Genomic DNA, 57,671 nt, shown 5'->3' with positions numbered 1-57,671 from the left:
TTATTACATCTTGTAATAATTCATCTCTTTTTGAAATTGAATTACTAATTTCTTTTTCTAAAGAAACTAATAAAGTATGTGCTAATGAGCCTTGATTCGCCTCTCCGTTTTTCCCAAATACTGAAGTTAATGTAGCATATTTTTTTTCTATTTCACTTAATTGTTCTTCTTGAGTTTTAATTTTTTTGTCTAAGTCGGAACTTTTAATCGCTTTAGATAAGTCTAACTCATTGAATTCGTCTTTTAATTTATCAAATGCTGCTTGACCTGTTCCGTATCCTTCAATAGTTGAGTTTTGAATTACATAAGTTCCATTTGGAACAGATGGCATTTTACTGATAAATGATTTAACACCTTCTAATACTTTATCGGCTGAATTGTCCTGATCCATAGGTTAATATTGTTAGTTATACTGTTTTTACAAACATACGAAAATTACTAAATAAATATCCGGCTTATATAGATTGGCCTATTTTCTATTCAAAATACTTGTTAAGGTGTTTTTTATAAAAATCTTTCAATTTTACTTTTAAATCTGCTTTTCAAAAGTAACTTCTTTTTATTCAGAGATTTTACGGGAAACCGTAAACACCGTCTTTTTTAATGAAATTATTTCTCATGCTATTTTGAAAAGTTGATTACTATATCTAAACCTAGATCCTTTCTGTATATAATTACTCTTAACTTTTGACTTGTCAACAGCAAAGTAAAAACCTCTTTTAGTATCTAATTATTAATTCAAAAAAATCGTATCTTTATTCTATTAAATATAACGGCTATGAATATTGAAGCGTATAAAAATCAGATAATCAAAAAACTACTTGATGTTCAGGATGAAAATCTATTAGCGGAGATTGAAGCAATTTTAGATTTGAACCCAATTGTTATACAAACAATTGACGGTAAATCCTTGACCAAATCAGAGTATATAGAGCACATTGGGTCCATTAGCGAATCAATAGCTGATGGTGCTGAAATCCCTACTTCTGAGTAAGTCCGAACTTCAATTGTATCAAAAAGAAATGACTGTAGTTTGGTTTAGAAAACTAGAAAATCGATGTCAACCAAAAAAAAACCGCAACACTGCTGTTACGGATTTTGATGTTGTAAAAAAACGATATTTTAGTCCACTTCAAAAAGTAGTACTTGCGTTTTCTGTTTGTCAGAGAAATTATTATCAGATACAAATAGCAAGGATTGTTTTCCATTGGCTAGTTTTGGACCAAAAGTTACTCCTTCGATATTATCAATAAAAATACCCAAATCATCCATATCCAGAATCAGTTTTTTTGTTGCTGGTGTAAATTCTTGTCCTTGCAACGAAGCAATGTCTTTTACATTTGTGGCATTGGTAAAATCACATAAATATACTTTTATGGCGCAAGCCTGTCTCCCTACAGAGTACGAACGCTCAACAACGAAAAGTTGGTTTTTAGCATAATACTGAATCGTCGAGATTCCGTTTACAGCAAAGCCATTTGCAGGATTCGGTTCGTGTGCAATAGGATCTAAAAGGTAGGCGTATTGTGCGGTATTTTTTCTGGATTTCACATCAAAGGCAAACAAACGGATTATACCGCCTTTTGTAGTGGTCGCTTCTGCATCATCTTCGTACAAAGGTTCTTCAACGTTTGTGTATAGTGTGCTGTAGTTTTTATCAAATGCAATCCCTTCAAGAACGCCATTGCTGCGCGGTCCTTTTTCCTCTTTTTGCATGTTGAGGTTGGTCGGTAAATGGTATTCATTTACAAAGTTTCCGTTTAAATCTGCTGTTTGCACCGTGGGGTTTTGCAGTACCGAAAAGTCTTTTGCAATAACGCGTGCACCTTCACTACTCCAGACTACTGATTTTGTTTTTGGATTGTAACGCAGTTCTTCGGGATCAATAGATTCAGATGGTTTTGTCTCCCAATTGCTGTATTTTTCTCCAGCGGCATTTTTTAATGAAACTACATTTTTAAAAGCGATACCGTTTATGGTATCGGAATCCAAATGAATTTTGGCAGTATAAAAACGAGCATCATTGTAAATGGCTCTGTCGTCGCTTATGAAGTAATACAAATCGTTTTTGGCATCATAATCAATACTGGAAAGTCCGCCTACAACCGTATTTTTAAATTCTTGATTGAATGGAACTTCAATAGAATTGATGAATTTTAGAGAAGGATTTGCATTTGCTGTTTCAGTAGGTTTTAGGCTAGAGCAGGATATAAAAGCAAGCGGTAAAAAAGCGAGGAATAATAATTTGCGCATGAAACTTTATTTTGAATTTAAAAGATCTCCTTTTTGGTCGGCGTCTCTAAAATAGTTGATTTTGTAGTTGAACATCTCAGCCATATTTTTGGCACGTAATTTTGCTTCGTCAGCTATTGCACCGGTAAATAATGTGTCTACCGTTTCAGTAAAAATTTCCATCCAGCGGTCAAAATGCACTTTGTCAATAGGTAAATGTTTGTGGGGAGGAAATGGACTACCAGAATAAGTATGTTGTTCGAGTAAGATAGTTTGCCAAAAACGGTACATTTTTTCCAAATGGTCTGGCCAACGATTCCCTATTTTGTCGTTAAATATAGGTCCGATGAAATCATCTTTTTGCACTTTACCATAGAAAGTGTCAACTAATAATTTAATGTCTTCTAGTGTAGTAATGTCTTTGTTTTGTGTCATAATTAGGTATAAAAAAGGCCTACGCAAAGGTAGGCCATTTATATAGAATAAGAAATTATTGGTATTTCTATTTTGGTGGAAACTGAGCCATAATTTTTGCTACAAACTCATTAATTTGGCTTTCTTTTCGCTCGCGGTTTTCTGTTAGGTAACCAACACCCTCACCTTCCCAAACCAGTTCTTTTTTCTTGGCATCAATTAAATCAATGTATAACGTTCCTTCAACATAGGTGGAAACGTAGGTGCGTCCTCCCCAAAGGTATGGGTTCCATCCGTATCCCCATCCGTAACCCCATCCTGCATTGTATTGGTTTACGTCAACGCGTTCTCTTTCTTTAGTAAAGATATTAATCAGTATATCGGGGTTGTCACTTTTAGTCATCCCTTTTTTACTAAGTTCCATATCGATTGCATTAAGAATTCTTTTCTTGTCCAATCCAGATATTTCGACTCTGTCAATACCTCTTTTATGGAATGCATAGGTTTTATATTGACTGAAATCTACCGATTTGTCGTAATCAGAATTGACTTTAATAGAGCTGCAAGAACCCAATATAAATAGAAAGAGCATCACAAGGATTTTAATTGCTTTCATGTTTTAAATGTTTGGTTGTTAAATGTTTACTAAAGATACGTCCAATTTATTAAAAATCCAACAAATTATCAGCAACAATATTGGGCAGAGTCACTTTTAACAACGGTTGGCTTTCCATAGCTCTCTTTATCGCAAAAAGGGCTCCTTCATTTCGAGCCCAACTTCTTCTCGAAATTCCGTTGTTGACATCCCAGAAAAGCATGGATTCGATGCGTTTTGATGCTTCTTTCGATCCATCAAGTACCATCCCGAATCCACCATTAATTACTTCGCCCCAACCTACGCCGCCGCCGTTATGGATAGAAACCCAGGTAGCACCGCGGAAACTGTCTCCAATCACGTTTTGAATAGCCATATCTGCAGTGAATCTTGATCCGTCATAAATGTTTGATGTTTCTCTGTAAGGAGAATCTGTTCCTGATACATCATGATGATCCCGACCTAAAACGACAGTTCCTATTTCGCCTTTGGCAATAGCCTGATTAAAAGCTTCGGCAATTTTCATGCGGCCTTCTGCATCAGCATATAATATTCTGGCCTGTGAGCCCACGACCAATTTGTTTTCTTGTGCTCCTTTGATCCATTGAATATTATCTTGCATTTGCTGCTGAATTTCGATAGGAGCCGTTTTTGCCATTTCTTCCAAAACAGCACAGGCAATAGCATCTGTTTTTTGTAAATCTTCTGGTTTTCCTGAAGCACAAACCCAACGGAAAGGTCCAAAACCAAAATCAAAACACATAGGTCCCATGATGTCTTGAACATAACTTGGATACCTAAAGTCAATATTATTTTCGGCCATAATATCAGCACCAGCGCGGGAAGCTTCTAGTAAGAATGCATTTCCATAATCAAAGAAATAAGTTCCTTTGGCAGTATGTTTATTGATAGCTGCAGTATGTCTGCGTAATGTTTCTTGTACTTTTTCTTTGAATAAATCAGGATTGTTAGCCATCATTTCATTGGCATTTTCAAACGAAATGTCAACAGGGTAGTAGCCACCAGCCCAAGGATTGTGTAATGAAGTTTGGTCGCTTCCCAAATCAATATGGATGTGCTCTTCGTCAAATTTTTCCCAAACATCAACCACATTTCCAAGATAACCAATAGATACTGTTTCTTTGTTGGCTTTCGCCAAAGCGACTCTTTTAACCAATTCATTGATATCTTCTACCACTTCGTTGATCCAGCCTTGACTGTGACGAATGTGTGTTATTTTTGGGTTTACCTCGGCGCAAACGGTAATGCATCCGGCAATATTACCAGCTTTAGGTTGGGCACCACTCATACCTCCTAAACCTGAGGTTACGAATAAACCGCCTTTAGGGCTGAGTTTTATTTTACGGAAACCATTCAAAACAGTAATTGTTGTTCCGTGTACAATTCCTTGCGGACCAATGTACATGTAACTTCCTGCAGTCATTTGGCCATATTGTGATACGCCTAGCGCATTCATTTTTTCCCAATCATCCGGTTGAGAATAATTAGGAATTACCATTCCGTTTGTCACGACCACTCTTGGCGCTTCTTTATGCGAAGGGAATAATCCCATAGGATGCCCAGAATACATGGTCAACGTTTGCTCCTCTGTCATTTCAGACAGGTATTGCATCGTCAAAAGATATTGTGCCCAGTTCTGAAAAACGGCGCCATTTCCACCATAGGTTATTAACTCATGGGGATGTTGTGCTACTGCATAATCCAGATTGTTTTGAATCATTAGCATGATGGCTTTCGCCTGTTCGCATTTTCCCGGATATTCATTGATAGAACGCGCGCGCATTTCGTAATCTGGACGAAAGCGGTACATATAGATGCGTCCATAAGTATCTAATTCTTCCTTGAATTCTTGAATTAATTCGGCATGATGTTCTGCTTTAAAATAGCGCAAAGCATTACGAAGTGCTAGTTTTTTCTCCTCTGCCGATAGAATTTCTTTTCGTTTTGGAGCATGATTGATGTCTGCCTCATACGGTTTAGGTTGAGGTAGTATAGTGGGAATTCCTTGTTGGATTTGTTCTTGGAAAAGCCCCCTACCCCCCGAAGGGGGAATTGATTCGGATGGTATATTGGATTGATTATTCATGTTGTTGATTAATTTAGTATTAAGGTAAATTATGTCCACTTTTTGTTCCCCAAGGGGGGAGGGGGCTTATGGATAACGAATATCCGACCGATGGTAGGATTTGTGAATTTTGATTCTATATTTCTTTGAATAAATATCCATTTCGTTTTATAGCAACTGCAGTTCTAGATAACTACTTCTTGTTTGTACCTGTTTTTTTGTCATAACCATAGGGGCAATGACGGCATCCGCTTTTACAACAATACCCTCTTTTTAAGTGGTGTTTCTCGGTAAAGCATTTATAACCTTCTGGGGTATAATAGAAATCTTCGCCTTCGATTAATTTATTTTCGTTATTCTTGTCAATCATGTTTTGGGGTATTCTATTGTAAAGAGATTTTTTAATGGTTCGATTTAGTAGGGTGCTCAAACAATTGAGTATTTCATTAAAAAGAACTATTTTAGCATTACAAATTTATAATTTTTATAGCGAATGTTTCTTATTGTTGCTAAATATTTAATTCCTAGAGGCTATAGAGGTTTGACCGCTTTTCCGTTTGTATTGGTAAAGTATAGCGAAGATAAGGGGAATAAAGTATTTATAAACCACGAAAAGATACACTTGCGCCAGCAGTTAGAGCTATTAATATTTCCTTTTTTTATTTGGTACTTCTTGGAGTATCTTGTTCGGTTGGTTCAATATAAAAACAGAGATTTGGCCTACAGGAATATCAGTTTTGAGCGTGAAGCCTATGCAAATGAATCGGATATATTCTATCTGAAAAAAAGAAGGTTTTTTAGTTTCATAAAATACATAAACAAAATTACGATGTAGTGTTTTACTTTATGATGAAATCATCTGGTTCGATAGGAGTTACCCATTAATAGTGGTGATTTTATAACGGTGTGAAAGACTAAATTGGGAAGAAAATTTGACTGAAAAATGAATATTGCCTTAAAAATATGTTATAAAGAGACAATGTATGGTTAATCAATTTTTTTGTTGCCTATAAATTTTACCTTTGTGAAAAATTATCTGGTTTGAATCAAAAACTCATTATAGAATTCCCAAACTCGATTTCGGTGACAATCAAGCGTGAAGATTTGATCCATCCATTTGTTTCAGGGAATAAGTTTAGAAAACTGAAGTATAATTTGCTTCAGGCAAAAGAGGAAAATCAAGAAACGCTGCTCACTTTTGGCGGAGCCTATTCTAATCATATCGCTGCAGTAGCATTTGCAGGGAAAGAAAATGGATTCAAAACCATCGGGATTATTCGGGGAGATGAACTGCGCGATAAAATAGCAACTAATCCAACCTTGCAGTTTGCTCAAAATTGTGGCATGCAATTCGAATTTATATCAAGAGAAGAATACCGATTAAAAAACGAAATTCCATTTTTGGAAAACTTAAAACAGCAACACGGTGATTTTTACCTTATCCCTGAAGGCGGTACTAATGACTTAGCGATAAAAGGGTGCGAAGAAATTCTAACCAATGAAGATGAACAGTTTAATTTCATCTGTTGTGCAGTAGGAACTGGTGGGACGATCTCCGGAATTATTAATAGTGTTTTGCCACATCAGAAAGTTTTAGGATTTCCTGCTTTAAAAGGTGATTTTTTAAAAGATGAAATTCGTAGTTTTGTAACCGACGTTCCAGATGAAAAATGGGAGCTGATTACGAATTACCATTTTGGTGGATATGGCAAAGTGAATCAAGATTTGGTTACCTTTATCAATGAGTTTTTAAAAAATAACGACATCCCCTTAGATCCTATTTATACTGGAAAGATGGTTTTTGGCGTTATAGATATGATAGTTGCCAATTATTTTCCGGCTGAATCTAAAATTTTACTAATTCATACTGGTGGAATTCAAGGAATCGAAGGAATGAATTCAAAATTAAGAAGTAAACAATTACCATTAATAGATACCTATGTTTAAAAAAATCCTGCTTATACTAACGCTGTTTACTTTACTAAGTTGTAATGCAACTAAGCCAGTGATAGTAACGAAAAAAGCGACGCCTTCAAGTTCAAAAAAAGTGACAACTCGTTCTGGCAAAAAAACAAATGCAGTCAAGCCAACAATTAATAAATTGGCAACACGAGAACAAGTTGAGGAAGAAAATGAAGTAATCGAATCAACCTCAGTAACCTATGTTGGGACTGATGTAATCGGAAAGTATATTTCTCAATATAAAGACATTGCGATGAGTAATATGAGGATTTATGGAATTCCGGCAAGTATTATTTTAGCTCAAGGAATATTAGAGTCTGGCGCTGGAAGAGGCGATCTATGTATTAGGGCTAACAATCATTTTGGAATAAAATGCCATGAGGGTTGGACTGGCGAATCGGTTAGACATGATGATGATTCCAGTCAGGAATGTTTTAGAAAATATTACGAACCTGCAGAGTCGTTTAATGATCACGCCTTATTTTTGACAGGTAGAAGTAGGTATGCCAGCTTATTTAATTTGCCTAAAGAAGATTATAAAGGATGGGCAAGAGGACTTAGAAGAGCGGGTTATGCCACGGATCCAAAATACCCAGACAAATTAATATCATATATCGAGCGTTACAATTTGGGACAATATGATGCTATTGTTATGGGGAAAGACTATACTCCGCTTGAAAGACAAGATACAAGAATTGCAGCTGTTGACAGTCAGAACAGATCTCTATATGAAGTGCAAAAAGGAGATACCCTGTATTCAATCTCAAAAAAATATAATTTATTGGTTAACGATTTAAAGCAAATCAATAATCTGTCAGCCAATACCATCTCTATCGGCCAAAAATTGATAGTGAAATAATAGAAGTTTAGAATAGAAGATAGCATATCGTAAATAAAACATTCAAATATACATGTTATATAAAAGAAGTAGTCAGCTTTTTGCTGAAGCAGAAAAGGTAATTCCTGGAGGAGTAAATTCGCCCGTAAGAGCATTTAAAGCAGTAGGGGGAACTCCAATTTTTGTTAAAAGTGCCAAGGGTGCTTATATGTACGACGAAGATGGAAATCGTTTAATTGATTATATTAATTCTTGGGGACCTATGATTTTAGGTCATGCTTTTGAACCGGTGGTGCAAGCTGTAATCGAGAAAGCTAAGTTGGGAACCTCTTTTGGTATGCCCACAGAACTAGAAACACAAATTGCCGCTTTGGCAGTGTCAATGGTGCCTAATATTGATAAAATTAGATTTGTAAATTCAGGTACTGAGGCTTGTATGAGTGCAGTACGATTGGCTCGTGGGTTTGCAAAAAGAGATAAAATTATAAAATTTGCTGGTTGTTACCACGGTCATTCTGATTCATTTTTGATTCAGGCAGGAAGTGGAGCAGTAACTTTTGGTTCGCCTAATAGTCCTGGGGTAACCGAGGGAACGGCTAAAGACACTTTGTTAGCTCAATACAATGATTTAGAAAATGTAAAGACTTTAATCGAAGCTAATAAAAACGAAATTGCCGCTATAATAGTGGAGCCGGTTGCAGGGAACATGGGTTGTATTCCACCAAACAAAGGTTTTTTAGAAGGCTTACGCCAACTTTGTACTGACAATGGTATACTGCTTATCTTTGATGAGGTTATGACCGGATTTCGATTAGCACGAGGTGGGGTACAAGAATTGTTTAATGTCGATGCAGATATAGTCTGTTTCGGAAAAGTAATTGGTGGTGGGCTACCTGTAGGTGCTTTTGCTGCTCGTGAGGAAATAATGAATTATCTAGCACCACTTGGGCCAGTTTATCAGGCAGGAACCTTATCAGGGAATCCACTGGCTATGGCTGCAGGATTAGCGATGTTGCAAACATTAAATGAAGACAATGCTATTTTTGAAAGACTAGCAGAGAAAACAGCTTATTTGCACGCTGGAATCGAAAAGGTACTAAAAGCAAACAATGTCGTATTTACAATCAATAGAATTGGATCTATGATTTCAGTTCATTTTGACGCTGCTCCTGTAGTTGATTTTAAATCAGCGGCAAATGGAGACAATGAAACGTTTAAAAAATTCTTCCACGGATTATTACAGGAAGGAATATATATCGCGCCATCAGCGTATGAGACTTGGTTTATTACAGATGCGTTAACTTATGAAGATCTTGATTTTACAATTCAAGCAATAGATAAAGTTTCTAAAACTTTTTAGAACAAAAAAAAACTCTCGGTATCAAACCGAGAGTTTTTTTTTATTTCTGCATTTCTTTTTTGCGATCCGTTTTATCACCAGATCTTTTGTGCATTCTGTGTCCTCTTCGTTTGTCATGCTTTTCTTTCATTGCATCCCATTTTACAAATTGCTCATCAGATAAAATACTTTTCATTTTAGCTTTCATCGCAATTTGCTCATCCATCATTTTGGTTTTCATAGCAAAACGCTCGTCTCTTGTTGGTTTTGTCTTGTTGTCTTTATGAGCCTTCATCATTGCCTCACTTTTAGCACTTTTTTCAGCAATGATACTTTTCATTTGAGCTTGTTGTTTTGATGACAAATCTAGTTCTAATGTCATTTTTTTCAACATCAACTCATTTCGCTGTTCAGGAGTGAATTTTTCCATTTCAGCTCTACCTTGTTTTTTGTCAGTTTTATTTCCTTGTTGCGCAAAACTTGTCATTCCAACAAGCAATAATGCGGCGATAATTAATTTTTTCATTTTTTTTATTTTAATGTTATAGTGATAAGACAGTAATGTATCTCAAAGGTTTAAGCCTTAACAAAAATTTAGTAAAAGGTGATTTTTATCACTTTAAACTCAAATTTGATTTCTATCTTTGCCGTGTGAAAAAATATGCAGTCATAATTTTATTACTCTTATTTCTAAAACCAATTCTTCCGGTTATAGACTATGCTGTTAATTATGAGTATATCTCACAAGTACTTTGTGTTAATAAAGCAAAGCCAGAATTAAAATGTAATGGTAAGTGTCATTTGATGAAAGAATTGGCAAAAGCATCTGATGATGATAAATCCACTTCTTCTGAGAAAAAGCAAACCTCAAATCCATTTGTTGATCTTTTTGTTACAGAGGCAGCTTCTTTTAATTTTTTGGTTTTTCAAAAAGCAACTACACTAGAATTTAATGCTGCTTATACTAACTTCTACTCGCATTTAGAAAGTGATGCTGTTTTTCGTCCACCAATTTTAATTTCTTAATAATATCATTTTTTTGTGTCTGATTCCCTTTGGCGAAAGCCTATGAGGAAGTCTTTTGATGCAACTTATTTAAAAATCATATAAAGAAATTATACTTAAAGGAATGAAAAATTTAATATACAAAGCCTTAGCTGTTTTAGCTTTGAGTGCTACTTTTACTGCATGTTCTAGTGATGAAGAAACAATTTCAGGAACAGGAACACTAGCATTAGAATTTGATAACTCTTTCAACGGAAATGACCTAATTCTTGAAACCCAGACAAACACAACCGCTAGCAATGAAGTGCTTAAAATTACAGCTATAAAATACATTATTAGTAATATAGTTTTAACTAAAGAAGATGGAACTACTGTTACGTATCCTAAAAGTGAAAGCTATTTTATTGTAGATGAATCTAACGCTGATAGTCATGTAATTGACTTAACAAATGTGCCAGCGGCCAACTATACTAAGGTTACTTTTGGTATTGGAGTAGATAAAGACCAATGGAGTGCTGGAGCAGATGGTCAAGGAGATTTCTTAGCTAAAGCGCAAGCGGCAGGAATGATGTGGAGCTGGTCAGCAGGATATAAATTTGTAGCCTTTGAGGGGAATTTTACTTCAGCTACTGTAACCACTGCAGTGCCGTTTAAAGTACATACGGGGCAAACAGGAACAGATTATAACTACACAACAGTTAGTCTTGACTTAAAGACAAAAGCCTTAGTGAGAAGTACGATTACACCGCAAATTCACATTATTACTGATTTGTCTAAAATTTTAAACAGTACAAATGTGATTAAGCTTTCTGACAATAATCCTAATGGAACAGCTGCAGATATTATGGGAGGTTCAAACTTGCCTTTAATTACTCAAAATGTATCGACTATGTTTACAGTAGACCACGTTCACAACGATTAATTTCATTTTTTAGGAGCACAAGAGTACTATTTTTAACAAGTTAAGTCCCGTTTTACGCTATATCTTTTTTTGAAAATAAAAAAAGGATGCCGCTTCAACCGGGGCTATTCTACAACTTTTGTGCTTCTTTATAAATTAAAAACCATGAAAATAAAACATTTTCTTTGGCTACTTCTTCCCGTATTTATTAGTTGCTCAGATCAGGATGATGATTATGTGAATCTTCCATTAGATTTTACAGTGCCTTCTAACTTTCCGGATTTAGCTTATGATATCACTACAAATCCTCCAACAGAAAAGGGATTCGAACTGGGTAAAAAACTATTTTATGATGGTCGCTTAGCCTCTGACGGACTAGTTTCTTGTGGGTTTTGTCACCTGCAGGAAAATGCCTTCACCCATCACGGACACACCGTGAGTCATGGTGTGAATGATGCTCAAGGAACTAGGAACGCACCTGCTATTCAAAACATGGCTTTTCAACGTGTTTTTATGTACGATGGAGCTGCATCGCATTTAGATCTGCAACCTATTATTCCTTTAACGAGCGAAATCGAAATGAATGGCGATTTAAACGCTATTCTGGCTATGATGAAAGCCGATAAAACATATCGGGAATTGTTTAAAGCCTCTTTTACTGATGGAACGGTTTCTATAGAGAACATGCTTAAAGCACTTTCACAATTTATGGTGATGCTGACCTCTTCTAATTCAACATTCGATCATTATAGACGTAATGAATCAGGAGGTACACTTACAAGTGATGAAACAGCGGGTTATGCGGTTTTTAAAAACAAATGTGCTTCTTGTCATGCAACAGACCTAATGACCGATGATGCTTTTAGAAACAACGGCTTAGCTGTTAACCCATTAATTAATGATGTTGGGCGTTCCAGAGTTACTGAACTCGCACAAGATTATTATAAATTTAAAGTACCTAGTTTACGCAATGTGGAGGTGTCTGGCCCGTACATGCACGATGGCCGTTTTGGAACACTCGAGGCAGTGCTTAACCACTACAGTTCTGGAGTTGTAGACTCAGCTACTTTAGATCCTATTTTAAAACAAAATGGGAAACTAGGAATTACACTTTCGGAAACAGAGAAAGTACAACTAATCGCGTTTCTAAAAACATTAACCGACAATCAATATCTTACTGATAAACGATTTTCAGAATTTTAATTACAATGAAAAATACAATAATATTAAGTGTGCTTACTTTTTTATCTATTCAATTAGTTAGTGCTATGACTCCTGCAAAAGATAGTATTTCCAGCTTCACTTTTCAGAAAATGCAATTGGATGCAGCAATGGATTTTGACTGTGATGCTTGTGGCTGTTCTGCCAGCGGTGGGAGTATGGGTTTTAGCTCGATGTTGAATAGTAATTTTGTGGGTATTCGCTATTTTAATCAAAGTTACTCCAGTCGAGATGGGATTTTTGCAAATTCTCCTTGGGTTGACGAAAACTTTAATACGGCTCAAATTTGGACTAAAATTCCAGTAACTGAAAAAATCCAAATTGCAGCTCTGATTCCGTATCATTTTCATAATAGAGAATTGACTACAGGAACTGAAAATATAAGTGGTTTAGGGGATATCAGCGTTATGGCGACCTATTCTGTTTATCAGACACAAAAGGATAGCACTGTTTTTACTCATACTGTACAAGTGGGCGGTGGTGTAAAAATGCCTACAGGTAAGTTTGAAGAGTCTAATAATTTAGGTACTGTAAATCAAAGTTTTCAACTAGGAACTGGAAGTTGGGACTACCTTTTTCTTACCGAGTATGTGATTAAAAAGAAAAACTTGGGGCTGAATAGCATGATAAATTACAATATCAAAACAGAGAATTCTAAGAAGTATCAGTTTGGAAACCAACTGAATTACGGTAGTACTTTGTTTTATCTTGTAGATTTAAATACAGTGCAGCTAGTTCCTCAAATAGGTGTAGCGGGTGAGGTTTATGAGACCAATAAACAATATGGAGAAAAGGTGTTAAATACTGCAGGAGATATTCTTTTTAGTAAGTTTGGTCTTGAAGTAGGAAAAGACAAATTTTCGGTAGGGATTAATGCCATGCTTCCCATCAATCAAAATTTATCAAGCGGGAATATAGAAGCAAATTATAGATGGAGTGTCAACTTAAATTATACTTTGTAGAAATTCGTGAGATTTTATTTTCCACGAAACAAAAAAAGCAATAATAGTTCTATAGAATTAGTATTGCTTTTTTGTTTATAAGTATATTTGAATTAGTATTCTAAATCTAGTGTTTTTATTCAATCTCTCTGCTAGGAAGAAGCATTAGTTTTTAATTATTTTAATATCATGACAGCAAACCATAAAGTAACGGCGCAAAAAATTTCTTTCTTCTCTACACAGTCCTACGATAAGTCCTTTTTTGAAAAGTACAATGCCAATTTTGGTTTTGAATTAGAATTTTTTGAAGTTCAATTGAATTTTCGAACAGTAGATTTAATTAAAAATACAGCAATTGTTTGTGTTTTTGTAAATGATGTTTTAGATGCTCAAGTTATTGAAAAACTAGCAGAAAAGGGAGTCGAAATTATTGCTTTGCGATGTGCAGGTTTCAATAATGTAGATCTTATCGCTGCTAAAAAAGCGGGTATAAGAGTTTGTCGTGTTCCATCTTATTCTCCTGAGGCTGTTGCTGAGCATGCCATGGCAATGATATTGACATTAAATCGTAAAACGCATAAAGCCTATAATCGAGTACGGGAACAAAATTTTTCGTTAAACGGACTTTTGGGTTTTGATTTACATGGTAAAACAGTAGGTGTCATTGGAACGGGAAATATAGGTAAAGCATTTGCTAAAATTGTTTTGGGCTTTGGTTGTAAAGTGTTAGCTTTTGATATCAGTAAAGATCAAGAAATGGAGAAGTTAGGAGTGCGTTATGAAACCTTGGAGAATATTTTTAAATCAGCTGATATCATTTCTCTTCATTGTCCGTTGAGTGACGCAACAAAGCATATGATAAATAAAAATTCGCTTTCACAAATGAAAGATAATATTATGCTTATTAATACCAGTAGAGGAGGGTTGATTAATACAACAGATAGTATCGAAGCCCTGAAAAATGGTAAAGTGGGTTACTTAGGGATTGATGTATACGAACAAGAAGAAAAATTATTTTTTAAAGATTTGTCTGAAGATATTATTCAGGACGATGATATACAGCGATTAATGAGTTTTCCAAATGTATTGGTAACTGCTCATCAAGCCTTTTTTACTAATGAAGCTCTAACACAAATAGCTATAACTACTTTCGAAAATGTATCTGATCTAGTTAATAAAAAGGATATTCATAATAAAGCAGCACTACTTTGTTAAATCGAAACTTAACTGAGTTTTTATATAGAAAGAAGAATTGTAATTATTCTTTTTTGGGTAAACACCAAAGCAATCCAATTGATTCAATACAAGTTTTGGAATAGGCAATCTCTCATGTGTTTGTTGAGTAATTTTGCAAAAAAAAAGTTTCTTTCTCAATTTAAATTGCTGCACTACGACTTTCACCTCAATGATAGCTACCAAATCTTTTTTGGGTCTCCAATCTTAATTTTGGAAATTAAAATTGGTGCTAGTAATAAATTTTACGGTCGATTATTTCGACTTTGCATGAGTTCTTCATTTTAGTTAGAGCCCGAATCACCGTTTCTACTCTTAAACCAGTATGATTCGCGATTTCTTGGCGAGTGTAGGGAATTAAAACCTTATCACCATTAGCACTTCCGGATTTCTTTTTGAATGAATTTAAAAAAGCGAGGATTCTAAACTCAGGATTTTGATTGATAATATTATTGGAAGTTTTTGACTTGGAATGTATTTTTTTTGCCAGTAAAAGCAGGAAATATTTCTGGATTGGAGGATAATCATCAAGGATTTTTAAAAAATTGTCTTTAGATAATTTTAGAATAGTACTATCCTTAACCGTAATTGCCTTGCAAGGATAGGTTTCGTTAATTAATAGTGGTGGTTCGCCAAATCCTTCTCCTGCACAAAAAAGACCTTGTGTAAATTCTTTTCCCTTATCATTTGCGTGGTATGCTCTTACGCCGCCATCAATGATTTGATAATAAAAATGCGCAGCGTCTCCTTCGTGAAAAACGACGTCATTTTTTTTATATTTTGTAGCAACAGCACCTCGGGTAAAAAGCAAATTAATATCTATTGGCATAATTAAATGGATGGTTAGTAGTTGTATACGGGCTTATTTATCAACATATTAATACAAATATCATCTTTTTTTTACTTTAATAAAATGATAATTATCAGCTTTTTTACAGTTTGCATTTATCAAATTTGCGGTGTATTATAATAAATAAATTTTTACGAATGACAACAACAACTAAACCGCTACATACTTTCCATATCCCTGTGATGGGATTGGCATATACGATTGACAGTCCGATTAGGGTGGCAAAGTATGGTATCTCTTCTGTAATTTCGATTATAGATGATGATTTAATCGAAAAAATGAATGCTTTTTACAGTACTAAGTTTAATTTACCATACCAGGAAATAACTCAGAAAATACAGGACTATCGTGCAGAGCGTATTACTTCTTATTTAGATTTAGTAGATAAAATTGTAAAAGAAAAGTTTGAGAATTTTAAAAGCGAACTGGCCGAAAGTAAAATGGCACTCGAAAATTATATCGCGATGTTACCTAACAAGTCTGAGGTGAAATTGGGTCTACAACATTTAATTGATGAGGGTATTGCCTTTAAAGACAATATCAAAAATTTTCTTGAAAATAATTTGACTGCTGGTGAGATCGACGTCAATATCATGACTAAAGTGGACAAGGACAATTTCATTAAAGAGGAGCAATTATCAACTGAATTTAATGACGCCCATGCTTCTCTTCGTGGTTTTGCAAACAGTAAGCTGACCTCTTCGGTAGTGCTATCTGCAGGGATGAATCCAAGGTTGTACAGCTATTTTGAAAACTTCGATGTGTTTTTTCCGGATTCTGATAATAAATTGAACAAGAAAATTATCTTAAAAGTGAGCGATTTTCGTTCGGCGATGATTCAGGGAAACTTTTTGGCAAAAAAAGGACTTTGGGTTTCTGAATATAGAATTGAGTCAGGACTGAATTGTGGAGGACATGCTTTTGCTACCGAAGGACATCTTTTAGGGCCTATTTTAGAAGAGTTCAAGCAAAAGAAAGACCAATTGATCCAGTCGGCACATGAATTAATGATAAAAACTTTAGGACAAAAAGGGAAACACATTCCAGAGCATCCATTGGAATTAAAAATTACCGTGCAAGGTGGAGTTGGAACTGCGGCAGAACATGATTTTTTGATGAATCATTATCAAGTGGATTCCGTGGGATGGGGTTCACCATTTCTACTGGTTCCTGAAGCGACTTCTGTTGACGTAGACACACGTAAATTATTGGCAAAAGCAAAAGAAGAAGACTTGTATTTGAGTCATATATCTCCACTTGGAATTCCTTTTAATACCTTGAAAGGTACGACTAATGAAATGTTGAAATTAAAAAGAATTCAGGAAAGCAATGCTGGAAGTTCTTGCCCAAAGAAATTTTTGGCGCTAAGCAAAGAATATGGTGCAAAAGGAATTTGTTCTGCTTCCAAGAAATTTCAAGATTTGAAATTGGAGGAATTAGATAGTAAGAAAGAGACTTTGACAGCAGAAATGTTTGCAAACGCTAAAACGAAAATTACCGAGAAATCTTGTCTTTGTGTAGGTTTGGCAAATGCGTCTTATTTAGAGAATGAGATGAAAATCAAAGGGCAGGCGCAAGGTGTCGTTATTTGTCCCGGTCCCAATATGGCTTATTTTGATCAAGAAGTATCACTTTCTAAAATGGTGCAACATATTTATGGTAACGCTTCTGTATTGACGTCAACAAATCGCCCTAATATGTTTGTCAAAGAATTGACGATGTATATTGATTATTTGAAAAATGAAATTAAAGGAGTTTCTGAAGAGATTACTGCGGGCCAAATAAAAAAATGGAATGCTTTTAAAAACAATCTGACGGAGGGAATTGGGTATTATCAGTCCTTGTTTGCAGCAGCAATTAGTACGGAAAATGATAATGACAGCATCTTAGATCAGCTGCTTTTGTATAAAGAAGAATTGCTTGGGGTTAAAATTCCAGTATTAGCATAAAGAAAAAAAAACGGCTTGAAAATATTCAAGCCGTTTTTACTATAATTTTGAGTACTATTTACTCTTTCAAGCGGCAAGCTTTCACATCTCCTTCAACAACCACTTCAGTCATTCCTAGAGAAGATAAGTTCTTCATGGCTTTATCCCATTTTTTACCACTCAATTCTGATTTTATTTTCAATAATCCAAATTCCATTTGGTTCTCATTCCCTTGTAATAAAGAAACAATTAGTTTCTCATCGTCTTCTAGCTCCACTTGAACTTGTTTCGTCTCTGGTCTCATTTGTGGGAACAACAATACTTCTTGAATCGATGCATTATTAGTCAGGAACATCATTAAACGATCCATTCCAATACCTAATCCAGACGTTGGTGGCATTCCGTATTCAAGAGCTCTCAAGAAATCTTCATCGATAATTCCAGTCGCTTCGTCATCTCCTTTGGCAGCTAGGCGCATTTGGTCTTCAAAACGGCTCCGTTGGTCAATCGGGTCGTTTAGTTCAGAATAAGCATTCGCTACTTCTTTACCGCAAACCATCAATTCAAAACGTTCCGTCAATTCTGGATTGTCACGGTGCTCTTTACAAAGTGGTGACATTTCTTTAGGGTAATCCGTGATGAAAGTAGGTTGAATATAATTTCCTTCGCATTTAGCTCCAAAAATTTCATCAATCAATTTTCCTTTCCCCATGGTTTTGTCCACGTCGATTCCCATGCCTTTTGCAGCTTCAAACAATTCTTCTTCGTTTTTACCTGAGATATCAAAACCAGTAAAATGTTTAATAGAATCCGTCATTGTTACACGAGCATAAGGCGCTTTAAAGCTAATTTGGTGTTCACCAAAAGTTGCTTCGCTAGTACCATTTACACCCACAGCGCAATGCTCTAACAATTTTTCGGTAAATTCCATCATCCAGTTATAGTCCTTGTAGGCTACATATATTTCCATCGCAGTAAACTCTGGGTTGTGCGTTCTGTCCATTCCTTCATTACGGAAGTTTTTCGAAAACTCATACACCCCATCAAATCCACCAACAATCAATCTCTTTAAATACAACTCATTCGCAATACGCATGTACAACGGAATATCAAGTGAATTGTGGTGCGTAATAAAAGGACGTGCTGCAGCACCACCCGGAATTGCTTGTAAAACAGGCGTTTCGACTTCTAGGTAACCCGCTTCGTTAAAGAAAGCGCGCATCGCATTAAACAATTTTGTACGCTTGATAAAAGTATCCTTAACATGTTGATTCACTGTTAAATCTACATAACGCATTCTGTAACGCAATTCAGCATCGTTAAAGGCATCGTGTACTTTTCCGTCTTCATCTACTTTTGGTAAAGGCAACGGACGCAAGGTTTTACTCAAGAAAGTAAATCCATCGACACGAATACATTGCGCTCCTACTTTGGTCGTGAACAACTCTCCTTCGATACCAATAAAATCACCCAAATCGGTTAATTTTTTGAATACCTGATTGTATAATGTTTTATCATCACTAGGACACAAAACATCACGATTCACGTACAATTGGATACGGCCTTCGCTATCTTGCAGTTCGGCAAAACAAGCTTTTCCTTGATCTCTCACACTCATCAAACGTCCGGCAACAATTACCTTCTTACCTTCTTCAAAGCTTTCTTTTATCTGCTTCGAAGTGTGATTTACAGGAAAAAGATTAGCTGGATAAGGATTGATTCCTAAGTTGCGTAAGGATTGAAGTTTTTCTCTTCGGATAATTTCTTGTTCTGATAATGCCATTTTTGTGCTTATTTTAAGAGCGTAAAGATAGTCTTTATGTCTTAAAGTTGCAAAGTGAAAAAGCGGTTATTTATGTATGCTTTGAGTAGTAAATAGTTGTTTTTAAAACAGTAATTTTCAACGATATCCAAATTATAATTAATGAAAATGTTAATTTTTCTGTTTTATTATTAAACCTTTTTAACTTGAATGTGTCTTAACTAATACAAGTTTGAATGATGAAATTTCAATGGGTAATTAAATAGAAAAATAAACATGAGAAAAACAACCGTATTTGCAGCTTCTTTAGTAGCAACTTTTTTACTTTTTGCTTGTACTAGTTCTGATGATAGTGCATCAGCTGCGACAACTTCGACAGCAGTACCCGATATTTATAAGAAGGTCTACGGCGCTTCAAGCATAACCTCTGACGGGACTTATGTTACTATTAAAACCAATGGACAACCGGATCATAAAAGTGTGTACTATGCCACTAGCAATTCAAAGTACGAAAGTTTTAGCGGAACTACTTTTGGAGGGACTACCTTTAAAAAAAATCCAAATACCATCAATTTAAATTTAGCTTTTACATTTAAAATTCCGTTGAACCCTGTTGTAGCAACAACGCATGCTTCAACACCTTTAGGAGCTATTGGGGTAGCTATAAACGGAGTCCCATTTTTTAATCAGTACGCTGGGCCAAATCAGCCTTTGACGGATGAGATTACTTCCTTTGATCAATATTGGGGACACCCGCAAGCAACAGGGATTTATCATTATCATGTTGAACCCACTTACTTAACAACTACTAAAGGAAAAGAGGCTTTAATGGGATTTTTACTGGACGGATTTCCCGTATATGGTCCTGTTGAAAATGGTGTTGCTGTCACTGGTCTTGATGTCTACCACGGACATACTACAGCAACGGTAGATTATCCTAACGGGATTTATCATTATCATGTAACAAATTCAGATCCGTATATTAACGGAAACGGGTATTATGGAACTCCGGGAACGGTATCTAATTAGATTTTTTTAAGATTAAAAGTTATCGACTTTACAATGTTCTAAGGACTTAGTTATTAGGGTTTAATGTAGTTTTTCTTGTCAATTAATGAAAATATTTTTGTTGTAAAATCATCTAATGAATTTGAAAACACCTCTTTTTAATACTGTTTTTTTTATTGCTTTTGCGGTATTGCTTTTTTTTAGTTGTAATAAAATTCAAGATGAAAAAACGGTTAGGCAAGCGCAAAAAACGCCTTATGTTTTTAAATTAGTTAACGATACTGATTTTCATTTTAAGCAGGATACTTTATATTTTAAATCCCAAAAATATTCTGGAAAGCAATATCTTTTATATTCCAATAAGGATACTGCTTTTGTGAAATTGTACTTGAAAGGTATGCTCGAAGGAGTCCAGAAACAATGGTATCCCAATGGTGTTTTGGCCGAAGAACGTTTGTATGTTTCGAATAAAAAAGAAGGACAACACAAAGGCTGGTGGGAGAATGGAAAACCAAAGTATTCCTATCAATTTTTTAATGATGAATACCAAGGAGAAGTGCAAGAATGGTATTTTTCAGGTCAATTATTCAAACGATTCCATTATGAAAAAGGCCAAGAAGAAGGGAGTGAACGTTTGTGGTTTGAAGACGGTAGTGTTCGCGCCAATTATGTGATTAAAAAAGGAAAGAAATACGGCTTGATCGGAATTAAATTATGTAAAAATCCTTATGAAAAGAGTGTTGAATAATAGATGGACAGTTTTGGTTTTAATGATTTTTGTGTTTTTGTCGTGTGATAAAAACAAAGAGGAAGACGAAGGATTACCCTTTTTTAATTCTTTCGAATTTACTCCAGAATAGATTAGTCCGGATAGTCCAGAATTTTCAAAAATTCATACTATTCCTAATTTTTCATTCACCAATCAAAACGGAGAAATAGTAAATCAAAAAACAGTGGAGGGCAAAATTTATGTTGCCAATTTTATCTTTACAAGTTGCGGCAGTATTTGTCCGAAAATGATAGATAACATGAAAATTTTACAAGATAAATTCATTGACGACTCAGAAGTTTTATTGCTATCGCATTCTGTTACTCCCGAGAAAGATAATGTTGCGGTTTTGAAAGAATATGCCAAAGAGAAAGGATGTGTTTCGGGCAAATGGCATTTACTTACAGGTGATAAGGAAGCTATTTATTCGATAGCTAAAAAACAATATTTTGCAGGAGATTCTATTGGTTATTTCGGAAAAGCAAATGATTTTCTACATACAGAAAATTTTATTTTGCTAGATGGAAAACACCGCATTCGTGGAGTTTACAATGGAACAGTGGCCGTAGAAATGGATCGGATTATAGAAGACATTATTACATTAAAAAAAGAAAAACAAGTACTTAAAGATTAAAAACCATGAACTATAAAAATGTAACCAATAAGAAAATAGTAGTTTTAATAGCTTCTGTTTTGAATTTTTTTTTGCTAATTTCTTGTAGCACTTCAAATGATAATCCTTCTGAAATCCCAGTAATTCCGGCAGTTTCAAATACTGTTGGTTTAACACGTCATGATGCTGGATCATTAGATGATGGTTATGTTTTGTTTGCCCCCATAGGCAGCAACACAACTTATTTGATAGATAAATGTGGTAAGCAAGTAAAGACATGGCCCAGCAATTACAAACCGGGGCAGTCGTGTTATTTACTGACAGATGGTAGCTTGTTGCGGCCTGGAAACAACAATAACACCACTTTTAATGCCGGTGGAAAAGGTGGTGTTATTGAAAAAATAGATTGGAACGGAAATGTGACTTGGAGTTATACCCTTTCGGATGCTTTAAAATGTCAGCACCACGATGTAAAAGCATTACCCAACGGAAACGTGCTGATTATCGCTTGGGAATCAAAAACAAATACAGAAGCAATTGCACAGGGACGAAATCCAAACTTAGTTCCCGTAACTGTGTGGAGCGAACAAATTATTGAAGTAAAACCTACGGGAAGTTCTGGAGGTAGCATTGTTTGGGAATGGCATTTATGGGATCATTTAGTTCAAGATTTTGACGTGTCTAAACCGAATTACGGAACCATTGCTACAGCATCAAAATTGATTAATCTAAATTACAATGCTAGTGCTACAAACCAAGATTGGATACATCTAAATTCAATAGACTACAACGCTGCCTTAGACCAAATTTTAGTAAGTTCGCATTCCTTTAACGAAGTTTGGATTATTGATCACAGTACCACTACTGCTCAAGCCAAAAGTCATGCTGGGGGAAACTCTGGTAATGGTGGAGATTTACTTTACCGATGGGGAAATTCCTTGGCATACAACACAGGAACTACGACACAATTATTTGGACAACATAATGCGTATTGGATTGAGGCAGGATTTCCATTTGAGAATCAAATTATGATTTTTAACAATGGAAATGGTAGAACTGGCGGTAATTATTCGACGATAGAAATTATAAAACCACCAGTGAATGGTTATAATTATACGCAAACATTGCCTTCTTTACCCGCTACAGCATCATGGAATTACAATTACGAAAATCCAAACAGTATTTATGCTCAAAATATTTCTGGAGCACAACAGTTGTCTAATGGAAACGTCCTTTTTTGCAATGGTCCAGCAGGGATTTTTACTGAAATAAATAGTAGTGGTAACATCGTTTGGCAATACATCAGTCCAGTAACTACTTCAGGAATTTTAAAACAAACTGAGGTCGCAGCTCAAAACATTGTTTTTAGAAGTACTTTTTATCCCAAAACCTACAGCGGATTCGTTGGGCATACGTTGACATCTAGGACTACAATTGAAGATATAAATTCAATATCAGGCTCTTGTAAGTAAACGATAAAAAAAAGAAAATAACTCATTGATAAAACGGACGATGGTAGTCCGATAAAGGCTAATTAGTAAATAGTTGGTTTTATAGAGAAGATGTGTTTGTAAGAATATTTTGTTAAAATATTGTTTTGAAAACTATAACTACAGTACATTTAGTGTCAATAAATCTAAAATGAAATGAAGTACGCTTTTTTTTTACTGATATTAATCTCTTTTACTAGTTGTGAGGTTACTGAAACTTTAAATATCAACCCTGATAATTCGGGAACGATTGTATATGAAAGTCATCGCAATGAAAATAGCTATATGCAAATTGTAAAAGAAGAATATTCAAAAGAAACCATTTTTCAAGACACAACTTATGTTTTTCAAGACTATATCAATAAATACAATAGTAATTTTATAAAGTATACGGCCGCAGAGCAAGAATTGTTTAATAAATTTAAAGAGGTAAAAGTTCATCTTAAAAAAAGTGCTTTTGATAAAGAATTTAGAACAACAATTTCTCAAGATTTCAAAAAAATAGAAGATATTGCGGATCTTTCAAAAACAGAAAATTACATTAGTGATATCGTTCACAATTACGCTTTAACTGCCGAGGAGCATTATTACAATATCCGTTTTACGTTGAACGGGGATAAATTTAACCGAATCGTAACCATTACTGATGAGGCGATTTATAAAACTGAAAAAGAAAAAATTGGAAATTATAAAACAAGGCTTGTTAACTTTAAGTTAGAACAGTCTTATGTCATGAAATACCATTTTCCACGAAAAATAAAAACAGTTTCAAACTCCAGCGCCATCATTGGTAATGATAAAAAGTCATTAGAATTACAGTTCAACATAATTGATTTCTTACAAAATCCTGCGAGTACGAATCTTGAAGTAACCCTAGAGTAATCAGCGTAACGAACTAGTCGTTTCAACTAGAGTTTGTATCTTTGTAAAAAAGATGAAGAAATTCTATCCATTGTTACTATTGATTTTTGTTTGTACAAGTTGTACAATTAAAGAGAAAATGGTCTTAAACGAAGATGGATCAGGTACTTTTTCTTACGGTTTTGATGTTTCGGCTTTAATGAAAATGGGAAAATCAACAGATTCTACTAAAGTCCCTAAAGTAATGGATTCTACATTTACTTTCAAGGAAATTATGGCGCCAATGAAAGACAGTATTGCCAAATTGTCGGAGGTAGAAAAAGCGCAATTCAAGTTGCTTGAAGCTTTTAGAGTAAGAATGAAAATTGACGAGATTGCAAAGGAGTTTAGCTATGATATGGAGTTTGATTTTCCTTCTGTAGATAGTTTGTCCAATATCATGTCACCTACTAAAGCGGCGTCTCTATTATCACTTTCAGATAAAAAAATAGCTGTGAAAGAAATGACCCCTTCAAAGGATAAGAATACTAGTAATGCCAATTTTAGTTATGATGGTAAATATTTTATAAAAACAGTCACTTTAACAAAGGAGCAAAAAAACAAGATAACAAAGGAAAAGTTAAAAACAAAAAAAGAAGAAGAGCCTGAAGATGAATTTTCGAAAAAGTTAGGTGATTTTTTAAAGGAATGTAAATATTCAATTGAATATCATTTTCCTAAAAAAATAAAAACAGTCTCGATGCCAGGAGTTGTTATATCAGCAGATAAAAAGAACTTTGTTAAGGAAATACCGATAGAAAATTTAGAAGACAATATAGATTTAAGCTTTAAAGTAGAATTTGAATAAAATGAATAAAAAAATACAGCTTCAAGATTTAGGGAATAAAGATTACAAAGCAACTTGGGAATACCAGGAAGAATTGTTTAAAGGAATTGTAGACCTAAAAATAAGAAATCGCAGGGAAGAATTAGAGTTAGAAACACCTAATTATTTTCTTTTTGTAGAGCATCCACATGTATATACATTAGGTAAAAGTGGTGATTTGAGTAATCTTCTTTTATCTGAAAAACAACTCGAAGACAAAGGTGCCACTTTCTACAAGATCAACCGCGGTGGGGATATTACGTATCATGGTCCGGGACAAATTGTTGGGTATCCTATTATAGACTTAGAAAATTTCTTTACTGACATTCATAAATACTTGCGTTTTCTGGAAGAATCAATTATTTTAACATTGCAAGAATATGGCTTAGAATGCGGTAGAAGTGAAGGAGAAACGGGAGTTTGGCTTGGAGTAGGTACTCCATTTGCTAGAAAAATTTGTGCTATGGGAGTTCGTGCTTCACGCTGGGTCACCATGCATGGTTTTGCTTTGAACGTCAATGCTGACTTAGGTTATTTTGACAATATCATTCCATGTGGAATTCGTGGTAAAGCGGTAACCTCATTAAATGTTGAACTCGGTGTAGAAAAAGTAAACGAGGAAGAAGTAAAGGCTAAAATCTTGAAACATTTCGCAGAATTGTTTGCTTGCGAAATTAAAAACTAGCTACGAAGGACAAAAGGATATGATAAGTCTGTGAACGTTTTATCTATGGCTTAATTACAAAGGCACCAAACATATAAAGTAGATTAGTCTTAAAAGAACTTATATGACTTAAATGGTGTAGTATGCAATCCAAATTAGTTAATCAACAACCTATAGTTTTTTTAAATTAATAATTTTTTTAAAATCTATTAACTCTCAATATTCCATTAAGTCTCCTTCTCCTTCACAGGGGAATGGAATTAGGGCTACATGTCTAGTTTCAGCTGTTCGGGTAGTAATCTAAAACTTAATCTGTGGTATTTAGTTACGCCATATTTCCGAATTGCTTCTCGATGTTCTTTTGTTGGGTACCCTTTATTTTGTTTCCAGTTGTACATAGGGAACTCCTCGTGAATCCGGTTCATATAATCATCTCGATATGTTTTAGCTAATACTGATGCGGCAGCAATACTCATAAATTTGGCATCTCCTTTTACAATACTGCTACTAGGAATGGAGGTCAAAATAGTAAGCTCTACCGGAGTGAAAATTTTTCCACTGCTGTTTTTTATGCCTTTTTTTCGAATGAAAGGGCTATTGCCATCTACAATAATATATTGAGGTTGTGGATTAAGTTTTAAAACGCATTCCTGCATTGCTTTTATGGAGGCATTTAGAATGTTAATGTCATCAATTTCTAAAGGTTCTAGATGCGTTACCGCAAAGGTAATAGCTTGTTGCTCAATTATAGGGCGTAATTTGTCTCTTGCTTTTTCAGATAGTTGCTTACTGTCATTTAGTATTATATTCTCAAAATTTGCAGGAAGAATTACGGCGGCGGCGGTAACAGGCCCTGCAAGACAACCTCTGCCGGCCTCATCAGTTCCGGATTCTAAAATGAGTTTTGAAAAATTAAGTTGGAGCATTAAGCAAAATTAGAAAATATAAATCAATTGTGTGTACAAAAAGGGTTAGTTGATTGTTATGAGTTATTTAAATTGGATTTTTCATTTTGCGTTTACGGTTTTTGAAGAGGATCATTAGATAAATAACTAAAATGCAGATTTGAAAATAGAGTAGGGGTTCTAAAATTATTCATGTCTCTTTGAATTCATTTGAAAATAAAATATATATCTACACCATCCATTTTTATATAGAATTGTATTTGATTACTTTTTTTTCTACTGATTTTACATAAACACATAGTTTCTATGCTTTTACAGCGATAGAATGTTTTAACAAAATAGGTTTATTTGCATTTTTTTGCGCGTAAACCTTATGAAATTGTTAAATTTTATGACTAATAATTTTTTTATTTAAGATATATTTAAGATTTTTGTCTTAACTAATTCAAAATATTTAAATATGAGATCAAAATTCAAATGGATTTTAATGCTTTTGACAGTGTTAAGTTTCCAATTTTCTTTTGCACAAGAAAAAACAATTTCGGGGGTAGTAACAGATAACTCAGGACCATTACCAGGTGTGAATGTAATTGTTAAAGGTACGACAAGAGGAGTCCAAACTGACTTTGATGGAAAGTATTCTCTAAAAGTAAATACTGGAGATGTACTAGTGTTTTCTTTTATTGGAATGGATGATAAATCGGTTACAGTAGGTGCTTCAAACAGAGTGAGTGTATCTTTGCAATCAAATGCTAAATCATTAGATGAGGTAGTTATCGTAGCTTATGGTAAGCAAACGGCAAAATCCATTGTAGGTTCAGTAGCAACAATTGACAGTGATGTACTATTAAAGCAACAAGCGACAAATGTTATGACAGCTTTGCAAGGTAGTGTTTCGGGTGTTAATATAATTGCTGCAGGTGGAATGCCAGGTGAAAGCCCTACAATACGTATTCGTGGTACAGGTTCTATAAATGCTTCGTCATCTCCATTAATTATATTAGATGGAGCTCCTTTCAATGGTAATTTAAATGCGATAAGCTCTGACCAAATTGAATCGATGAGTGTGTTGAAAGATGCGTCTTCAACTGCGTTGTATGGGTCTAGAGGTGCAAATGGTGTTATTCTTATCACGACAAAAAGAGGTAAGTTTAATAGTGCTCCAAAAGTTTCGTTGACTTCAACTATAGGTTTTGCTGATAATGCTGTTCCATTACATAAAATGGTTGGTTCAGATAGATACATGCGATTGAACTGGGAAGCTATGAAAAATACGAATCAGTATATCAACGGTCAAAACGCCACTACAGCTGGTTCTAATGCATCAAGTGGTTTGATACCTAGATTAGGTTATAATCCTTATACAGTTGCTACTCCAGTAGATGCTAATGGAAATTTGGTTACTACTAATAAAAAGTGGGATACAAATTGGGCAGATTTAATGCTAAATAACTCGGCTGTTAGAACAGAACATACATTGGCAATATCTGCTGGTAGTGAAGATACTAAGTATTATTTTACTACAAATTACCTTTCACAAGAAGGAAATGTAACTACTTCTAAATTTGACAGGTTAAATACTCGACTTAGTATTGATACTAAAGTCAACGATTGGTTGAAGAGTGGTGTGACAATGTTTTATTCAACGTCAGATCAAAACTTTCCATCTCAAAGTGGAACGAGTTACCAAAGTGCTATTCAGTTTATTTATAATGTGCCATCAATCTATCCAGTTTATAGAAGAGATGGAAATGGAGATTTATTGTTAGATGGGAATGGGCAAAAGTCATTTGATTACGGTGCTAATACAGGGCAATTGTTAAACGCAAACCGTCCAGTGTTTGATAATGAAAATGCATATGGTTCATTATTTAAGTATGATATAGGTTACAAAAGAGATAATTATACTGCCAATACTTATTTAGAAGCAGCAATTACAGAAGGTCTTTCATTTAAAACTACTATAGCTTTTGAAAAGTACTTATATGATTCATTCACATATGCAAGTAGTGAAGTAGGATATGCATCAAATGTACAAGGTAGAGTTACTCAAAATAGAAACATTACTAGTGGAGTAAATGTTACTAATGCATTGAATTATAAAAAGACATTCGGAGATCATACTTTCGGAGCAGATTTGATTCAAGAGGCTTACCAATTTAAGATTGATGCTTTAGGTGCTCAAGGAGAAGGATTTTTACCAGGGGTTGCCGTTTTAAATGGAAGTACAACTCCATCGTCTGTTTCAGGATATACTGCAAAAGATAGACTATCTAGTTATTTAGGTCGTTTAAGTTATGATTACAAAGAGAAATATTTCTTAGAAGGATCATTTCGTAGAGACGGGTCTTCTAGATTTAGTTCTGATGTTAGATGGGGTAGTTTCTATGCAGTTGGGGGATCTTGGTTAGTATCTGAAGAAAACTTCTTAAAGGATAGTAATTTTATTTCTGAATTAAAACTAAGAGGATCTTATGGAGAGTTAGGTAACAATCAAACTCAAGATGCTGATGGGAACCCATCATACTTTCCTTACATACAGTCTTTTGAAACTGGTTACAATGAATTAACTAATACAGGAGTTGTACTTGGAAGTGCAGTTGATAGAAATTTAACATGGGAAAAGACAGCTTCAACAGATATAGGGTTGGACTTCGGATTGTTTAATAATAGAATTACAGGTTCAGTTGATTACTACAATAAAAAGTCAATCGACTTAATTTATAATCAACCAGTTGCAGGTTCTACTGGGAATACTGGAATTCTTACTAATGTAGGAGCATTAAGAAATTATGGATGGGAATTCTCTTTGAATTCAACAAACATTCTAAACCCTACATTTACATGGACTACTAGTCTTAACTTGTCAATGGATAAAAATGAAATTGCTGAATTGACTCAGGCGAGTTTTATCAATGGTACTAAAAGATGGGAAGTTGGTAGATCATTATATGAATTTTATATTCAAGAATGGGCAGGAGTAGATTCAGCTGATGGATACGGAATGTGGTATAAAGACATCCTAGATGCAAATGGAGATAAAACGGGTCAAAAAGAAACTACTAAAGTTTATACTGAAGCTTCTAGAAATTATTCTGACAAGTCATCTTTACCTAAAGCAATAGGTGGATTAACAAATTACTTTAAATATAAAAATTTAGATTTAAATATTTTGTTCAATTTTAGTTATGGTGCATACGTTTATGACAGTACTTATGCGAGTTTAATGGAAGGATTTGAATCTCCAGGAAGAGCTGCTCATCAAGATATCGAAAATCGTTGGCAGAAGCCAGGTGATATCACAGATACACCATTGTTGTTAACTTCAAATAATGACTTCAATGCCACTTCAAGTAGATTCTTATTCAAGAATAATTATGTAAGATTGAAAGCTTTAAACTTTGGATATACTTTCCCATCGGGTATGGTTGAAAAAATGAATCTAAGTAAACTTAGGTTGTACTTGCAAGGTGATAATCTATGGACTTATCAATCTCATAAAGGTATTGATCCTGAGCAAAGTTTTGCTGGTACTACTGATAGTAGATCATACAATCAAAGAGTTATTTCTTTTGGTGTTAATTTAGAATTTTAAAAAAAAAAAATATGAAAAATATAATTATAAAAATATTCATAGCTTTTATGGCTTTGTTTATGACTGTAAGTTGTAGTGAAGAGTTTCTAGATGAACCTGCACCTACAGATACTGTTTCACCAGAGGTTGTATACGGATCTAGAGAAGGTGTTGAGGCATTTATATCTGGTATAATGAGGAGATTTAGAGGGCAGTATGATTCTACGGATTCCGCAGGTTTAAATTCAATGTTCTATGCTAGAAGTTTAAAAGGTAATGATATAATTCAATCTAGTACTTGGTTTAGAGATGATTATGCAAATCAAAACCGTGAGCCTACTTATAGAAGAACACGTTTCACATGGAATTACTGCTTTTATATGATTAATCAAGCTAATTCTTTAATTGCAGGGGTAGAAGCTAGTGGTCTAAGTGTTGCAGATAAAAAAGAATTATCAGCTTATGGATATGCTTTAAGAGGGTTCTTTTATCATCAATTAGTTTTGGAATTTTGTCCTACTTATTCATTAGATAAAACTTTTCCAGCTCCACCAATTTATACAGAGTCGGCTTCGTCAGGTAAAGCAATGTCTACAGTTGATGAAGTTTACAAATTAATTGTTTCTGATTTAACAAAAGCGGTTGATGGTTTAACAGCAGACCGTTTAGGAAAGTCATATATCAATAAAAATGTAGCACAAGGAATACTAGCGCAAGTTTATCAAGTAATGGGTAATTGGCAGGGTGCTGCCGACGCGGCAAATGCTGCGTATGGAGGTAATGTTGCTGCAGTTTTAAACGCAGCAAATTACAGAGCAGGTTTTGATGATATTTCTAATGTAGAATGGATTTGGGGTAGTGCACAAAGTACTGATCAATCTAATTATTATTGGAATGCTCCTGCATCTATGGCTGATCATTTTACTACTTCGTACTCGGCTACATACATTAACAGAGATTTTGTTAGTTTATTTTCTGCGACTGATGTCAGAGCATATTTTGTTAAGAAAAGTGCTCTTATTACAGATCTTAATGATTATAGATATTGGATTACTCGTAAATTTACTTTTACATTTGCAGGTGATAATGCCATTATGAGAACTCCTGAAATGATCTTAATTGAAGCTGAAGCAAAAGCAAGAATAGCAGGAAAAGAAACTGAGGCACATAACTTACTTTATTTATTGCAAAAAAATAGAGATGTTAATGCTGTTAAATCTACTAATACAGGAAGTGCTTTAATCGATGAAATTTTAGTTGAAAGAAGAAAAGAACTTTATGCTGAAGTGGGAGTTGAATGGTTTGATGCTAAGCGACTACAAAGAGCAATTACAAGAACAGGTAACCATCGAGTAGGAACATCTGCAAATTTGACGAAGAATGATAAGAAGTTTTATCTTAAAATTCCTCAAGCAGAAATAGATGCTAATGAATTAATTGATGATTCTGTTAATGATAATAGATAATCAATAATATATTTATTTTGAACCCCCTCATTTTTTTTAAATTTGAGGGGGTTTTTTATTTTATTCATTATTGTGTCATGCACTATATTTTTTTATCCTTTTTATGATTTACCTTTGTCACACTTGTTCATAATTCAAAAACAGTATAATTATACCTTTATTTAAATGAGAATTCTTCTTTATATCTATATTATATTTCTTTCAGGATCTGTTTATTCGCAAGCAAGACCAGAACTTAAGGCTGATTCAAAAACGAGTAGTAGGGAGGGACTAGACTCTATCAAAGAAAACAAAACTGAAAAAGTGGCTACAATGGATATGTACCGTTTTATTTCTATAGAGCGCGATACTACTTATATTGATACTTCGCTCACCATTCAGAGAGAGTATAGTTTTAATTATTTGAGAAAAGATATTTTTGGACTCTTGCCTTTCGCTAATGAGGGACAAACTTATAATACGTTACAGTATAGTCTAACAGAGTTTTCTCCTTATCCAGAGTTTGGCTTCAAGGCAAAACATTTTAATTTCTTAGAAGCAAACCAGATTAGATATAGTTCAGTTGCAACTCCTGTTACTGAATTGTATTTTAAATCAGTAATGCAAAAAGGCCAGTCTTTAGATGCTTTTTTTACCGTTAATACTTCGCCAAGGCTTAATTTCTCAATAGCGTACAAAGGCTTACGATCTCAGGGAAATTATATCAATCAGTTGTCAAGTACAGGAAACTTTAGATTTACAACAAGCTATAATACCTTAAATAAGAGATATTTTGCCAACGCACATTTTACCTATCAGGATATCTTAAATGAGGAGAATGGTGGGATAACAACAGTTTCTGATTTTGAAAGCGAAAATACAGACTATGATAATCGAGAACGACTTGAGGTATACCTAACAGATGCTGAATCCTTTTTAAAAGGGAAACGAATATTCGTAGATCACTTTCTTAGAATAAATCCTAAAAAAGGAGATAACAATTTATATGTAAGCCATCAATTTAATTATGAGAATAAATTTTTTGAGTACAATCAACCCACGATAGCTTCGACAGTAGGCTCTGAAACGATTTACAGATTTGGAGATTCTTATGTAACTAGCGGGATTAATGACCAGACACATTATAACAAAATGTATAATAAATTGGGCTTAATCTATGAAAATACAACATTGGGTAAGTTCCAGTTTTTTGCTGATGATTTCAGAAGTAATTATTACTACAGTCAAATATTAATAAGGGATGATAAAACAATTCCAGCGTCGTTAAGTAGAAATATAAATAGTGCGGGAGGTCAATACGAGTACCAAAAAAAGAATTGGAATGGGAAATTCTTGTATTCAAGATCAGTAACGAATCAATCCTTATCTAATTTAGAGGCTAAATTAAATTATGAGTTAAATGACGATTACCAATTTTCTTTTGGATATCAAAACTTGAATAAGTTACCAAATGATAATTACAATTTATACCAAAGTAGCTATGTGAGTTACAACTGGTCTAATAATTTTAAGAATGAAAAAATAAACTCGATCACGGCTAATGCAACGACTCCTTGGGTAGAAGCATCAGTACAGTTTATGACCTTAGATGATCATCTTTATTTTGAAGACACTGCCACAGATGAAAGTCAGCAAATTGTTAGTCCAAATCAATATGGGAATACTATAAATTATGTTTCTATTAAAGCAAGTAAAGAAATAAAATTTGGTCGATTTGCGCTTGATAATACCCTTTTATATCAAAAAGTGAGTCAGCAGGATGCAATCCTAAATGTTCCTGAAATTGTGACCAGAAATACTATTTATTACACTAATCACTTGTTCAAAAAAGCCTTGTTTTTACAAACAGGGGTTACTTTGAATTATTTTACAAATTATTTTGCCAATGATTATAATCCAGTAATTGGCGAGTTCTTTATTCAAAATAAAAAAGAAATTGGAAATTATCCAACCCTAGACTTTTTTGTCAATGCTCGAATTCAAAGAACCAGGATTTATGTAAAAGCAGAGCATTTTAACTCTTCTCTTACAGGAAATAATTTCTACTCCGCTCCTAATAATCCGTATCGAGATTTCATGATTCGTTTTGGGCTAATTTGGAATTTCTTTAATTAATCATTTTGATTTTCTCTTAGTTTTATAGCATTTCTTATTCTTCGGAATACATTGCTTTCATTGGCTAGACCATAATTGAGTAAAGTATCTTGCGTAAATTAAATTCACTGAAATTGTATTTGAATAAAAGTTCAGGAAGTAATGACGAACGCAATTTTGCAGAAGCAGGAATGTTTTCTAACAAAATACTATCTTTGCAAAAGTATTTATAACAAATTACAATCTTAAAAATTACAATTAAATGCAATACGCAGAAAATATACTAGGTACAATAGGTGATACACCATTAGTGAAGTTAAATAAAGTCACTGAAGGAATAGATGCATTAGTGCTTGCTAAAGTAGAAACTTTTAATCCCGGTAATTCTGTAAAAGACAGAATGGCGGTAAAAATGATTCAAGATGCTGAGGCTGACGGTAGACTAAAACCAGGAGGAACTATTATTGAAGGAACTTCAGGAAATACAGGAATGGGATTGGCTTTGGTAGCTATTATAAAAGGATATAAATTAATTTGTGTTATCTCTGATAAACAATCCAAAGAGAAAATGGATATCCTTCGTGCTGTTGGAGCAAAAGTAGTAGTATGTCCTACTGATGTTGAGCCTACAGATCCCCGTTCTTATTACTCTGTTTCTAAAAGGTTAGCAGCTGAAACTCCAAATTCTTGGTATGTAAATCAATACGACAATCCATCGAATGCGTTGGCACATTACGAGCAAACGGGACCTGAAATTTGGGAGCAAACAGAAGGTAAGATTACTCATTTTGTATCTGGTGTTGGTACGGGAGGAACAATTTCTGGTGTTGGAAAATACCTTAAAGAGAAAAATCCAAATATCAAGATTTGGGGAATTGATACTTACGGTTCTGTATTTAAAAAATACCATGAAACAGGGATTTTTGATGAAAACGAGATTTATTCTTATATAACAGAAGGAATTGGAGAAGATATTTTACCATTGAATGTAGATTTTTCTTTAATTGATGGATTTACTAAAGTAACGGATAAAGATGCTGCAGTATACACGCGAAAAATTGCTCTTGAAGAAGGGATTTTTGTTGGTAATTCTGCGGGAGCGGCGATAAAAGGATTATTACAACTAAAGGAGCATTTCAAACCAGAAGATGTTGTTGTTGTTTTATTTCATGATTCAGGAAGCCGTTACGTAGGGAAGATGTTTAATGACGATTGGATGCGCGAGCGTGGATTTCTTGAAGAGGAAATTACAAAAGCAGAAGATGTAATCAAAGACCATATAGACAAGCCTTTAATTCTGGCCCGTACTGAAGAATTAGTTTCGCATGCTATCGAAAGAATGCGTAAATATAAAATTTCGCAAATACCAGTAATGGATATTACTGGGTTTGTAGGTTCTCTGGATGAGTCTGACTTATTCCAAAGTTACGTGCAAGATAAAAATTCAGCCGAAAGACCAATTCGTGAGATCATGGGGAATCCTTACCCTATAGTGCAGCTGGGAACGACAATTGAAGAAGTTTCTAAATTGTTTACTAGAGAAAATGCAGCAGTATTGATCGACTTAGGAAATGGAAGACACCACATTATTACAAAATATGATATTATAGGTTCTATTAAGTAATTTTTAGTTCAGATAATTACAGTGTATTAGACCACGGAATTGACGAATTAAGTTCGTTAAATCCGTGGTTTTTCAGCAACAATAAATAAAACAAAATGACCTTCACAGCAATAGATTTTGAAACAGCAACTGCATTTCACCCGTGTTCAGTGGGTATAGTGACTGTAGAAAATGGAGTAATAGTAGACGAGTTTGTTAGTTTGATTAAACCGCCAAACAATCTGTACTCTCCTTTTACAATTCAAGTACATGGAATTTATCCAAGGGATACTGTGAATGCAAAGTCATTTGCGCAAGTATTTCCTGAAATCCAAAAACGACTACAGAATAGAGTCGTTGTCGCACACAATGAAAGCTTTGACAGGAATGTACTGGCCAAGTCTATGGCGCTTCATGGCTTAAGTTATGAGGATTTGAATTTATCGGCTCGCTGGGAATGCACTGTGAAAATATACAAAGCCAAAGGTTTGAAGCCAACAAAACTTAGTGATTGCTGTAGAACAATGAATATTCAATTGAATCACCATGAAGCTTTATCAGATGCTCGGGCTTGTGCCAAATTGTATTTATTAAAATAGTTATCAAAAATTAATTGGAAGTACAAGTTGTTCGTTTTTTCATTACTTTAGTCTCTTAACTACAAGGTCTTACGATGAAAGAAGATTTTCTCCATTACCTCTGGAAATTCAAGAAGTTTGATATGATTAATTTGAAAACTTCAAATAATGAGGCAATTACTATTGCCAGTGTGGGTCAGTATCTGGAATTAGCAGGTCCTGATTTTTTCAATGCTCAAATTACAATAGGTGATCAAATGTGGGCTGGAAATGTCGAGATTCACTTAAAGTCTTCCGACTGGTATGTGCATCATCATGAAAGAGATGCGGCATACGAAAACGTAATTCTACATGTAGTTTGGGAACACGATACAGAAATCTACAGAAAGAATAATACAGAAATTCCTGTTTTGGAGCTTAAGAAATACGTTGACCGGGATACCATAGCTAACTATCAGTCACTGATGTCTCCAAAGGCTTGGATTTTCTGCGAAAAGCAGTTAGCAAGTATACCTTCCTTTGTTCTAAAAAACTGGCAGGAGCGCTTGTTTTTTGAACGATTAGAAAGAAAGTCCAAACCTATTTTTGAGCTGCTGCAACAAACCAATAATGATTGGGAAGCAGTATTGTTTTGTTTGTTGGCTAAAAACTTCGGACTGAATACGAACGGGGAAATCTTTCTAAAAGTAGCGACTTCTATTCCGTTTTCAATTATAAGAAAAGAAAGTTTTGAGGTCGAGAATCTAGAAAGTTTACTCTTTGGTAATGCAGGACTATTAGACGTTGAAAAGGAGGATAATTATTTTAAAGATTTAAAATTTAGGTATTATTATTTATTACATAAATACCAAATTGAAAAATGTAGTTCTAATCCAGTTCAGTTTTTTAAGCATCGCCCCGATAATTTCCCCACAATACGACTCTCGCAATTAGCAAATTTGTATCATAGTAACCAAAATCTATTTTCACAAATAAACGAGATTACTTCTGCTAAGGCTATCTACGATCTTTTTCAGGTTTCAGTTTCTTCTTATTGGCAGGACCATTATCAATTTGATAAGGAAAGCCCAAAGAAGAAGAAAATGCTATCGAAGTCATTTATAGATTTGATTATAATAAATACCTTGATGCCAATTCAATTTGCCTATGCTAAAAGTAGGGGAGAGGAGATTGCAGAGGATTTGATTCAATTACTAAATGAAGTCGCGCCAGAGAAGAATGCTATTGTAGATAAATTTAGGTCCTTTGGAGTGAAGTCAGTAAGCGCTTTTGAGACGCAAGCAATGTTACAGCTAAAGAACGAGTACTGTTCTAAGAGCAAATGTTTAGAATGTGCTATCGGTATGGAGTTGATGAAAGCGTAATGATTTTTCTCTTCTTTTATTTCGAGAAAAAATAATAGTGTACTTTTGTAAAATAGAATATAAAACTAATGCAATGGGACAAAGTGTACCTAGAATAATAAAGCTTAAGTATTTTTTTGAAAAGTATGGCTTCCACGTATCATCGCGGCTGGCAGATAGTTTAGGAATGAGGGTAACAAGCGTAAGGCTGTTCTTTATTTATATATCGTTTGTAACTGTAGGATTATGGTTTGGAGTTTATTTGACGTTAGCCTTTTGGATTAGGCTAAAGGATTTGATTCGTGCGAAGAGAACTTCTGTATTTGACTTGTAAAAAAACTTGAAATAGTTATAAATAAAAAGGGATGATAAAGTGTTTAAATACTTTATCATCCCTTTTTTTATATTAGAATAAATCTATTTGTCTGGATTATTTAATTTACTGTGTTTTTTACCGTAAACAAAATACAGAGCGACACCAATTGCCATCCAAAGAACTAATCGAATCCAACTTTCATAAGGTAGAGAGTACATTAAGTAAGTACAAACTAAAACTCCTGCAATAGGTACGTAAGGAACGAATGGAGTTTTGAAAGACCTAGGAGCATCTGGCATCTTTTTACGCATTACTAACACACCAATACATACTAATACAAAAGCAAGTAAAGTTCCAATACTTACCATGTGTCCTAGATCGCTTACCGGTACGAAACCAGCAAATAAACTAACGAATACCATGAAGAAAAGGTTCGTTTTATAAGGAGTACGGAATTTTGAGTGGATTTGTCCAAATAAAGGAGGTAAAAGTCCATCTTTACTCATAGTGTAGAAAACACGACTTTGTCCCATTAACATCACAAGCATTACAGAAGTATACCCCGCTAAAATAGCGACAATTAATCCTGTTTGAAGGAAAGAATATCCAGTTACTGCAAATGCTGTCGCAGCAGGTTTTGCATCACCAACAAATTTGTAATAAGGTACTAGACCAGTCATAACGTGTGCAAACAACACATATAATATCGTACAGATAACTAATGAGCCTAAAATACCAATTGGCATCCCTTTTTGAGGGTTTTTAGCTTCTTGTGCGGCAGTTGAAACGGCGTCAAAACCAATGAAGGCAAAGAAGACTGTTCCGGCTCCAGCTGCAATTCCAGACCAACCAAATTGACCTTTAATACCAGTATTTTCAGGAATATATGGGGAGTAATTTGCAGGGTCTATATAGTCCCAGCCTAAAACAATAAACATAATTACAACAATAACTTTAAGTACAACTAATATATTATTTATGGAAGCAGACTCTTGAGTTCCTCTTATTAATAATAATGATAGTGCAGATACTATTAAGATAGCTGGTAGATTGATGTAGCCGCCATCTATAATGGTACCGTCACCTAATGTTAAGGTTTCCCAGGGCGAACATATAAATTTTGGGTTTAGATGGACACCGTATTTATTCAATAATTCTAGTAAGTATCTCGACCAGCTGACCCCAACGGTTGCGGCTCCCAAAGCATATTCAAGAACTAAATCCCAACCAATAATCCAAGCCATAAATTCCCCCATAGTGGCATAGGAATACGTATAAGCGCTACCTGCAACGGGTATCATCGAAGCAAATTCAGCATAGCATAATCCTGCAAAGGCACATCCTATGGCTGCTAAAACAAATGAAAGTGTAACTGCCGGTCCAGCATGTTCGGCAGCAGCAATTCCAGTTAAGGAAAATAAGCCCGCTCCGATAATTGCACCAACTCCTAGAGCAACCAGAGATCGTGAAGATAAAGTTCTTTTTAATCCTTTTTCATCTTCTGATGCTTCATTTAATAAAACCGAAAGTGGTTTTGTTTTCCAAATTGACATATATTTATTAGTTTTAGTATTAATAGCGCTCAAATGTATTATTTATTTTATAAAAAATAAAAGTTATTGTGTAAATTAATAGGGAAAAAAAATTGTAGCAATACTTTTATTTATATTGGTTTTTTAAGCTAATTGATTAATGAATTATTTGGACAGTAATTAAGTGCTGATATTTAGATTATTATTATTTTTGTGAAGTATATTTCGAAAAATATTTTCTAAATTTAGATTTTAAAACAGGGTGTAGTTAATTTTTAAAAGCGATGAAAATAATCAAAATTCCTTTACATTTATTTTGTTTAAAATGTGTTTGAGAGGCGTAAGGAGTTATTTTGCGTTTTCCGCAGAACAGCGTACTGGTATTGTGATATTGTTTGCAATAATAATCGTCTTGCAGTCAGTTTATTTTTTTGTTGATTTTAATGAAACTCAATCAGTTTCTCCAAATAAACAAAAGTGGCTAGCGATGCAATCTGAAATAGATGCCTTAAAAGACTCAAATCTAAAATATAGTGCTAAGATATATCCGTTTAATCCTAATTTTATAAGCGATTATAAAGGATATAAACTTGGGATGTCTGTTTCTGAGATTGATCGTCTATTAGCATATAGAAAAGAAAATAAATATGTGAACTCTGCTAAAGAATTTCAAGCAGTTACAAAGGTCTCTGATTCTTTGTTAAACGTCATAGCACCTTATTTTAAATTTCCGGATTGGGTAAAAAGCAAGTTAGGAAATAAGGGCTATGTTAAATATGAAAACAAACCTTTCGCTAAAAAAGAAATACTATCTTTATTAGATATTAACGGAGCAACGCAAGAAGACCTAGTCAAAGTATATGGAATAGGAGAAGTGATTTCATTGCGAATTATAAAGCTAAGAGAAAGTCTTGGAGGATTTGTATCTATGGAACAAATGCATGACGTGTGGGGACTGTCTCCTGAAGTGATCGCGAATCTCAATTCCCATTTTAAAGTATATGCGTTGCCTGTGGTGCATAAAATTGACATAAACAACGCCTCTTTAAAAGAAATTTCGCAATTCTCCTACTTTAGATACGCTCTTGCAAAAGAAATTGTGACCTATAGGAGTATGAACGGAGATATTAAGAATGTTGAGGATTTAATAAAAATTAAGGGCTTTCCTGTTGAAAAAGCCAACATAATTGCCTTATATTTGGACTTTTAAAATAAAAAACCATTACGATGAACTTTGATTACAACGAAACGCAGTCTATGATTGCACAGTCTATAAGGGATTTTGCCGAAAAGAACATTAGGCCCTATATAATGGAATGGGATGAAGCACAGATTTTTCCAGTTCAGTTATTTAAAAAATTAGGTGAAATGGGTTTTATGGGGGTTTTAGTCCCGCAGGAGCTAGGTGGATCTGGACTAGGATATCACGAATATATTACTATTGTTGAAGAAATTTCAAAAGTAGATCCTTCTATAGGATTGTCGGTTGCGGCACATAACTCATTATGTACAAATCATATTTTGACTTTTGGTAGTGAGGAGCAAAAGAAAAAGTGGATTCCCAAATTGGCTACAGCTGAGCATATTGGTGCCTGGGGGTTAACGGAGCACAATACAGGTTCTGATGCAGGGGGAATGAATACTACTGCTAAAAGAGACGGAGATCACTGGGTGGTTAATGGAGCTAAGAATTTCATTACTCATGCTATTTCAGGTGATATAGCTGTAGTAATAGTTCGTACTGGTGAAAAAGGTGATTCAAGAGGAATGACTGCTTTTGTATTCGAAAAAGGAATGCCTGGATTTACATCTGGTAAAAAAGAAAATAAGTTAGGGATGCGTGCCAGTGAAACGGCAGAGTTGATTTTTGATAACTGTAGAATTCCAGATGCTAATAGGTTAGGTGAAGTTGGGCAAGGTTTTATACAAGCGATGAAGGTATTGGATGGCGGTAGAATTTCTATCGGTGCATTGTCTTTGGGTATTGCGAAAGGGGCTTATGAAGCTGCTTTGAAATATTCGAAAGAAAGACATCAATTTGGTAAGCCAATAAGTGAATTTCAGGGAATTTCATTCAAGCTAGCTGATATGGCTACTGAGATTGAAGCATCTGAGTTATTGTTGCATAAAGCGGCTTTTCTAAAGCAACAACACAAGCCGGTGACTACTATGGGTGCTATGGCTAAAATGTTCTCGTCAGAAGTTTGTGTGCGCGTAGCGAATGAAGCAGTTCAAATCCATGGTGGTTACGGATATACTAAGGATTACCCTGTAGAGAAGTTTTATAGAGATTCTAAGCTATGTACTATTGGAGAGGGTACTACTGAAATTCAAAAAGTAGTAATTTCTAGAAATTTGTTGAAAGAGTAATTTTAAGAGAGTAAAAAAATAAGAGAGAGCCAAGGAATGAGAAATTGTTACTTGGCTTTTTTTTATCTTTATAAAATAAATCATAATTCGTGACCCATAAGTCAAAATAATAACTACTTTTGCACACTTAACGAAAGGGGGTGTCAAAATTATGTTAATTATACCAATTAAAGACGGAGAAAATATAGATAGAGCATTAAAGCGCTATAAAAGAAAATTTGATAAAACAGGAACTGTTCGTCAGTTAAGAGCACGTACTGCTTTTATTAAGCCTTCTGTGAAAAATAGAATTAAAGTTCAGAAAGCAGCTTATATTCAAAACATGAAAGACAACTTAGAAAACTAAGTAATTTCTTTTTTACAATAAATGCCGTTAGTCATTAAAGTTTTTTAACTTTGATGCTAACGGTTTTTTTATTTTATATGGTGACTACTATAGATGCATTTCGGGATTATCTACAAAAGGAGAAAAAATATTCTCCACATACCGTAAGTGCTTATCTGAATGATATAATAAGCTTTCAGACGTTTAATACTACCAATTTTGATCAAGAGGACATAGAACAAGTAAATTACGGCCAAATTAGAAGTTGGATTGTGTCACTTGTGGATGCTGGTATTTCAAATGTTTCAGTTAATAGAAAGATTGCTTCCTTAAAGGCTTTTTATAAGTTTCTATTAAAGATAAAAGAAATACAGCTTAGTCCGTTGTTGAAACATAAGGCATTAAAAACTGCTAAATCACTTCAAATTCCGTTTTCTGAGAAAGAAGTAGCGAAGGTGCTGGATGGTCTGCAGGATCCTGTAGGTTTTGAAGAGGTTAGGAATAAATTAATTATAGACTTATTTTATACGACTGGAATAAGGCGAACGGAACTGATTCATTTGAAAATTAGTGATATTAGTTTTGCTAACGGCACGATAAAGGTTCTTGGTAAAAGAAATAAAGAAAGGATTTTGCCTATTTTGCCTATTGTAGTGGAGCAGTTGTTCTTGTATATTCGTGAGAGGTCTCATGTAGAAAGTATTAGGGATTTTGATTGTCTTTTTATTGCAAAAAAAGGGTTAAAATTAAATGAATCCTTTGTGTATCGGTTAATAAATTCTTACTTTAGTCCTGTCTCTGAAAAAGTAAAAAAAAGTCCGCATATTTTACGACATACATTTGCGACTCATTTATTAAATAACGGAGCCGATTTAAATTCAGTGAAAGAATTGTTAGGACATTCCAGTTTAGCTTCAACGCAGGTTTATACGCACAATAGTTTAGCAGAGCTTAAGAAAGTATATGAAGAAGCGCATCCAAGGAATAAGTAATAGTTCGAAAAATGTTTAACCATTAAAAAAATTGATTATGAAGGTAAATGTTCACGCAGTTAACTTTGCTGTTGACGGAAAATTAGTAGGTTATGTTCAAGAGAGAATGGATAAATTGGAGAAGTACTACGACAAGGTGGTTTCTGCAGATGTCTATTTAAAAGTTGAGAAGACAAGTGATAAGGAGAATAAGGTTGCTGAGGTGAAGATGAATGTCCCTGGTGATGATTTTATGGTGAAAAAACAATGCAAAACATTTGAGGAAGCTATCGAGTTGTCGGCTGAATCTTTGGAGAGATTGCTGGTAAAAAGGAAAGAAAAAATAAGAACATATATTTAATCGAAAATTTTTTTGAAAAAATGTTTTGAATGAGAGATAAAATCTATACATTTGCAGTCCGTTAGAAATAGCGGACTTTTTTATTGAATTTGCCAGCGTAGCTCAGTTGGCTAGAGCAGCTGATTTGTAATCAGCAGGTCGTGGGTTCGAGTCCCTCCGCCGGCTCAAAATAAAACTGAGGTTTTTAAAATTTGAAATAAGATAAAAAAGAGGGGAGATACTCAAGCGGCCAACGAGGGCAGACTGTAAATCTGCTGTGTAAACTTCGCAGGTTCGAATCCTGCTCTCCCCACAATTTTAGATTTTAAATCTAAAAGGAAAAAAAACTCTGCCGGTGTAGCTCAGGGGTAGAGTGCTTCCTTGGTAAGGAAGAGGTCTCGGGTTCAATTCCCGACATTGGCTCAAGTAAGTAAGAGATTGAAATTAAATATATAAATAGATTAAAAATTAAGTAAAATGGCAAAAGAAACCTTTAACCGTAACAAGCCCCACTTAAACATTGGTACAATTGGGCACGTGGATCACGGAAAAACTACATTAACTGCAGCGATAACTAAAGTGTTATCTGATGCAGGTTACTGTCAAGCAAAATCATTTGATCAAATTGATAATGCTCCAGAAGAAAAAGAAAGAGGTATTACAATTAATACATCACACGTTGAGTATGAAACTGCTAATCGTCATTACGCTCACGTTGACTGTCCAGGTCACGCGGATTACGTAAAGAACATGGTTACTGGTGCTGCTCAAATGGATGGTGCTATTCTTGTTGTAGCTGCAACTGACGGACCTATGCCACAAACACGTGAGCATATCCTTTTAGGACGTCAAGTTGGTATTCCTAGAATGGTTGTATTCATGAATAAAGTGGATATGGTTGATGATGAGGAGTTGTTAGAACTTGTTGAAATGGAAATTAGAGACTTATTGTCTTTCTATGAATATGATGGAGATAATTGTCCAGTTGTTCAAGGATCGGCTTTAGGAGGATTGAATAATGATCCAGCGTGGGTACCAAAAATCATCGAATTGATGGCAGCGGTTGATGCGTGGATTGAAGAGCCAGTGCGTGATACTGACAAACCTTTCTTGATGCCAGTTGAGGATGTGTTTACAATTACTGGTCGTGGAACTGTTGCTACAGGTCGTATCGAAACGGGGATTGCTAATACAGGAGATGCTGTTGAAATCATTGGTATGGGAGCTGAAAAATTAACTTCTACTATTACGGGAGTTGAGATGTTCCGTAAAATCCTTGATAGAGGTGAAGCTGGAGATAATGTAGGTTTACTTTTAAGAGGTGTTGATAAAGAATCTATCAAAAGAGGAATGGTTATCATTAAGCCAGGATCAGTTAAACCACACGCTACATTTAAAGCTGAGGTTTATATCTTGAAAAAAGAAGAAGGTGGTCGTCATACACCATTCCATAATAACTACCGTCCACAGTTCTACGTACGTACAACTGATGTAACAGGTGTTATTACTTTACCAGAAGGTGTAGAGATGGTTATGCCTGGAGATAACTTAACAATCAATGTTGCTTTGTTGAGCCCAATCGCTATGAATGTTGGATTACGTTTTGCTATCCGTGAAGGTGGTAGAACTGTAGGTGCAGGTCAGGTAACTGAGATTGTAGCATAATTCTATAAATAATTATAAAACCAGCAACGCTTTAAGTTGTTGCTGGTTTTTAACAAACGGGCGTAGTTCAAGGGTAGAATAGCGGTCTCCAAAACCGTTGATGGGGGTTCGAATCCCTCCGCCCGTGCAAAAAAATATATCATAATGGCAAAAATAATTAATTACATATCAGAATCATTTGAGGAATTAAAGTCAAATATGACTTGGCCAGAGTGGCCTGAGGTGCAACGTCTAACGATTGTTGTTGCTATTTTCTCAGTTTTATTCGCTTTGGCAACATGGGGAGTAGATGAGTTTTTTGCGAAAGCATTAGCTGGATTTTTTAATTGGATAAAAGCCTAAATTTTGTGATGACAGATAATAATCTAAAAAAGTGGTATGTTGTTCGTGCGGTAAGTGGACAAGAGAATAAGGTGAAAGCTTATATAGAAAACGAAATTTCTAGATTAGAGATGGGTGACTATGTTTCTCAAGTTTTAGTTCCGACGGAAAAAGTAGTAACTGTAAAAGATGGAAAGAAATTAATCAAGGATAAAGTTTATTTTCCTGGTTATGTCATGATAGAAGCAAATCTGATTGGTGAGATACCTCATATTATAAAAGGTATTACTAGTGTTATTGGTTTTTTAGGTGAAACTAAAGGTGGAGAACCAGTGCCATTGAGACTTTCAGAAGTAAATAGAATGCTAGGTAAAGTGGATGAGTTAGCGGTAAATGCAGATACTCGTTCGATACCTTTCAATTTAGGTGAGACTATTAAGGTTATTGATGGACCTTTCAACGGTTTCAACGGTACGGTTGAAAAAATTAATGAAGAAAAGCGTAAGTTAGAAGTAATGGTTAAAATTTTCGGAAGAAAAACTCCATTAGAATTAGGGTTTATGCAAGTTGAAAAAGTATAATATTTTGTTACATATAATATCCATTACAATCGCTTCCTAATGATTGTAGTGTTAAATTTTTTAAAAAATGGCTAAAGAAATTAGTAAAGTAGTTAAACTACAAGTTAAGGGAGGTGCTGCGAATCCATCGCCACCGGTTGGACCTGCTTTAGGAGCTGCTGGTGTAAACATCATGGAGTTCTGTAAGCAATTCAATGCTAGAACTCAAGATAAAGCCGGCAAAATATGCCCAGTACAAATTACTGTGTATAAAGACAAATCATTCGAATTTGTTGTTAAAACTCCGCCTGCAGCTGTTCAGTTATTGGAAGCTGCGAAGCTAAAATCTGGTTCTGGTGAGCCTAATCGTAAAAAAGTAGCTAGTGTTACTTGGGAACAAATTAGAGCTATTGCTGAAGACAAAATGCCTGACTTAAATGCGTTCACTACGGAGTCTGCAATGAGTATGGTTGCTGGAACAGCTAGATCTATGGGTATAACTGTATCAGGAGACGCTCCTTTTTAATTAAAAGAAAGACATGGCAAAATTGACAAAAAAGCAAAAAGAGGCTGCTTCAAAAATTGAAAAAAACAGAATGTATTCTTTGAAAGATGCTGCGGCATTAATTAAAGTTGTTGCATCTGCAAAATTTGATGAGTCTGTTGATATCGCGGTACGTTTGGGTGTAGATCCAAGAAAAGCGAATCAAATGGTTAGAGGTGTGGTAACATTACCTCATGGAACTGGTAAAGATGTTAAAGTATTAGCATTGGTTACTCCGGATAAAGAGGCGGAAGCCAAAGAAGCTGGAGCAGACTATGTAGGTCTTGACGAGTATTTACAAAAAATTAAAGATGGTTGGACGGATGTTGATGTTATCATCACTATGCCAAGCGTTATGGGTAAATTAGGTCCATTAGGTCGTATTTTAGGACCTAGAGGTTTAATGCCAAACCCTAAGACAGGTACTGTAACTATGGATGTTGCAAAAGCTGTTGCAGAGGTTAAAGCTGGTAAAATCGATTTCAAAGTTGATAAAACTGGTATTGTACATGCAGGAATTGGTAAAGTTTCTTTTGGAGCTGAGCAAATTGTTGACAATGCACACGAAATTATTCAAACATTAATCAAACTTAAGCCAACTGCTGCTAAAGGTGTATATATCAAAAGTATCTACCTTACAAGCACTATGAGTCCTGCTATTGCATTAGACCCAAAAGCAGTATAATTGGTAGTTAATAATTTTTAGTATGACTAGAGAAGAAAAATCAATCGCGATTGAAGATTTAACTGCACAGTTAGCTGGTACAAATATTGTTTACGTAGCAGATATTTCTGGATTAAATGCAGATACAACTTCAAAGTTGAGAAGAGCTTGCTATAAAGCAGGTATTAAATTAGAGGTTATAAAAAACACTTTGCTTGTAAAAGCAATGGAAGCATCGGCTAATGATTATGGTGAGTTACCAACAGTATTGACTGGTAATAGTGCTATATTCATTTCAGAGGTAGCAAATGGACCAGGTAAGATAATTAAAGATTTCCGTAAAAAATCGGCTAAGCCAGTTTTAAAAGGAGCTTATATCAATGCTGAGGTTTATATTGGAGATGATCAATTAGATGCGTTAGCAACTATCAAATCTAAAGAAGAACTTATTGGTGAACTTATTGGATTGCTTCAAGCACCAGCACAAAGAGTTATTTCTGCACTTCAAAACCAATTCGCTAAAGAAGAGGTTGCTGAAACTGAAGCATAATAAAAACAGAGTAAAACTCGATTTTTATTATTTACAATGCGCACAATAAACAAAATATAATTTTACAAATCATTTTAAAACGATAGAAAAAATGGCAGATTTGAAACAATTCGCAGAACAATTAGTTAATTTAACTGTAAAAGAAGTTAACGAATTAGCAACAATATTGAAAGATGAGTACGGAATCGAGCCAGCTGCTGCAGCTGTAGTAGTTTCTGGTGGTGGTGAAGGTGCTGCTGAAGAAGTACAAACAGAATTTACAGTTGTATTAAAAGAAGCTGGTGCTTCTAAATTAGCAGTTGTGAAAATGGTAAAAGAACTTACAGGTTTAGGTTTGAAAGAAGCTAAAGATGTAGTTGATAGTGCTCCATCAAACGTTAAAGAAGGTGTAACTAAAGATGAAGCAGAAGCTTTGAAAAAATCTTTAGAAGAAGTTGGAGCTGTTGTTGAGCTTAAATAGTTAAACACAGTTTAGGAATTAGGTTTAGGTCTTGGATACACATCCAAAGACCTAAACCATTTTTCGTATAACAAAAGTCTGTCTTATTTATTGAATAATAAGTTGTGATAGCAAACCCATTTTATTCCATTACGAGGAAAAAAAATTGACAGATAATAAGAAAGTAGTTATCTTAAATTGATTTTTAAAGATGTAGTGGTTTTAAAATTAAAGTATAATTAGAAATATTTATACCAATAAAAATTACTTTTATAATCAAAATTTTGTCCATTGATGATTACAAATCAGACCGAAAGATTGAATTTTGCCTCTACAAAAAATATTCCTGCATATCCAGATTTTCTAGATGTTCAGGTTAAATCTTTTCAAGATTTTTTTCAATTAGAAACTAAATCTGATGAAAGAGGCAATGAAGGACTTTATAATACCTTCATGGAAAATTTTCCAATTACAGATACAAGAAATAACTTTGTATTGGAATTCCTTGACTACTTCGTGGATCCACCACGTTATACAATTCAGGAATGTATTGAAAGAGGTTTAACACATAGTGTGCCTTTAAAAGCAAGATTGAAATTGTATTGTACAGATCCAGAGCACGAGGATTTTGAAACTATTGTTCAAGATGTTTATCTTGGTACAATTCCTTACATGACACCAAGCGGTACCTTTGTGATCAACGGGGCTGAACGTGTTGTCGTTTCTCAGCTACATAGATCTCCAGGGGTTTTCTTTGGACAGTCTTTTCATGCTAATGGAACAAAATTATATTCTGCCAGAGTAATTCCTTTTAAAGGTTCATGGATAGAATTTTCTACAGATATTAATAGTGTAATGTACGCCTATATTGATAGAAAGAAAAAGTTACCTGTTACAACTTTATTCCGTGCAATTGGGTTCGAAAGAGACAAGGATATCCTTGAGATTTTTGACCTTGCTGAGGAAATTAAAGTTTCTAAAACAGGACTTAAAAAATATATCGGTAGAAAATTAGCTGCTCGTGTATTAAATACATGGCATGAAGATTTCGTAGATGAAGATACTGGTGAAGTAGTTTCTATCGAACGTAACGAAATAATCCTTGATAGAGATACAATTATCGATAAAGATAATGTTGAAGAAATCATCGATTCTAACGTTAAATCTATTTTGTTACATAAGGAAGATGCTAATCAAGCTGATTATGCTATCATCCATAACACGTTACAAAAAGATCCAACAAATTCTGAAAAAGAAGCTGTTGAGCATATTTACAGACAACTGCGTAATGCAGAACCGCCTGATGAAGAAACTGCTCGTGGTATTATTGATAAATTATTCTTCTCTGATCAACGGTACAACTTAGGTGAAGTAGGTCGTTATAGAATGAATAAAAAACTTGGTCTTGATATCCCAATGGAAAAGCAAGTGCTTACCAAAGAAGATATCATAACTATCGTTAAGTATTTGATTGAATTAATTAATGCGAAAGCTGATATTGATGATATTGATCACTTATCAAACCGTCGTGTAAGAACAGTTGGAGAACAATTGTCTCAACAATTCGGTGTTGGTTTAGCACGTATGGCTAGAACCATTAGAGAGCGCATGAACGTTAGAGATAACGAGGTGTTTACACCAATAGATTTGATAAATGCTAAAACATTGTCATCTGTTATCAACTCTTTCTTTGGAACAAACCAATTGTCTCAGTTTATGGATCAAACGAATCCACTTGCCGAGATAACACACAAAAGAAGATTATCTGCGCTAGGACCAGGTGGACTTTCGAGAGAGAGAGCTGGATTTGAGGTACGTGATGTTCACTATACGCACTACGGACGTTTATGTCCTATTGAAACACCAGAGGGACCAAACATTGGTTTGATTTCATCTCTTGGAGTTTACGCTAAAGTGAACGGAATGGGTTTCATTGAAACACCTTACCGTAAAGTAACTAATGGAGTTGTTGATTTAGTTTCAACGCCTATTTACTTAAGCGCTGAAGAAGAAGAAGGAATGTTGATCTCTCAAGCAAATATTGAGATGGATGATTCTGGAAAAATTCTTGCTGAAAACGTAATTGCACGTCAAGAAGGTGATTTCCCTGTAATTGACCCTACAAAAGTTGATTATGCGGATGTTGCTCCAAATCAAATTGCTTCAATTTCTGCATCTTTAATTCCTTTCTTGGAACATGATGATGCGAATAGAGCGTTGATGGGATCTAACATGATGCGTCAGGCCGTACCATTAATTCGTCCTGAAGCACCAATCGTTGGAACTGGTTTAGAGCGTCAAGTAGCTTCAGATTCTAGAGTTTTAATTAACGCAGAAGGTGACGGAGTTATAGAATATGTAGATGCAAATATCATTACTATTAAATACGATCGTTCTGAAGAAGAAAGAATGGTTAGTTTTGATTCTGATGAGAAAACATACAATCTAATTAAATTTAGAAAAACCAATCAAGGAACAAGTATCAACCTTAAACCTATCGTAAGAAAAGGGGATAGAGTTGTTCTTGGTCAAGTATTATCAGAAGGATATGCAACTCAAAATGGTGAACTTGCTTTAGGTAGAAACCTTAAAGTTGCGTTTATGCCATGGAAAGGGTATAACTTCGAGGATGCGATTGTTATTTCTGAAAAAGTGGTTCGTGACGATATTTTTACCTCTATTCACGTTGATGATTATTCATTAGAAGTTAGAGATACTAAATTAGGTAACGAAGAATTAACAAATGACATACCAAACGTTTCTGAAGAGGCTACTAAAGACTTAGATGAAAATGGTATGATTAGAATTGGAGCCGAGGTTAAACCTGGTGACATTCTAATTGGAAAAATTACTCCAAAAGGGGAATCAGATCCTACTCCAGAAGAGAAATTGCTTCGTGCAATCTTCGGGGATAAAGCAGGTGATGTAAAAGATGCTTCGTTAAAAGCATCTCCATCTTTACATGGTGTAGTTCTTGACAAAAAACTGTTTGCAAGAGCGGTAAAAGACAAACGCAAACGTACACAAGACAAGGATGCTTTAGGAGCACTTGAAATGGAATACGAAGTGAAGTTTGTTGAATTAAAAGACAAGTTAGTAGAAAAACTTTTCTTGATCGTAAATGGGAAAACATCTCAGGGTGTAATGAATGATTTGGGTGAAGAAGTTTTACCAAAAGGTAGAAAATACACTCAAAAAATGCTTTATGCTGTTGAAGATTTTGCTCACTTAAGCAAAGGTCAATGGGTTGCGGATGACTCAACTAATAAAATGGTGAATGAATTAATTCATAACTATAAAATTAAGTTGAATGATTTACAAGGCGCATTAAGAAGAGAGAAGTTTACAATTTCTGTTGGGGATGAATTACCAGCTGGAATTTTGAAATTAGCTAAAGTATATATTGCCAAAAAACGTAAGTTGAAAGTTGGGGATAAAATGGCTGGACGTCACGGTAACAAAGGTATTGTTGCTCGTATCGTTCGTCATGAAGATATGCCTTTCCTTGAAGACGGAACGCCAGTTGATATTGTGTTGAACCCATTAGGTGTACCTTCACGTATGAACATTGGTCAAATTTATGAAACTGTTCTTGGTTGGGCTGGACAAAACTTGGGTAGAAAATATGCTACTCCAATTTTTGATGGTGCTTCTTTAGACCAAATCAATGAATTGACTGACGAAGCTGGAATACCACGTTTTGGACATACTTACCTTTATGATGGTGGTACTGGAGAGCGTTTTCATCAAGCAGCAACTGTTGGTGTAATCTATATGTTGAAATTAGGACATATGGTTGATGATAAGATGCACGCACGTTCAATCGGGCCATACTCATTAATTACACAACAACCTCTTGGTGGTAAAGCACAATTTGGTGGACAACGTTTTGGAGAGATGGAAGTTTGGGCACTTGAGGCTTATGGAGCATCAAGCACACTAAGAGAAATCTTGACTGTGAAGTCTGATGATGTAATTGGTAGAGCTAAAACTTACGAAGCAATCGTAAAAGGAGAATCTATGCCAGAGCCAGGATTACCTGAATCATTCAATGTATTGATGCATGAATTGAAAGGACTTGGACTTGACATCAGATTAGAAGAATAAATAAAAGTTTGTAGTATGCAGTTTTTAGGTAGAAATACCTGAAAACTGTTTACTCATTTATAAGAGTTTTTAGGATTTAGCCTCGTAAACCGTTCCGATTTTTTATATAGAATAAGTTTTGTATAATTAGCGCTTTAATAAAAGTTTAAAGTTTAGAGAAGTAATCCAGGTAGAAACACAGTACGCTGTGTACTATAATCAATTTTTTAATTGCAATTAAATCAATAGTAAAAACTATGATGAATAATAGAAATAATAATAAAGATAAGAATCCTGTAAAAAGATTCAATAAAATTTCGATAGGACTAGCTTCTCCTGAATCTATCTTGAAAGAATCAAGAGGTGAAGTTTTGAAGCCAGAAACTATCAACTACCGTACGCACAAGCCTGAGCGTGACGGTCTTTTCTGTGAACGAATTTTTGGACCAGTAAAAGATTTTGAATGTGCTTGTGGTAAGTACAAAAGAATTCGCTACAAAGGAATCATTTGTGACCGTTGTGGTGTTGAAGTTACTGAGAAAAAAGTCCGTAGAGACAGAGTAGGTCACATCAACCTTGTTGTGCCAATTGCTCATATCTGGTATTTCCGTTCTCTTCCTAATAAAATTGGATACATACTTGGTCTTCCTTCTAAGAAATTAGATATGATCATTTACTACGAGAGATATGTAGTAATTCAAGCAGGTATTGCAAAAAACGGTGAAGGTGAATCAGTACAAAGATTAGATTTCTTAACAGAAGAAGAATATTTGAATATCTTAGATACTCTTCCTGCAGACAATCAATATCTTGACGATTTTGATCCAAATAAATTTGTTGCCAAAATGGGAGCAGAGTGTATTATGGACTTACTAGCAAGAATTGATCTTGACGAATTGTCTTACCAATTGAGACATAATGCAAACAACGAAACGTCTAAGCAACGTAAAACTGAAGCATTAAAAAGATTACAAGTTGTTGAGTCTTTCCGTGAGTCTAACTTGAACCGTGAGAATCGTCCTGAATGGATGATTATGAAAGTGGTACCAGTTATACCACCGGAATTACGTCCTCTTGTGCCACTTGATGGAGGTCGTTTTGCAACTTCAGATTTAAATGACTTGTACCGTCGTGTAATTATACGTAACAATCGTTTGAAAAGATTAATGGAGATTAAAGCTCCAGAAGTTATCTTGAGAAATGAGAAACGTATGTTGCAAGAATCGGTAGATTCATTGTTTGATAATACAAGAAAAGCATCTGCTGTTAAAACAGAATCAAACAGACCATTAAAATCATTATCTGATTCCCTTAAAGGTAAGCAAGGACGTTTCCGTCAAAACTTACTTGGAAAACGTGTGGATTATTCTGCTCGTTCGGTAATTGTTGTTGGACCTGAATTGAAATTGTTCGAATGTGGTATCCCTAAAGATATGGCAGCCGAATTATACAAGCCTTTTGTTATCCGTAAATTGATAGAAAGAGGAATTGTAAAAACTGTAAAATCAGCTAAAAAAATAATAGACAAAAAAGAGCCTGTAGTTTGGGACATCCTTGAAAATGTAATTAAAGGACATCCAATATTACTGAATCGTGCTCCTACTTTGCACAGATTAGGTATTCAAGCATTCCAACCAAAATTAATTGAAGGAAAAGCAATCCAATTGCACCCTTTAGTTTGTACTGCATTTAATGCGGATTTTGATGGGGATCAAATGGCGGTACATTTACCATTAGGACCAGAAGCTATTCTTGAAGCACAATTATTAATGTTGGCTTCTCATAACATTCTGAATCCTGCAAATGGTGCGCCAATTACAGTACCTTCTCAGGATATGGTCTTGGGTCTATATTATATGACCAAAGAACGTTTGTCAACTCCAGAAAAGAAAATTTTAGGTCAAGATTTGACTTTCTATTCTGCAGAAGAAGTTAATATAGCTTTAAACGAAGGAAGATTAGAATTGAATGCTAGAGTGAGAATTAGAGCAAAAGATTTTAATGATGCTGGAGAATTAGTGTTTAAAATTATTCAAACTACTGCTGGGCGTGTGATCTTTAATGAGGTTGTACCAGAAGCAGCAGGATATATCAATGATGTATTAACTAAGAAAAACCTTAGAGATATTATCGGACATGTATTAAATTCAACTAGTGTACCGGAAACGGCTGCCTTCTTGGATAACATGAAAGATATGGGGTACAAATTTGCCTTTAAAGGTGGATTGTCATTCTCATTAGGGGATATTAGAATTCCAGATCAAAAACCAAAATTAATCGCAGATGCCAGAGAGCAAGTTGAAGGTATTTCTGTGAATTATAACATGGGTCTTATTACAAATAACGAACGTTACAACCAAGTTATTGATGTTTGGACTTCTGCCAATGCTCAATTGACAGAATTGGCAATGAAAAACATTAGAGAAGACCAACAAGGTTTCAACTCGGTGTATATGATGCTTGATTCTGGAGCAAGGGGTTCCAAAGAACAAATTCGTCAGTTAACTGGTATGCGTGGTTTGATGGCTAAGCCTAAAAAATCTACTGCTGGTGGTGGTGAAATTATTGAGAATCCAATTCTTTCTAACTTTAAAGAAGGTCTTTCTATCCTTGAGTACTTTATCTCTACTCACGGTGCGCGTAAAGGTCTTGCGGATACTGCCTTGAAAACGGCGGATGCAGGATATTTAACAAGAAGACTGCATGATGTTTCTCAAGATGTTATTGTTAACATCGAAGATTGTGGAACATTAAGAGGTGTTGAAGTTTCAGCATTGAAAAAGAATGAAGAAATTGTTGAATCATTAGGAGAAAGAATCTTAGGACGTGTTGCATTGCAAGATGTAATAAATCCTTTAACTAATGAAGTTTTAGTTGAATCTGGACAACAAATTACTGAGGCAATAATGAAAACTATCGACGCTTCTCCAATCGAGAAAGTTGAAGTTCGTTCTCCTCTTGTATGTGAAGCGTTGAAAGGTATTTGCGCTAAATGTTACGGTAGAAACTTAGCTACTGGAAAAATGACACAAAGAGGTGAGGCAGTAGGAGTTATTGCAGCACAATCTATTGGTGAGCCAGGAACACAGTTAACATTACGTACCTTCCACGTTGGAGGGGTAGCGGGTGGTATCTCTGAGGAATCAAGTATCATAACAAAATTCAAGGGTAAACTTGAAATTGAAGATTTAAAAACTGTTAAAGGTGAAGACGGTGAAGGAAATGCCGTTGATATCGTTGTATCTCGTTCAACTGAGTTAAAATTAGTTGATGAGAAAACTGGAATTCTTTTAAACACACATAATATTCCTTACGGATCAAGTATTTTTGTGAAAGATGGTCAGTCAGTTGAAAAAGGTGAAGTTATCTGTAAATGGGATCCATATAATGGAGTTATTGTTTCTGAATTCACTGGTAAAATTGCTTACGAAGAATTAGAGCAAGGTCAATCATTCATGGTTGAAATTGATGAGCAAACTGGTTTCCAAGAAAAAGTAATTTCTGAGTCTAGAGCTAAAAAATTAATTCCTACTTTATTAGTTTATGGTAAAGATGGTGAATTGATTCGTTCTTATAACTTACCTGTTGGAGCCCACTTGATGGTTGAAAATGGTGAGAAAATTAAAGCAGGTAAAGTATTGGTGAAAATTCCACGTCGTTCTTCTAAATCAGGAGATATTACAGGAGGTTTACCTAGAATTACTGAATTGCTTGAAGCTCGTAACCCTTCTAACCCAGCTGTAGTTTCAGAAATTGATGGTGTTGTTTCTTTTGGAAAAATTAAAAGAGGTAACCGTGAGATTATTATCGAATCTAAATTTGGTGATGTTAGAAAGTATCTAGTTAAACTTTCAAGTCAAATTCTTGTTCAAGAGAATGACTTCGTTAGAGCTGGTGTACCATTGTCTGATGGAGCAATTACTCCAGAAGATATTTTGAGAATTAAAGGACCTGCTGCTGTTCAACAGTACTTGGTAAATGAAATTCAAGAAGTATACCGTCTACAAGGGGTGAAAATTAATGATAAGCACTTTGAGGTAGTAATACGTCAAATGATGCGTAAAGTTAGAGTTCAAGATCCAGGAGACACCTTGTTCTTAGAAGATCAATTGATTCACACTAAAGATTTTATCCTTCAAAACGATAAATTATATGGTATGAAAGTAATTGAGGATGCTGGTGATTCAGCTAACTTGAAAGAAGGTCAAATCGTTTCTCCACGTGAGTTACGTGATGAAAACTCATTATTGAAACGTAACGATAAAAATATTGTTGTAGCTCGTGATGTTATCACTGCAACTGGTACTCCGGTTTTACAAGGTATCACAAGAGCATCGCTACAAACAAAATCATTTATCTCTGCGGCTTCTTTCCAAGAGACTACTAAAGTATTAAACGAAGCTGCTGTTGCAGGTAAGATTGACTACTTAGAAGGATTGAAAGAAAATGTAATTGTAGGACATAGAATTCCTGCAGGAACAGGTATGAGAGAATACGATCATACAATTGTAGGTTCTAAGGAAGATTACAATGACATGATGGCAAACAAAGAGGAATATATTTATTAATAATCAGATATGAGTAATTCTAATCAACAACAGGAGCAGATTAATATTGAATTGGATGAGAAAACAGCAGAAGGAATTTATTCTAACTTAGCTATTATTAATCATTCGTCATCAGAATTTGTTCTCGATTTTGTAAGTATCATGCCTGGTATTCCTAAAGCCAAAGTGAAATCAAGAATTGTCTTGACACCGCAACACGCCAAAAGGTTATTGAAGGCAATAGGAGAGAATATTCATCGTTTTGAACAAGCCCATGGCGAAATTAAAGACACTGAACAACCTCCAATACCTCTAAATTTTGGTCCGGCAGGACAAGCATAATTGTATATTAAAAGGCTCCAGAAATGGAGCCTTTTTTTTGTGCTATGTTTTCATATTTTTATAGTGATTAGCTATATTTTTTGGTATTATAGCCCCATAAATGCTTTTATAAGTGTGTTTTCTGTAGGTAAACGAGTTTTATGGCTGTTTATCGAAAATATTTTATAGAAGGGTATTGATACGATACTTTTGTCAAAGAAGTAAAGATAATTTTTATCTTTTTCTAAAATAAAGCCCTTTATGAACAACTTTTCTAAACGTAACGACTCTAAAAATTCAGCAACTATTTTCTTAATGTTTATTTTTGTTTTAGTATCAAGTGTTTCAGGATTTAGTCAAACTTCAGAAAATAAAGAAGTTGTATCTACTACAAATAATATCGCTACTACTGAAGTAAAAGAAGATAATAAGTCGACATCAAATGTTGAATTTGTTCTTTGGTTCATGGGTTCAAAGCAAGATCCTAATAGTACAATTTCTACTGAAGGAATCAATACAAAGAAGCAAATTATGACTTCTGGATTAGCGCCTAATCGTTTGCTAATTAAAGCTTTTTTAAAGAAAGCCGTTAACTTTGAAAGTGCAGTAGCTTAAAATAAGATTTTAAATCAAATTTTTGTAACCACAAAAAAAAACGCTAATTTTTAAATTAGCGTTTTTTTTATATTCAATTTTAAAAGATATTATTCAAATTCTGATGTAAAAAATAATTTCACACTTGGATATTTGTTTTGCGTCATTTTAATTGTAAAATCTGAATCAGCAAGGAAAACTAATTGACCAGATTTGTCTTTTGCCAAGGATTTTTGTTTATTACGTTTGAATTCTTTAAACTCATCATTCTTTGCACCATCTGGCTTTACCCAGCACGCTTTATGTACTGGAAAGTTCTCATAGGTACATTTAGCTCCATATTCATGTTCTAAACGGTATTGGATAACCTCATACTGAAGCGCTCC

Annotated in this window: 52 protein-coding genes, 4 tRNA genes and 1 pseudogene (1 of these 57 running past the window's edge); 45 read left to right on the top strand and 12 right to left on the bottom strand. The window is 34.6% G+C overall.

The genetic code is table 11. The features are described 5' to 3' along the window. On the bottom strand, positions 1 to 391 hold the 5' portion of the coding sequence (locus tag QO182_RS15680; RefSeq protein WP_371562652.1) for a hypothetical protein. Its footprint begins 743 nt before the window's first position; the window shows 391 of its 1,134 coding nt (coding positions 1-391); its start codon is at positions 389 to 391; its stop codon lies off the left edge, out of view. 387 nt (positions 392 to 778) lie between these two features. Here QO182_RS15680 and QO182_RS15675 point away from each other — a divergent pair, with 387 nt between their 5' ends. Continuing rightward, a complete protein-coding gene (locus QO182_RS15675) occupies positions 779 to 994 on the top strand; it encodes a hypothetical protein (RefSeq protein WP_371562650.1) in 216 nt (71 codons plus the stop codon). A 128-nt stretch (positions 995 to 1,122) separates the two neighbouring features. On the opposite strand, the gene QO182_RS15670 is transcribed toward QO182_RS15675, so the two are convergent. The 5 genes from QO182_RS15670 to QO182_RS15650 all read right to left on the bottom strand — a co-directional run bounded on the left by QO182_RS15670 (position 1,123) and on the right by QO182_RS15650 (position 5,697). Then, on the bottom strand, positions 1,123 to 2,253 hold the full coding sequence (locus QO182_RS15670) for an esterase-like activity of phytase family protein (RefSeq protein ID WP_371562648.1): 1,131 nt from the start codon (positions 2,251 to 2,253) through the stop codon (positions 1,123 to 1,125). A 6-nt stretch (positions 2,254 to 2,259) separates the two neighbouring features. Beyond that, positions 2,260 to 2,667 (bottom strand): group III truncated hemoglobin, encoded by a 408-nt coding sequence (locus tag QO182_RS15665; protein WP_371539580.1) that lies wholly within the window; start codon positions 2,665 to 2,667, stop codon positions 2,260 to 2,262. A 67-nt stretch (positions 2,668 to 2,734) separates the two neighbouring features. Continuing rightward, positions 2,735 to 3,262, bottom strand: coding sequence for a DUF4136 domain-containing protein (locus QO182_RS15660; RefSeq protein ID WP_371539583.1), 528 nt, complete (start codon positions 3,260 to 3,262; stop codon positions 2,735 to 2,737). Positions 3,263 to 3,311: 49 nt separating this feature from the next. After that, complete coding sequence (locus QO182_RS15655; protein WP_371562665.1) at positions 3,312 to 5,348, bottom strand: urocanate hydratase; 2,037 nt, start codon at positions 5,346 to 5,348, stop codon at positions 3,312 to 3,314. A 172-nt stretch (positions 5,349 to 5,520) separates the two neighbouring features. After that, on the bottom strand, positions 5,521 to 5,697 hold the full coding sequence (locus tag QO182_RS15650; RefSeq protein ID WP_371539586.1) for a DUF5522 domain-containing protein: 177 nt from the start codon (positions 5,695 to 5,697) through the stop codon (positions 5,521 to 5,523). Positions 5,698 to 5,820: 123 nt separating this feature from the next. On the opposite strand from QO182_RS15650, the gene QO182_RS15645 reads away from it, so the two are divergent. The 4 genes from QO182_RS15645 (at position 5,821) to hemL (ending at position 9,487) form a co-directional block, all read left to right on the top strand. Then, entirely contained in the window at positions 5,821 to 6,162 is a 342-nt protein-coding gene (locus tag QO182_RS15645; protein WP_371539588.1) for a hypothetical protein, read from the top strand. A gap of 206 nt (positions 6,163 to 6,368) precedes the next feature. Then, positions 6,369 to 7,274, top strand: a complete 906-nt coding sequence (locus QO182_RS15640) for a 1-aminocyclopropane-1-carboxylate deaminase/D-cysteine desulfhydrase (RefSeq protein WP_371539590.1) — start codon at positions 6,369 to 6,371, stop codon at positions 7,272 to 7,274. After that, positions 7,267 to 8,148: a glucosaminidase domain-containing protein gene (locus QO182_RS15635; protein ID WP_371539592.1), complete on the top strand. Its 882-nt coding sequence runs from the start codon at positions 7,267 to 7,269 to the stop codon at positions 8,146 to 8,148. The genes QO182_RS15640 and QO182_RS15635 overlap by 8 nt, the downstream gene beginning before the upstream one ends. A 52-nt stretch (positions 8,149 to 8,200) precedes the next feature. Then, complete coding sequence (gene hemL / locus QO182_RS15630) at positions 8,201 to 9,487, top strand: glutamate-1-semialdehyde 2,1-aminomutase (RefSeq protein WP_371539593.1); 1,287 nt, start codon at positions 8,201 to 8,203, stop codon at positions 9,485 to 9,487. Positions 9,488 to 9,527: 40 nt separating this feature from the next. Here the strand turns inward: hemL and QO182_RS15625 are convergent, their stop codons facing one another. Then, positions 9,528 to 9,992 carry a hypothetical protein gene (locus tag QO182_RS15625; RefSeq protein ID WP_371539595.1) on the bottom strand — a complete coding sequence of 155 codons (465 nt, stop codon included), beginning with the start codon at positions 9,990 to 9,992 and terminating at the stop codon, positions 9,528 to 9,530. A 125-nt stretch (positions 9,993 to 10,117) separates the two neighbouring features. On the opposite strand from QO182_RS15625, the gene QO182_RS15620 reads away from it, so the two are divergent. The 5 genes from QO182_RS15620 (at position 10,118) to QO182_RS15600 (ending at position 14,749) form a co-directional block, all read left to right on the top strand. Beyond that, a complete protein-coding gene (locus QO182_RS15620; protein WP_371539598.1) occupies positions 10,118 to 10,492 on the top strand; it encodes a hypothetical protein in 375 nt (124 codons plus the stop codon). A 103-nt stretch (positions 10,493 to 10,595) separates the two neighbouring features. Next, entirely contained in the window at positions 10,596 to 11,393 is a 798-nt protein-coding gene (locus QO182_RS15615; RefSeq protein WP_371539601.1) for an MbnP family protein, read from the top strand. Positions 11,394 to 11,537: 144 nt separating this feature from the next. After that, complete coding sequence (locus QO182_RS15610; RefSeq protein ID WP_371562646.1) at positions 11,538 to 12,575, top strand: cytochrome-c peroxidase; 1,038 nt, start codon at positions 11,538 to 11,540, stop codon at positions 12,573 to 12,575. Between the two features lie 5 nt (positions 12,576 to 12,580). Continuing rightward, the gene (locus tag QO182_RS15605) at positions 12,581 to 13,555 is read left to right on the top strand and encodes a transporter (protein ID WP_371562643.1); all 975 of its coding nucleotides are present in this window, start codon (positions 12,581 to 12,583) and stop codon (positions 13,553 to 13,555) included. A 168-nt stretch (positions 13,556 to 13,723) separates the two neighbouring features. Beyond that, complete coding sequence (locus tag QO182_RS15600) at positions 13,724 to 14,749, top strand: 2-hydroxyacid dehydrogenase (protein WP_371539609.1); 1,026 nt, start codon at positions 13,724 to 13,726, stop codon at positions 14,747 to 14,749. A 250-nt stretch (positions 14,750 to 14,999) separates the two neighbouring features. On the opposite strand, the gene QO182_RS15595 is transcribed toward QO182_RS15600, so the two are convergent. Continuing rightward, positions 15,000 to 15,596 carry a Crp/Fnr family transcriptional regulator gene (locus tag QO182_RS15595; RefSeq protein WP_371562640.1) on the bottom strand — a complete coding sequence of 199 codons (597 nt, stop codon included), beginning with the start codon at positions 15,594 to 15,596 and terminating at the stop codon, positions 15,000 to 15,002. A 158-nt stretch (positions 15,597 to 15,754) separates the two neighbouring features. Here QO182_RS15595 and QO182_RS15590 point away from each other — a divergent pair, with 158 nt between their 5' ends. After that, entirely contained in the window at positions 15,755 to 17,566 is a 1,812-nt protein-coding gene (locus tag QO182_RS15590; RefSeq protein ID WP_371562638.1) for a hypothetical protein, read from the top strand. Positions 17,567 to 17,624: 58 nt separating this feature from the next. On the opposite strand, the gene lysS is transcribed toward QO182_RS15590, so the two are convergent. After that, complete coding sequence (gene lysS / locus QO182_RS15585; protein WP_371562635.1) at positions 17,625 to 19,328, bottom strand: lysine--tRNA ligase; 1,704 nt, start codon at positions 19,326 to 19,328, stop codon at positions 17,625 to 17,627. Between the two features lie 255 nt (positions 19,329 to 19,583). On the opposite strand from lysS, the gene QO182_RS15580 reads away from it, so the two are divergent. From QO182_RS15580 to lipB, 7 genes are all read left to right on the top strand, one after another. Beyond that, positions 19,584 to 20,336: a YHYH protein gene (locus QO182_RS15580; RefSeq protein WP_371562633.1), complete on the top strand. Its 753-nt coding sequence runs from the start codon at positions 19,584 to 19,586 to the stop codon at positions 20,334 to 20,336. A 115-nt stretch (positions 20,337 to 20,451) separates the two neighbouring features. Beyond that, entirely contained in the window at positions 20,452 to 21,063 is a 612-nt protein-coding gene (locus QO182_RS15575) for a toxin-antitoxin system YwqK family antitoxin (RefSeq protein ID WP_371562632.1), read from the top strand. A 112-nt stretch (positions 21,064 to 21,175) separates the two neighbouring features. After that, entirely contained in the window at positions 21,176 to 21,718 is a 543-nt protein-coding gene (locus QO182_RS15570) for an SCO family protein (RefSeq protein WP_371562663.1), read from the top strand. Positions 21,719 to 21,723: 5 nt separating this feature from the next. Next, positions 21,724 to 23,169, top strand: coding sequence for an aryl-sulfate sulfotransferase (locus QO182_RS15565; RefSeq protein ID WP_371562629.1), 1,446 nt, complete (start codon positions 21,724 to 21,726; stop codon positions 23,167 to 23,169). A gap of 174 nt (positions 23,170 to 23,343) precedes the next feature. Continuing rightward, positions 23,344 to 24,069, top strand: coding sequence for a hypothetical protein (locus QO182_RS15560; protein WP_371562628.1), 726 nt, complete (start codon positions 23,344 to 23,346; stop codon positions 24,067 to 24,069). 52 nt (positions 24,070 to 24,121) lie between these two features. After that, entirely contained in the window at positions 24,122 to 24,895 is a 774-nt protein-coding gene (locus QO182_RS15555) for a hypothetical protein (protein ID WP_371562625.1), read from the top strand. A gap of 1 nt (position 24,896) precedes the next feature. Further along, the gene (gene lipB, locus QO182_RS15550) at positions 24,897 to 25,598 is read left to right on the top strand and encodes a lipoyl(octanoyl) transferase LipB (RefSeq protein WP_371562622.1); all 702 of its coding nucleotides are present in this window, start codon (positions 24,897 to 24,899) and stop codon (positions 25,596 to 25,598) included. A gap of 245 nt (positions 25,599 to 25,843) precedes the next feature. Here the strand turns inward: lipB and QO182_RS15545 are convergent, their stop codons facing one another. Next, a complete protein-coding gene (locus QO182_RS15545) occupies positions 25,844 to 26,503 on the bottom strand; it encodes a ribonuclease HII (RefSeq protein ID WP_371539637.1) in 660 nt (219 codons plus the stop codon). A gap of 439 nt (positions 26,504 to 26,942) precedes the next feature. Between QO182_RS15545 and QO182_RS15540 the strand changes: the two genes are divergently transcribed. The 7 genes from QO182_RS15540 (at position 26,943) to QO182_RS15510 (ending at position 37,474) form a co-directional block, all read left to right on the top strand. Then, on the top strand, positions 26,943 to 30,077 hold the full coding sequence (locus QO182_RS15540; RefSeq protein WP_371539640.1) for a SusC/RagA family TonB-linked outer membrane protein: 3,135 nt from the start codon (positions 26,943 to 26,945) through the stop codon (positions 30,075 to 30,077). Between the two features lie 11 nt (positions 30,078 to 30,088). Next, positions 30,089 to 31,522, top strand: a complete 1,434-nt coding sequence (locus QO182_RS15535; RefSeq protein ID WP_371539642.1) for a RagB/SusD family nutrient uptake outer membrane protein — start codon at positions 30,089 to 30,091, stop codon at positions 31,520 to 31,522. A 165-nt stretch (positions 31,523 to 31,687) separates the two neighbouring features. Continuing rightward, entirely contained in the window at positions 31,688 to 33,637 is a 1,950-nt protein-coding gene (locus tag QO182_RS15530; RefSeq protein ID WP_371539645.1) for a putative porin, read from the top strand. Positions 33,638 to 33,878: 241 nt separating this feature from the next. Next, the gene (locus tag QO182_RS15525; RefSeq protein WP_371539647.1) at positions 33,879 to 35,240 is read left to right on the top strand and encodes a pyridoxal-phosphate dependent enzyme; all 1,362 of its coding nucleotides are present in this window, start codon (positions 33,879 to 33,881) and stop codon (positions 35,238 to 35,240) included. Between the two features lie 95 nt (positions 35,241 to 35,335). Continuing rightward, positions 35,336 to 35,818, top strand: a complete 483-nt coding sequence (locus QO182_RS15520) for a 3'-5' exonuclease (protein ID WP_371562620.1) — start codon at positions 35,336 to 35,338, stop codon at positions 35,816 to 35,818. Between the two features lie 74 nt (positions 35,819 to 35,892). Continuing rightward, the gene (locus QO182_RS15515) at positions 35,893 to 37,161 is read left to right on the top strand and encodes a DUF2851 family protein (RefSeq protein WP_371562617.1); all 1,269 of its coding nucleotides are present in this window, start codon (positions 35,893 to 35,895) and stop codon (positions 37,159 to 37,161) included. Between the two features lie 73 nt (positions 37,162 to 37,234). Continuing rightward, the gene (locus QO182_RS15510) at positions 37,235 to 37,474 is read left to right on the top strand and encodes a PspC family transcriptional regulator (RefSeq protein WP_074721373.1); all 240 of its coding nucleotides are present in this window, start codon (positions 37,235 to 37,237) and stop codon (positions 37,472 to 37,474) included. An 83-nt stretch (positions 37,475 to 37,557) separates the two neighbouring features. Here the strand turns inward: QO182_RS15510 and QO182_RS15505 are convergent, their stop codons facing one another. Further along, positions 37,558 to 39,009 carry an amino acid permease gene (locus QO182_RS15505; RefSeq protein ID WP_091084251.1) on the bottom strand — a complete coding sequence of 484 codons (1,452 nt, stop codon included), beginning with the start codon at positions 39,007 to 39,009 and terminating at the stop codon, positions 37,558 to 37,560. A 304-nt stretch (positions 39,010 to 39,313) separates the two neighbouring features. On the opposite strand from QO182_RS15505, the gene QO182_RS15500 reads away from it, so the two are divergent. The 20 genes from QO182_RS15500 to QO182_RS15405 all read left to right on the top strand — a co-directional run bounded on the left by QO182_RS15500 (position 39,314) and on the right by QO182_RS15405 (position 57,306). After that, a complete protein-coding gene (locus QO182_RS15500; RefSeq protein ID WP_371562615.1) occupies positions 39,314 to 40,198 on the top strand; it encodes a ComEA family DNA-binding protein in 885 nt (294 codons plus the stop codon). Positions 40,199 to 40,215: 17 nt separating this feature from the next. After that, entirely contained in the window at positions 40,216 to 41,358 is a 1,143-nt protein-coding gene (locus tag QO182_RS15495; protein ID WP_371562612.1) for an acyl-CoA dehydrogenase family protein, read from the top strand. A gap of 151 nt (positions 41,359 to 41,509) precedes the next feature. After that, positions 41,510 to 41,704 (top strand): 30S ribosomal protein S21, encoded by a 195-nt coding sequence (gene rpsU / locus QO182_RS15490; protein ID WP_007137807.1) that lies wholly within the window; start codon positions 41,510 to 41,512, stop codon positions 41,702 to 41,704. A gap of 77 nt (positions 41,705 to 41,781) precedes the next feature. Next, complete coding sequence (locus QO182_RS15485; RefSeq protein WP_371562610.1) at positions 41,782 to 42,675, top strand: tyrosine-type recombinase/integrase; 894 nt, start codon at positions 41,782 to 41,784, stop codon at positions 42,673 to 42,675. Between the two features lie 37 nt (positions 42,676 to 42,712). Further along, complete coding sequence (gene hpf / locus QO182_RS15480) at positions 42,713 to 43,015, top strand: ribosome hibernation-promoting factor, HPF/YfiA family (RefSeq protein WP_091084255.1); 303 nt, start codon at positions 42,713 to 42,715, stop codon at positions 43,013 to 43,015. Positions 43,016 to 43,106: 91 nt separating this feature from the next. Then, positions 43,107 to 43,180 (top strand) — tRNA-Thr (locus QO182_RS15475). A gap of 46 nt (positions 43,181 to 43,226) precedes the next feature. Beyond that, positions 43,227 to 43,307, top strand: a tRNA-Tyr gene (locus tag QO182_RS15470). A gap of 38 nt (positions 43,308 to 43,345) precedes the next feature. Beyond that, a tRNA-Thr gene (locus tag QO182_RS15465) sits at positions 43,346 to 43,417 on the top strand. Positions 43,418 to 43,471: 54 nt separating this feature from the next. Then, on the top strand, positions 43,472 to 44,659 hold the full coding sequence (gene tuf / locus QO182_RS15460) for an elongation factor Tu (RefSeq protein WP_371539661.1): 1,188 nt from the start codon (positions 43,472 to 43,474) through the stop codon (positions 44,657 to 44,659). A gap of 56 nt (positions 44,660 to 44,715) precedes the next feature. Beyond that, positions 44,716 to 44,786, top strand: a tRNA-Trp gene (locus QO182_RS15455). A gap of 17 nt (positions 44,787 to 44,803) precedes the next feature. Further along, complete coding sequence (gene secE, locus QO182_RS15450) at positions 44,804 to 45,001, top strand: preprotein translocase subunit SecE (protein ID WP_074722026.1); 198 nt, start codon at positions 44,804 to 44,806, stop codon at positions 44,999 to 45,001. Between the two features lie 8 nt (positions 45,002 to 45,009). Then, complete coding sequence (gene nusG / locus QO182_RS15445) at positions 45,010 to 45,561, top strand: transcription termination/antitermination protein NusG (protein WP_074722024.1); 552 nt, start codon at positions 45,010 to 45,012, stop codon at positions 45,559 to 45,561. Between the two features lie 67 nt (positions 45,562 to 45,628). After that, positions 45,629 to 46,066 carry a 50S ribosomal protein L11 gene (gene rplK, locus QO182_RS15440; protein ID WP_074721359.1) on the top strand — a complete coding sequence of 146 codons (438 nt, stop codon included), beginning with the start codon at positions 45,629 to 45,631 and terminating at the stop codon, positions 46,064 to 46,066. 13 nt (positions 46,067 to 46,079) lie between these two features. Next, positions 46,080 to 46,769: a 50S ribosomal protein L1 gene (gene rplA, locus QO182_RS15435; protein WP_371539665.1), complete on the top strand. Its 690-nt coding sequence runs from the start codon at positions 46,080 to 46,082 to the stop codon at positions 46,767 to 46,769. A 22-nt stretch (positions 46,770 to 46,791) separates the two neighbouring features. Then, the gene (gene rplJ, locus QO182_RS15430) at positions 46,792 to 47,298 is read left to right on the top strand and encodes a 50S ribosomal protein L10 (RefSeq protein WP_371562608.1); all 507 of its coding nucleotides are present in this window, start codon (positions 46,792 to 46,794) and stop codon (positions 47,296 to 47,298) included. Between the two features lie 91 nt (positions 47,299 to 47,389). After that, positions 47,390 to 47,758, top strand: coding sequence for a 50S ribosomal protein L7/L12 (rplL, locus tag QO182_RS15425; protein WP_371562605.1), 369 nt, complete (start codon positions 47,390 to 47,392; stop codon positions 47,756 to 47,758). A gap of 273 nt (positions 47,759 to 48,031) precedes the next feature. Then, positions 48,032 to 51,844: a DNA-directed RNA polymerase subunit beta gene (gene rpoB, locus QO182_RS15420; protein WP_371562603.1), complete on the top strand. Its 3,813-nt coding sequence runs from the start codon at positions 48,032 to 48,034 to the stop codon at positions 51,842 to 51,844. Positions 51,845 to 52,080: 236 nt separating this feature from the next. After that, positions 52,081 to 56,391 (top strand): DNA-directed RNA polymerase subunit beta', encoded by a 4,311-nt coding sequence (rpoC, locus tag QO182_RS15415; RefSeq protein ID WP_371539672.1) that lies wholly within the window; start codon positions 52,081 to 52,083, stop codon positions 56,389 to 56,391. A gap of 9 nt (positions 56,392 to 56,400) precedes the next feature. Then, positions 56,401 to 56,712, top strand: a complete 312-nt coding sequence (locus tag QO182_RS15410; RefSeq protein WP_074721347.1) for a DUF3467 domain-containing protein — start codon at positions 56,401 to 56,403, stop codon at positions 56,710 to 56,712. Positions 56,713 to 56,952: 240 nt separating this feature from the next. Continuing rightward, on the top strand, positions 56,953 to 57,306 hold the full coding sequence (locus tag QO182_RS15405) for a hypothetical protein (RefSeq protein WP_371539675.1): 354 nt from the start codon (positions 56,953 to 56,955) through the stop codon (positions 57,304 to 57,306). A gap of 89 nt (positions 57,307 to 57,395) precedes the next feature. Here the strand turns inward: QO182_RS15405 and prfC are convergent. Next, positions 57,396 to 57,671 (bottom strand): annotated as a pseudogene (gene prfC, locus QO182_RS15400) (peptide chain release factor 3); the annotation flags it as partial.

Origin of the sequence: Flavobacterium sp. Arc2, assembly GCF_041431385.1 — a bacterium.
In the GTDB taxonomy this organism is placed as follows: Bacteria; Bacteroidota; Bacteroidia; order Flavobacteriales; family Flavobacteriaceae; genus Flavobacterium.
This window is presented reverse-complemented; position numbering and strand designations above follow the sequence as displayed.

Coding starts and splice junctions, on each gene's coding strand:
- QO182_RS15675 (WP_371562650.1), top strand. CDS start 779: ATGAATATTGAAGCGTATAAAAATCAGATAATCAAAAAACTACTTGAT.
- QO182_RS15670 (WP_371562648.1), bottom strand. CDS start 2,253: ATGCGCAAATTATTATTCCTCGCTTTTTTACCGCTTGCTTTTATATCC.
- QO182_RS15665 (WP_371539580.1), bottom strand. CDS start 2,667: ATGACACAAAACAAAGACATTACTACACTAGAAGACATTAAATTATTA.
- QO182_RS15660 (WP_371539583.1), bottom strand. CDS start 3,262: ATGAAAGCAATTAAAATCCTTGTGATGCTCTTTCTATTTATATTGGGT.
- QO182_RS15655 (WP_371562665.1), bottom strand. CDS start 5,348: ATGAATAATCAATCCAATATACCATCCGAATCAATTCCCCCTTCGGGG.
- QO182_RS15650 (WP_371539586.1), bottom strand. CDS start 5,697: ATGATTGACAAGAATAACGAAAATAAATTAATCGAAGGCGAAGATTTC.
- QO182_RS15645 (WP_371539588.1), top strand. CDS start 5,821: ATGTTTCTTATTGTTGCTAAATATTTAATTCCTAGAGGCTATAGAGGT.
- QO182_RS15635 (WP_371539592.1), top strand. CDS start 7,267: ATGTTTAAAAAAATCCTGCTTATACTAACGCTGTTTACTTTACTAAGT.
- hemL (WP_371539593.1), top strand. CDS start 8,201: ATGTTATATAAAAGAAGTAGTCAGCTTTTTGCTGAAGCAGAAAAGGTA.
- QO182_RS15625 (WP_371539595.1), bottom strand. CDS start 9,992: ATGAAAAAATTAATTATCGCCGCATTATTGCTTGTTGGAATGACAAGT.
- QO182_RS15615 (WP_371539601.1), top strand. CDS start 10,596: ATGAAAAATTTAATATACAAAGCCTTAGCTGTTTTAGCTTTGAGTGCT.
- QO182_RS15610 (WP_371562646.1), top strand. CDS start 11,538: ATGAAAATAAAACATTTTCTTTGGCTACTTCTTCCCGTATTTATTAGT.
- QO182_RS15605 (WP_371562643.1), top strand. CDS start 12,581: ATGAAAAATACAATAATATTAAGTGTGCTTACTTTTTTATCTATTCAA.
- QO182_RS15600 (WP_371539609.1), top strand. CDS start 13,724: ATGACAGCAAACCATAAAGTAACGGCGCAAAAAATTTCTTTCTTCTCT.
- QO182_RS15595 (WP_371562640.1), bottom strand. CDS start 15,596: ATGCCAATAGATATTAATTTGCTTTTTACCCGAGGTGCTGTTGCTACA.
- QO182_RS15590 (WP_371562638.1), top strand. CDS start 15,755: ATGACAACAACAACTAAACCGCTACATACTTTCCATATCCCTGTGATG.
- lysS (WP_371562635.1), bottom strand. CDS start 19,328: ATGGCATTATCAGAACAAGAAATTATCCGAAGAGAAAAACTTCAATCC.
- QO182_RS15580 (WP_371562633.1), top strand. CDS start 19,584: ATGAGAAAAACAACCGTATTTGCAGCTTCTTTAGTAGCAACTTTTTTA.
- QO182_RS15575 (WP_371562632.1), top strand. CDS start 20,452: ATGAATTTGAAAACACCTCTTTTTAATACTGTTTTTTTTATTGCTTTT.
- QO182_RS15565 (WP_371562629.1), top strand. CDS start 21,724: ATGAACTATAAAAATGTAACCAATAAGAAAATAGTAGTTTTAATAGCT.
- QO182_RS15560 (WP_371562628.1), top strand. CDS start 23,344: ATGAAGTACGCTTTTTTTTTACTGATATTAATCTCTTTTACTAGTTGT.
- QO182_RS15555 (WP_371562625.1), top strand. CDS start 24,122: ATGAAGAAATTCTATCCATTGTTACTATTGATTTTTGTTTGTACAAGT.
- lipB (WP_371562622.1), top strand. CDS start 24,897: ATGAATAAAAAAATACAGCTTCAAGATTTAGGGAATAAAGATTACAAA.
- QO182_RS15545 (WP_371539637.1), bottom strand. CDS start 26,503: ATGCTCCAACTTAATTTTTCAAAACTCATTTTAGAATCCGGAACTGAT.
- QO182_RS15540 (WP_371539640.1), top strand. CDS start 26,943: ATGAGATCAAAATTCAAATGGATTTTAATGCTTTTGACAGTGTTAAGT.
- QO182_RS15535 (WP_371539642.1), top strand. CDS start 30,089: ATGAAAAATATAATTATAAAAATATTCATAGCTTTTATGGCTTTGTTT.
- QO182_RS15530 (WP_371539645.1), top strand. CDS start 31,688: ATGAGAATTCTTCTTTATATCTATATTATATTTCTTTCAGGATCTGTT.
- QO182_RS15525 (WP_371539647.1), top strand. CDS start 33,879: ATGCAATACGCAGAAAATATACTAGGTACAATAGGTGATACACCATTA.
- QO182_RS15520 (WP_371562620.1), top strand. CDS start 35,336: ATGACCTTCACAGCAATAGATTTTGAAACAGCAACTGCATTTCACCCG.
- QO182_RS15515 (WP_371562617.1), top strand. CDS start 35,893: ATGAAAGAAGATTTTCTCCATTACCTCTGGAAATTCAAGAAGTTTGAT.
- QO182_RS15510 (WP_074721373.1), top strand. CDS start 37,235: ATGGGACAAAGTGTACCTAGAATAATAAAGCTTAAGTATTTTTTTGAA.
- QO182_RS15505 (WP_091084251.1), bottom strand. CDS start 39,009: ATGTCAATTTGGAAAACAAAACCACTTTCGGTTTTATTAAATGAAGCA.
- QO182_RS15500 (WP_371562615.1), top strand. CDS start 39,314: ATGTGTTTGAGAGGCGTAAGGAGTTATTTTGCGTTTTCCGCAGAACAG.
- QO182_RS15495 (WP_371562612.1), top strand. CDS start 40,216: ATGAACTTTGATTACAACGAAACGCAGTCTATGATTGCACAGTCTATA.
- rpsU (WP_007137807.1), top strand. CDS start 41,510: ATGTTAATTATACCAATTAAAGACGGAGAAAATATAGATAGAGCATTA.
- QO182_RS15485 (WP_371562610.1), top strand. CDS start 41,782: ATGGTGACTACTATAGATGCATTTCGGGATTATCTACAAAAGGAGAAA.
- hpf (WP_091084255.1), top strand. CDS start 42,713: ATGAAGGTAAATGTTCACGCAGTTAACTTTGCTGTTGACGGAAAATTA.
- tuf (WP_371539661.1), top strand. CDS start 43,472: ATGGCAAAAGAAACCTTTAACCGTAACAAGCCCCACTTAAACATTGGT.
- secE (WP_074722026.1), top strand. CDS start 44,804: ATGGCAAAAATAATTAATTACATATCAGAATCATTTGAGGAATTAAAG.
- nusG (WP_074722024.1), top strand. CDS start 45,010: ATGACAGATAATAATCTAAAAAAGTGGTATGTTGTTCGTGCGGTAAGT.
- rplK (WP_074721359.1), top strand. CDS start 45,629: ATGGCTAAAGAAATTAGTAAAGTAGTTAAACTACAAGTTAAGGGAGGT.
- rplA (WP_371539665.1), top strand. CDS start 46,080: ATGGCAAAATTGACAAAAAAGCAAAAAGAGGCTGCTTCAAAAATTGAA.
- rplJ (WP_371562608.1), top strand. CDS start 46,792: ATGACTAGAGAAGAAAAATCAATCGCGATTGAAGATTTAACTGCACAG.
- rplL (WP_371562605.1), top strand. CDS start 47,390: ATGGCAGATTTGAAACAATTCGCAGAACAATTAGTTAATTTAACTGTA.
- rpoB (WP_371562603.1), top strand. CDS start 48,032: ATGATTACAAATCAGACCGAAAGATTGAATTTTGCCTCTACAAAAAAT.
- rpoC (WP_371539672.1), top strand. CDS start 52,081: ATGATGAATAATAGAAATAATAATAAAGATAAGAATCCTGTAAAAAGA.
- QO182_RS15410 (WP_074721347.1), top strand. CDS start 56,401: ATGAGTAATTCTAATCAACAACAGGAGCAGATTAATATTGAATTGGAT.
- QO182_RS15405 (WP_371539675.1), top strand. CDS start 56,953: ATGAACAACTTTTCTAAACGTAACGACTCTAAAAATTCAGCAACTATT.